Origin of the sequence: Arthrobacter sp. B0490 (assembly GCF_002929355.1) — a bacterium.
Classification (GTDB): Bacteria; Actinomycetota; Actinomycetes; order Actinomycetales; family Micrococcaceae; genus Arthrobacter_D.
In genome coordinates, this window is sequence record NZ_PJIR01000002.1 from 1 (window position 1) to 57,671 (window position 57,671).

At 70.6% G+C, this 57,671-nt stretch carries 47 protein-coding genes (1 of these 47 running past the window's edge); 35 read left to right on the forward strand and 12 right to left on the reverse strand.

Annotation, left to right across the window (positions count from 1 at the left end):
• The first annotated feature begins 147 nt into the window (after nucleotides 1-147).
• Nucleotides 148-1,551: a mycothione reductase gene (locus CXQ97_RS03035; RefSeq protein ID WP_104179385.1), complete on the forward strand. Its 1,404-nt coding sequence runs from the start codon at nucleotides 148-150 to the stop codon at nucleotides 1,549-1,551.
• A 38-nt stretch (nucleotides 1,552-1,589) separates the two neighbouring features.
• Here the strand turns inward: CXQ97_RS03035 and CXQ97_RS03040 are convergent, their stop codons facing one another.
• A complete protein-coding gene (locus CXQ97_RS03040; protein WP_104179386.1) occupies nucleotides 1,590-3,398 on the reverse strand; it encodes a long-chain fatty acid--CoA ligase in 1,809 nt (602 codons plus the stop codon).
• A 137-nt stretch (nucleotides 3,399-3,535) separates the two neighbouring features.
• Between CXQ97_RS03040 and CXQ97_RS03045 the strand changes: the two genes are divergently transcribed.
• Complete coding sequence (locus CXQ97_RS03045) at nucleotides 3,536-4,621, forward strand: ROK family glucokinase (RefSeq protein ID WP_104179387.1); 1,086 nt, start codon at nucleotides 3,536-3,538, stop codon at nucleotides 4,619-4,621.
• Between the two features lie 64 nt (nucleotides 4,622-4,685).
• Here the strand turns inward: CXQ97_RS03045 and CXQ97_RS03050 are convergent, their stop codons facing one another.
• Nucleotides 4,686-5,231, reverse strand: a complete 546-nt coding sequence (locus tag CXQ97_RS03050) for a hypothetical protein (protein ID WP_104179388.1) — start codon at nucleotides 5,229-5,231, stop codon at nucleotides 4,686-4,688.
• A 363-nt stretch (nucleotides 5,232-5,594) separates the two neighbouring features.
• On the opposite strand from CXQ97_RS03050, the gene CXQ97_RS03055 reads away from it, so the two are divergent.
• Nucleotides 5,595-6,470, forward strand: coding sequence for a 1-acyl-sn-glycerol-3-phosphate acyltransferase (locus CXQ97_RS03055; RefSeq protein ID WP_104179389.1), 876 nt, complete (start codon nucleotides 5,595-5,597; stop codon nucleotides 6,468-6,470).
• Between the two features lie 95 nt (nucleotides 6,471-6,565).
• Nucleotides 6,566-7,948 (forward strand): class II 3-deoxy-7-phosphoheptulonate synthase, encoded by a 1,383-nt coding sequence (locus tag CXQ97_RS03060; RefSeq protein ID WP_104179390.1) that lies wholly within the window; start codon nucleotides 6,566-6,568, stop codon nucleotides 7,946-7,948.
• Nucleotides 7,949-8,015: 67 nt separating this feature from the next.
• Here the strand turns inward: CXQ97_RS03060 and CXQ97_RS03065 are convergent, their stop codons facing one another.
• On the reverse strand, nucleotides 8,016-10,244 hold the full coding sequence (locus CXQ97_RS03065) for a Stk1 family PASTA domain-containing Ser/Thr kinase (RefSeq protein WP_104179391.1): 2,229 nt from the start codon (nucleotides 10,242-10,244) through the stop codon (nucleotides 8,016-8,018).
• An 88-nt stretch (nucleotides 10,245-10,332) separates the two neighbouring features.
• Nucleotides 10,333-11,895 (reverse strand): LysM peptidoglycan-binding domain-containing protein, encoded by a 1,563-nt coding sequence (locus CXQ97_RS03070; RefSeq protein ID WP_104179392.1) that lies wholly within the window; start codon nucleotides 11,893-11,895, stop codon nucleotides 10,333-10,335.
• 309 nt (nucleotides 11,896-12,204) lie between these two features.
• Here CXQ97_RS03070 and CXQ97_RS03075 point away from each other — a divergent pair, with 309 nt between their 5' ends.
• Nucleotides 12,205-12,558 carry an Rv2175c family DNA-binding protein gene (locus CXQ97_RS03075; RefSeq protein WP_104179393.1) on the forward strand — a complete coding sequence of 118 codons (354 nt, stop codon included), beginning with the start codon at nucleotides 12,205-12,207 and terminating at the stop codon, nucleotides 12,556-12,558.
• Between the two features lie 99 nt (nucleotides 12,559-12,657).
• On the opposite strand, the gene CXQ97_RS03080 is transcribed toward CXQ97_RS03075, so the two are convergent.
• Nucleotides 12,658-13,782 carry a polyprenyl synthetase family protein gene (locus CXQ97_RS03080; protein ID WP_104179394.1) on the reverse strand — a complete coding sequence of 375 codons (1,125 nt, stop codon included), beginning with the start codon at nucleotides 13,780-13,782 and terminating at the stop codon, nucleotides 12,658-12,660.
• Nucleotides 13,783-13,946: 164 nt separating this feature from the next.
• On the opposite strand from CXQ97_RS03080, the gene dinB reads away from it, so the two are divergent.
• The 23 genes from dinB (at nucleotide 13,947) to dnaE (ending at nucleotide 41,374) form a co-directional block, all read left to right on the forward strand.
• The gene (gene dinB, locus CXQ97_RS03085) at nucleotides 13,947-15,290 is read left to right on the forward strand and encodes a DNA polymerase IV (RefSeq protein ID WP_258062193.1); all 1,344 of its coding nucleotides are present in this window, start codon (nucleotides 13,947-13,949) and stop codon (nucleotides 15,288-15,290) included.
• A 230-nt stretch (nucleotides 15,291-15,520) separates the two neighbouring features.
• Nucleotides 15,521-15,898, forward strand: a complete 378-nt coding sequence (locus CXQ97_RS03090; protein ID WP_104179395.1) for a DUF3040 domain-containing protein — start codon at nucleotides 15,521-15,523, stop codon at nucleotides 15,896-15,898.
• Between the two features lie 383 nt (nucleotides 15,899-16,281).
• The gene (gene mraZ, locus CXQ97_RS03095; RefSeq protein WP_104179396.1) at nucleotides 16,282-16,713 is read left to right on the forward strand and encodes a division/cell wall cluster transcriptional repressor MraZ; all 432 of its coding nucleotides are present in this window, start codon (nucleotides 16,282-16,284) and stop codon (nucleotides 16,711-16,713) included.
• Between the two features lie 239 nt (nucleotides 16,714-16,952).
• The gene (gene rsmH, locus CXQ97_RS03100) at nucleotides 16,953-17,954 is read left to right on the forward strand and encodes a 16S rRNA (cytosine(1402)-N(4))-methyltransferase RsmH (protein ID WP_104179397.1); all 1,002 of its coding nucleotides are present in this window, start codon (nucleotides 16,953-16,955) and stop codon (nucleotides 17,952-17,954) included.
• Nucleotides 17,951-18,625: a hypothetical protein gene (locus CXQ97_RS03105; RefSeq protein WP_104179398.1), complete on the forward strand. Its 675-nt coding sequence runs from the start codon at nucleotides 17,951-17,953 to the stop codon at nucleotides 18,623-18,625. Before rsmH ends, CXQ97_RS03105 begins: the two co-directional genes overlap by 4 nt.
• A gap of 59 nt (nucleotides 18,626-18,684) precedes the next feature.
• Nucleotides 18,685-20,472, forward strand: a complete 1,788-nt coding sequence (locus CXQ97_RS03110) for a penicillin-binding protein 2 (protein WP_258062194.1) — start codon at nucleotides 18,685-18,687, stop codon at nucleotides 20,470-20,472.
• 57 nt (nucleotides 20,473-20,529) lie between these two features.
• Nucleotides 20,530-22,212 carry a UDP-N-acetylmuramoyl-L-alanyl-D-glutamate--2,6-diaminopimelate ligase gene (locus CXQ97_RS03115; RefSeq protein ID WP_104179399.1) on the forward strand — a complete coding sequence of 561 codons (1,683 nt, stop codon included), beginning with the start codon at nucleotides 20,530-20,532 and terminating at the stop codon, nucleotides 22,210-22,212.
• A gap of 6 nt (nucleotides 22,213-22,218) precedes the next feature.
• Complete coding sequence (gene murF / locus CXQ97_RS03120; protein ID WP_104179400.1) at nucleotides 22,219-23,784, forward strand: UDP-N-acetylmuramoyl-tripeptide--D-alanyl-D-alanine ligase; 1,566 nt, start codon at nucleotides 22,219-22,221, stop codon at nucleotides 23,782-23,784.
• Entirely contained in the window at nucleotides 23,781-24,881 is a 1,101-nt protein-coding gene (mraY, locus tag CXQ97_RS03125; RefSeq protein WP_104179401.1) for a phospho-N-acetylmuramoyl-pentapeptide-transferase, read from the forward strand. Before murF ends, mraY begins: the two co-directional genes overlap by 4 nt.
• Complete coding sequence (gene murD / locus CXQ97_RS03130; protein WP_258062195.1) at nucleotides 24,878-26,452, forward strand: UDP-N-acetylmuramoyl-L-alanine--D-glutamate ligase; 1,575 nt, start codon at nucleotides 24,878-24,880, stop codon at nucleotides 26,450-26,452. The genes mraY and murD overlap by 4 nt, the downstream gene beginning before the upstream one ends.
• Nucleotides 26,452-27,861: a putative lipid II flippase FtsW gene (gene ftsW, locus CXQ97_RS03135; RefSeq protein WP_104179402.1), complete on the forward strand. Its 1,410-nt coding sequence runs from the start codon at nucleotides 26,452-26,454 to the stop codon at nucleotides 27,859-27,861. The genes murD and ftsW overlap by 1 nt, the downstream gene beginning before the upstream one ends.
• Nucleotides 27,858-28,979 (forward strand): undecaprenyldiphospho-muramoylpentapeptide beta-N-acetylglucosaminyltransferase, encoded by a 1,122-nt coding sequence (gene murG, locus CXQ97_RS03140; protein WP_104179403.1) that lies wholly within the window; start codon nucleotides 27,858-27,860, stop codon nucleotides 28,977-28,979. Before ftsW ends, murG begins: the two co-directional genes overlap by 4 nt.
• Nucleotides 28,976-30,406 (forward strand): UDP-N-acetylmuramate--L-alanine ligase, encoded by a 1,431-nt coding sequence (gene murC / locus CXQ97_RS03145; protein ID WP_104179404.1) that lies wholly within the window; start codon nucleotides 28,976-28,978, stop codon nucleotides 30,404-30,406. The genes murG and murC overlap by 4 nt, the downstream gene beginning before the upstream one ends.
• Nucleotides 30,403-31,233 carry an FtsQ-type POTRA domain-containing protein gene (locus CXQ97_RS03150; protein ID WP_104179405.1) on the forward strand — a complete coding sequence of 277 codons (831 nt, stop codon included), beginning with the start codon at nucleotides 30,403-30,405 and terminating at the stop codon, nucleotides 31,231-31,233. The genes murC and CXQ97_RS03150 overlap by 4 nt, the downstream gene beginning before the upstream one ends.
• Nucleotides 31,234-31,541: 308 nt before the next feature.
• The gene (gene ftsZ, locus CXQ97_RS03155) at nucleotides 31,542-32,735 is read left to right on the forward strand and encodes a cell division protein FtsZ (protein ID WP_104179406.1); all 1,194 of its coding nucleotides are present in this window, start codon (nucleotides 31,542-31,544) and stop codon (nucleotides 32,733-32,735) included.
• A 3-nt stretch (nucleotides 32,736-32,738) separates the two neighbouring features.
• The gene (locus tag CXQ97_RS03160) at nucleotides 32,739-33,560 is read left to right on the forward strand and encodes a polyphenol oxidase family protein (RefSeq protein ID WP_104179407.1); all 822 of its coding nucleotides are present in this window, start codon (nucleotides 32,739-32,741) and stop codon (nucleotides 33,558-33,560) included.
• A complete protein-coding gene (locus CXQ97_RS03165; RefSeq protein WP_104179823.1) occupies nucleotides 33,557-34,339 on the forward strand; it encodes a YggS family pyridoxal phosphate enzyme in 783 nt (260 codons plus the stop codon). Before CXQ97_RS03160 ends, CXQ97_RS03165 begins: the two co-directional genes overlap by 4 nt.
• A 92-nt stretch (nucleotides 34,340-34,431) precedes the next feature.
• Nucleotides 34,432-34,953: a cell division protein SepF gene (locus CXQ97_RS03170; RefSeq protein WP_104179408.1), complete on the forward strand. Its 522-nt coding sequence runs from the start codon at nucleotides 34,432-34,434 to the stop codon at nucleotides 34,951-34,953.
• Nucleotides 34,954-35,014: 61 nt separating this feature from the next.
• A complete protein-coding gene (locus tag CXQ97_RS03175) occupies nucleotides 35,015-35,305 on the forward strand; it encodes a YggT family protein (RefSeq protein WP_104179409.1) in 291 nt (96 codons plus the stop codon).
• 144 nt (nucleotides 35,306-35,449) lie between these two features.
• Nucleotides 35,450-36,097: a DivIVA domain-containing protein gene (locus tag CXQ97_RS03180; RefSeq protein WP_104179410.1), complete on the forward strand. Its 648-nt coding sequence runs from the start codon at nucleotides 35,450-35,452 to the stop codon at nucleotides 36,095-36,097.
• Between the two features lie 194 nt (nucleotides 36,098-36,291).
• Nucleotides 36,292-36,816 carry a signal peptidase II gene (lspA, locus tag CXQ97_RS03185; RefSeq protein ID WP_258062312.1) on the forward strand — a complete coding sequence of 175 codons (525 nt, stop codon included), beginning with the start codon at nucleotides 36,292-36,294 and terminating at the stop codon, nucleotides 36,814-36,816.
• A complete protein-coding gene (locus CXQ97_RS03190; RefSeq protein WP_104179411.1) occupies nucleotides 36,806-37,738 on the forward strand; it encodes an RluA family pseudouridine synthase in 933 nt (310 codons plus the stop codon). Before lspA ends, CXQ97_RS03190 begins: the two co-directional genes overlap by 11 nt.
• A 93-nt stretch (nucleotides 37,739-37,831) precedes the next feature.
• A complete protein-coding gene (gene dnaE / locus CXQ97_RS03195; RefSeq protein ID WP_258062197.1) occupies nucleotides 37,832-41,374 on the forward strand; it encodes a DNA polymerase III subunit alpha in 3,543 nt (1,180 codons plus the stop codon).
• A gap of 33 nt (nucleotides 41,375-41,407) precedes the next feature.
• On the opposite strand, the gene CXQ97_RS03200 is transcribed toward dnaE, so the two are convergent.
• Nucleotides 41,408-41,935 carry a flavin reductase family protein gene (locus CXQ97_RS03200; protein WP_258062198.1) on the reverse strand — a complete coding sequence of 176 codons (528 nt, stop codon included), beginning with the start codon at nucleotides 41,933-41,935 and terminating at the stop codon, nucleotides 41,408-41,410.
• Nucleotides 41,936-42,064: 129 nt separating this feature from the next.
• On the opposite strand from CXQ97_RS03200, the gene CXQ97_RS03205 reads away from it, so the two are divergent.
• The 3 genes from CXQ97_RS03205 to nrdR all read left to right on the forward strand — a co-directional run bounded on the left by CXQ97_RS03205 (nucleotide 42,065) and on the right by nrdR (nucleotide 44,637).
• Complete coding sequence (locus CXQ97_RS03205; RefSeq protein WP_104179412.1) at nucleotides 42,065-42,592, forward strand: hypothetical protein; 528 nt, start codon at nucleotides 42,065-42,067, stop codon at nucleotides 42,590-42,592.
• A gap of 61 nt (nucleotides 42,593-42,653) precedes the next feature.
• Entirely contained in the window at nucleotides 42,654-44,015 is a 1,362-nt protein-coding gene (gene hisD / locus CXQ97_RS03210; protein WP_258062199.1) for a histidinol dehydrogenase, read from the forward strand.
• A 124-nt stretch (nucleotides 44,016-44,139) separates the two neighbouring features.
• On the forward strand, nucleotides 44,140-44,637 hold the full coding sequence (gene nrdR, locus CXQ97_RS03215) for a transcriptional regulator NrdR (RefSeq protein WP_104179413.1): 498 nt from the start codon (nucleotides 44,140-44,142) through the stop codon (nucleotides 44,635-44,637).
• Between the two features lie 148 nt (nucleotides 44,638-44,785).
• On the opposite strand, the gene ppgK is transcribed toward nrdR, so the two are convergent.
• Both ppgK and map read right to left on the reverse strand, forming a co-directional pair.
• The gene (gene ppgK / locus CXQ97_RS03220) at nucleotides 44,786-45,598 is read right to left on the reverse strand and encodes a polyphosphate--glucose phosphotransferase (protein WP_104179414.1); all 813 of its coding nucleotides are present in this window, start codon (nucleotides 45,596-45,598) and stop codon (nucleotides 44,786-44,788) included.
• A gap of 92 nt (nucleotides 45,599-45,690) precedes the next feature.
• On the reverse strand, nucleotides 45,691-46,569 hold the full coding sequence (gene map, locus CXQ97_RS03225) for a type I methionyl aminopeptidase (RefSeq protein WP_104179415.1): 879 nt from the start codon (nucleotides 46,567-46,569) through the stop codon (nucleotides 45,691-45,693).
• 95 nt (nucleotides 46,570-46,664) lie between these two features.
• On the opposite strand from map, the gene CXQ97_RS19345 reads away from it, so the two are divergent.
• A complete protein-coding gene (locus CXQ97_RS19345) occupies nucleotides 46,665-46,826 on the forward strand; it encodes an SPOR domain-containing protein (protein ID WP_146069559.1) in 162 nt (53 codons plus the stop codon).
• 4 nt (nucleotides 46,827-46,830) lie between these two features.
• On the opposite strand, the gene panB is transcribed toward CXQ97_RS19345, so the two are convergent.
• Complete coding sequence (gene panB, locus CXQ97_RS03230; protein WP_104179416.1) at nucleotides 46,831-47,715, reverse strand: 3-methyl-2-oxobutanoate hydroxymethyltransferase; 885 nt, start codon at nucleotides 47,713-47,715, stop codon at nucleotides 46,831-46,833.
• Between the two features lie 251 nt (nucleotides 47,716-47,966).
• Here panB and CXQ97_RS03235 point away from each other — a divergent pair, with 251 nt between their 5' ends.
• Nucleotides 47,967-49,307 carry a glutamine synthetase family protein gene (locus tag CXQ97_RS03235; protein WP_104179828.1) on the forward strand — a complete coding sequence of 447 codons (1,341 nt, stop codon included), beginning with the start codon at nucleotides 47,967-47,969 and terminating at the stop codon, nucleotides 49,305-49,307.
• Between the two features lie 40 nt (nucleotides 49,308-49,347).
• Nucleotides 49,348-52,356, forward strand: a complete 3,009-nt coding sequence (locus tag CXQ97_RS03240; RefSeq protein ID WP_104179417.1) for a bifunctional [glutamine synthetase] adenylyltransferase/[glutamine synthetase]-adenylyl-L-tyrosine phosphorylase — start codon at nucleotides 49,348-49,350, stop codon at nucleotides 52,354-52,356.
• A gap of 39 nt (nucleotides 52,357-52,395) precedes the next feature.
• Here the strand turns inward: CXQ97_RS03240 and CXQ97_RS03245 are convergent, their stop codons facing one another.
• On the reverse strand, nucleotides 52,396-54,549 hold the full coding sequence (locus tag CXQ97_RS03245; protein ID WP_258062202.1) for an acyltransferase family protein: 2,154 nt from the start codon (nucleotides 54,547-54,549) through the stop codon (nucleotides 52,396-52,398).
• Between the two features lie 207 nt (nucleotides 54,550-54,756).
• A complete protein-coding gene (gene glnA, locus CXQ97_RS03250) occupies nucleotides 54,757-56,181 on the reverse strand; it encodes a type I glutamate--ammonia ligase (RefSeq protein ID WP_104179418.1) in 1,425 nt (474 codons plus the stop codon).
• A gap of 247 nt (nucleotides 56,182-56,428) precedes the next feature.
• Between glnA and CXQ97_RS03255 the strand changes: the two genes are divergently transcribed.
• Nucleotides 56,429-56,866, forward strand: coding sequence for an RDD family protein (locus CXQ97_RS03255; protein WP_104179419.1), 438 nt, complete (start codon nucleotides 56,429-56,431; stop codon nucleotides 56,864-56,866).
• A gap of 119 nt (nucleotides 56,867-56,985) precedes the next feature.
• On the opposite strand, the gene CXQ97_RS03260 is transcribed toward CXQ97_RS03255, so the two are convergent.
• A protein-coding gene (locus CXQ97_RS03260; RefSeq protein WP_104179420.1) for a DUF4191 domain-containing protein crosses the window boundary here: on the reverse strand, nucleotides 56,986-57,671 show its 3' portion. It continues 64 nt past the right edge of the window; the window shows 686 of its 750 coding nt (coding positions 65-750); the start codon falls outside the window, past its right edge — the gene reads right to left on this strand; its stop codon occupies nucleotides 56,986-56,988.

A 57,671-nucleotide genomic window follows, 5' to 3' on the forward strand; every position in this document is an offset into this window, starting at 1 on the left:
CCACCCCCATCAACGGCACCATCGACCGCATCGCCTTCACCAACGCCATACCCGCCCAGGGCGGAGACCTCCTCCTCACCATCACCCCGGCCTGAGGCCCCGCGCTCCGGAACGGCACACCGACCGACCGCGGCTACACTGCGGGATGTGACCCACTACGACCTCGCGATCATCGGCTCCGGCTCCGGCAACACGCTCATCTCACCCGAGTGGGACGACCGGAAGGTGGTCCTCGTCGAGGGCGGCACGTTCGGCGGGACGTGCCTCAATGTGGGATGCATCCCCACGAAGATGTTCGTGCACCCGGCGGGCCTCGCCTCGGCGGTCGGGGAGGCGTCCCGCCTCGGCGTGGACCTGTCCCTGGACGGGGTGCGCTGGAGGGACATCCGGGACCGGATCTTCACCCGGATCGACGCGATCTCGGCAGGTGGGAGAGCCTACCGCGCGGACGAGCTCGAGAACGTCACGCTGATCGAGGAGCACGTGCGACTCACGGGGGAGAAGTCGTTCCGCACCGCCTCGGGGGACGAGGTCACCGCCGACCAGTTGGTGATCGCCACCGGGTCGCGGGCCGTCCAGCCCCGGATCCCCGGCATCTCCCTGCCGCAGGTGCACACGTCCGACACCATCATGCGGCTCGACGATCTCCCGGAACGGCTGCTGATCATCGGTGGCGGCTACATCGCGGCCGAGTTCGCCCATGTGTTCGGGGCCTTCGGCGCCCGGGTGACCATCGCCGTCCGCTCCGGGGGCATGCTGCGCGACCTCGACGAGACCGTCTCGGAGGCATTCACCGAGCAGGCCGCACGCCAGTGGGACCTCCGGCTGGACACCGACGTCACGCGGATCTCCGCCAACGACGACGGCAGCGTCAGCGCCCGCCTGGACGGGCCGGCAGGAGCGGTCGACCTCGACGTCGACGCCGTACTCGTCGCCGTCGGGCGCACGGCGAACTCCGACACCCTGGGTGCGGGGGAGGCAGGCCTCGACCTCCACGACGACGGCCGGCTCGTCGTCGACGGGTACCAGCGCGTGCTGCGCGGCGGGCAGCCCGTGGCCGGCCTCTGGTCCCTGGGGGACGTGAGCAGCGACTACCAGCTGAAGCACGTGGCGAACCACGAGGCGAAGATCGTCGCGCACAACCTGCTGCACCCCGGAGCGCTCCGCGCGAGCGACCACCGGTTCGTGCCCGCTGCGGTGTTCTCGCACCCGCAGGCCGCGTCGGTAGGGATGACGGAGGAGCAGGCGCTCAGCCACGCGGACGCCAGCGGGATGCCGATCGTGACGGCGATCCAGCACTACGGCTCGACGGCGTACGGGTGGGCCATGGAGGACACGCAGGGGTTCGTGAAGCTCATCGCCGAGCAGGAGACGGGGCGCATCCTCGGCGCACACATCCTCGGCCATGAGGCGTCGATGATCATCCAGCCGATCGTCCAGGCCATGTCCTTCGGCCTCGACGCCCAGACCATGGCCCGCGGGCAGTACTGGATCCATCCGGCACTGACAGAAGTGGTCGAGAACGCGCTGCTCAGCCTCAAGACGGGCTAGCCCCCGGCCCCGGGACGGTCCGGGGCCGGGACGGACGCCTAGACCTTGGCGGACGAGTAGATGGACTCGACGACGTCCGCGTAGTCCTTCAGGACCTGGGTGCGCTTGATCTTGAGGGACGGCGTCAGGTGCCCGGTGGTCTCCGTGAAATCGGTGGGGACGACCCTGAACACCTTGATGGCCTCCGCGCGGGACACGGTCGTGTTGGCGCTGTCCACGAGGTCCTGGATCTCGGCGAGCACCTCCGGGAGTTCCGCGGCCTCGGCCATGGTGGTGCCGGCAGGGAGGTGGTGCCGGTCGAGCCACCCCGGCAGGGCCTCCTCGTCGAGCGTGATGAGTGCCGAGATGAAGGGGCGCTGATCGCCGAGGACGACGCACTGCGAGACCAGCGCGTTCGAGCGGATGACGTCCTCGAGCAGTGCCGGGATGACGTTCTTCCCGCTGGCCGTCACGATGATCTCCTTCTTGCGGCCCGTGATGCGCAGGAAGCCGTCGTCGTCCAGTTCGCCGATGTCGCCCGTGCGGAACCAGCCGTCCACGAAGGCGTCCCCGGTGAGGTCGGGGCGGTCGAAGTAGCCCTTCATGACGCAGACGCCGCGGGCGAGGATCTCGCCGTCGTCCGCGATCTTCACCGCGTTGCCCGGGAGCGGGGCGCCCACGGTGCCGATCTTGATCCGCTTGGGGGTGTTGACCGTGATGGGCGCGGTCGTCTCGGTGAGGCCGTAGCCCTCGAGCACCATGAGCCCGATGCCGTGGAAGAAGTGGCCGAGCCGGTCCCCGAGGGGGGCGCCGCCCGAGACGGCATGCTGCACGCGGCCGCCCATCGCGGTGCGGATCTTGCCGTAGAGCAGCCGGTCGAAGACGGCGTGCTTCACCCTGAGGCCCAGCGGGATCTTCCCCGCCTGCTCGGCCTTCGACCAGGCGATGGCGACGTCCGCGCCCGCATGGAAGATCTTGCCCTTCCCGCCGTCCTCGGCCTTGAGCATCGAGTTGTTGTAGACCTTCTCGAAGACGCGGGGCACCGCGAGGATGAAGGTCGGCTTGTAGCTCTGCAGGTCGGGCAGGAGGTTCTTCACGTCGGGGGTGTGGGCCACCGTGGCGCCGGCGGCGACGCACAGCACCGAGATGAACCGTGCGAAGACGTGCGCGAGTGGCAGGAACATGATCGTCTGGCCGCCCTCCCGGGCCACCTCCGGCAGGGCCGCCGCGGCGTTCTCGGACAGTTCGACGAAGTTGCCGTGCGTCAGTTCGCACCCCTTCGGCTTGCCCGTGGTGCCGGAGGTGTAGATGATCGTCGCGACGTCGTCGAGGCCGGCGTACGCGCGGCGGTTGGAGAGGGTCTGCTCGTCGGTGCCGACGCCAGCCGTCCGGAGCGTGTCGAGTCCGTCGCCGTCGAACTGCCACACGTGCTGCAGGCCGGTGATGCCCTCCAGCGCCACGGCCTCGCGGACCACGTCCTCGTGCCGGGCGGATTCGACGAACACCCCGACGGCGCCCGAGTCGCTGAGGATCCAGGCGACCTGGGCGGGGGAGGACGTCTCGTACACCGGGACGGAGACGGCACCGGCGAACCAGATGGCGAAATCCGCGAGGGACCACTCGTAGCGTGTGCGGGCCATGATGGCCACGCGGTCCCCGGCCTGCACACCGGAACTGATCAGGCCCTTCGCGACGTCCTCGACCTGGCGCCGGAACTCCGTCGCCGAGATGTCCTCCCACTCACCCGCTGCGCCCTTCACGGCGAACAGTGCGGGATTCGACGGCTTCGCCGCCTGCCGCACCACGAGGTCGGTCGTATTGGTCTGGCGGGGGACGTCCACGAGGACGGGAACGCTGATGTCGCGCACGATAGCTCCTTCGATATCACCTCGGCCGTGAGGTCGTTTCAGCCTATCGGTTCGGGCGGCCGAATTACTGTCCAGTAATGTACGAATCGGTAACGGCGGCGCTCCGGCGCGCCCCGACAGGACCGAGGAGCGACCGCATGCCCATTCTTCCCGACCCGCCCGCGCCGCGTGCGCGACGCCCGCGGGCCGAGGCCTGGCCTGCGGGCCGTGGCACCGCGCCGGCCACGCGTACGGCACGCGGCACCTTCGCCAACCCGGCCCGGCGCGGCCTCTCGGTGGGCGTCGACATCGGTGGCACGAAGGTGGCCGCGGGCGTCGTCGACGTCCGCGGGAGGATCCTCGCCGAGGCGCGCAGGGCGACGCCCGGCCAGGACCCGCGCGCCGTGGAAGCGGTCATCACCGAGCTCGTCCAGGAGCTGTCCCGGGAGTTCAGGATCCGTTCGGTCGGTATCGGCGCCGCGGGATGGATGGACCTCTCGAACAGCACGGTGCTCTTCAGCCCGCACCTGGCCTGGCGCAACGAGCCGCTGCGGAGGAACCTCGAGAAGCTGCTCCGCCGACGCGTGACCGTGGTCAACGACGCCGACGCCGCCGCGTGGGCCGAGTGGCGCTTCGGCGCGGGGCGCGGGGAGTCCCGCCTGGTCTGCGTCACCCTCGGCACGGGCATCGGCGGCGCCATGATCATGAGCGGTCGGGTGGAGCGCGGGCGGCACGGCGTCGCGGGCGAGTTCGGGCACCAGATCATCGTCCCGCAGGGGCATCGGTGCGAGTGCGGGAACCGCGGCTGCTGGGAGCAGTACGCCTCCGGGAACGCGCTGGGACGTGAGGCACGCGAGCTCGCCGCCGCGAACTCCCCGGTGGCCAGGGCCATCCTCGACGCAGCCCCGGGGGACGGCACCGGAATCACCGGTGCGCTCGTGACGCGTCTCGCGATGGACGGCGACCCGGCGTCCCGGGAGCTGGTCGACGACGTCGGGCAGTGGTTGGGGCTGGGGCTCGCGAACCTGGCCGCGGCGCTCGACCCCGGGACGTTCGTGATCGGCGGAGGACTCAGCGCGGCGGACGAGCTCCTGCTCGAGCCTGCACGACGCGCGTTCGCACGCAACCTCACCGGCCGTGGCTTCCGGCCCGCGGCGCGCATCGAACGCGCAGCCCTGGGGCCCGAGGCGGGACTCATCGGGGCGGCCGACCTGTCGCGACTGCTCTCGCGCAGCGGCACCTGAGGAACCCGGCAGGCCCACGGTTCCTGGACCTCGGCGCCGTCGTCCCCCCGAAGGCCGGCGGCCCCTAGACCTCGGCGCCGTCGTCCCCGATGTCCCGGTGCTTGGGCAGCTTGGTGACGAGGTAGCCGGCGCCCGCGAGGAACAGGGCGAGGACACCGAGCGTGGCGGCCAGGGGTGCGTCCCTCCAGAACATCGCGAACAGGAGCAGCGTGATCGGTCCGCCCGCGGCACCGATCCACGCGAGGACCGTCAGGGGGTCGCCGGAGCCGAGGGGCGGGGGCTCCTCCGGGACGAAGCCCTCGTCCTCCTCGGGCTCCTCCGGCGCGGCGTAGTCACGGGGCCCGGTGGTACGGAACGGCTGGTCGCGGAAGATCGCGTCGGCGCGTTCACGGTCCGTCGGTCCCTCGCCGCCGGTGCTCCGGTGCTCCGGTGCATCGGGCCGGGCCCGGCCGTCGGTCGGGAACCCGGGGGTCCCGGCGGGCGGGATCTCGGGGGCGTGCCCGGCGAGATCGGACGACGGGCCCGCGGAGGTCCCCTCCAGGCGCGCGACGAGGTCCTGCCAGACGGCGTCATCGGTGGATTCGTTCGGTTCCTGACCTCGGGGGCCCATACTTTGCTACCTGCTGTCGCGTGCTGCGGCCCGGTCCGGAGGATCTCCGCCCGGCTTCCGGGGAATCGGAGGGCGTGCTCGTACAATCGTGGACACCGTGCGCCGCCACGTCAACCGGGTCCCAGCGTGTCGGTGGCCCCTCGGTGCACCCTCGGTGGCCCCTCGGTGCCGCCTGAGCGCCCCTCGACTCCGCACGGAGCCGGGCTCCGGAGGCGGATTCCGGCCGCAGCCCGGACCCCGTGCGGCACCTGCACGCCCGAAGGACGGGCGGTCCGTGGCGCCGACGCCCTTAGAGTAGGCTTCCACATGAAAAAGCGGGCGGCATGCCGAATGCCGCGCCGTCCATGCAGGGAGGCTGGCAGCGTGTTCTATTGGGTGATGAAGCGGATCATCGTCGGTCCGATCCTCAACCTCCTGTTCAGGCCCTGGGTCAAGGGACTCGACAACGTCCCCTCGTCGGGACCGGCGGTGATCGTCAGCAACCATCTGTCCTTCTCCGACTCGATCTTCCTGCCGATCGTCGTGCCCCGGACCGTCGTCTTCCTCGCCAAATCGGAGTACTTCACGGGGAAGGGCGTCAAGGGCAGGCTGACGGCCCTCTTCTTCCGCCTCTCGAACCAGCTGCCCATGGACCGCTCGGGTGGTGCGGCGTCGTCGTCCTCCCTCACCGCGGGCATGGACATCCTCAACGAGGGAGGCGTCCTCGGGATCTACCCCGAGGGGACGCGCAGCCCCGACGGGCGGCTGTACCGCGGCAAGACGGGCGTCGCGAAGCTGGTTCTCGCCACGGGCGTGCCCGTGATCCCCGTGGCGATGATCGGGACGGACAAGGTCCAGCCCATCGGCCGGCGCATCCCCAACATCCGCCGCGTCGGCATCATCATCGGCGAACCGCTGGACTTCAGCCGGTACGAAGGGCTCGAGGACGACCGCTTCGTCCAGCGTTCGGTCACCGACGAGATCATGTACGAACTGATGCGCCTGTCGGGGCAGGAGTACGTGGACGCGTACGCGAGCACGGTCAAGGAGCGGCTCGCCGCTGAGAAGGCTGCAGGGCGGAAGACGCCGAAGCCCGGAGCCGATACCCGCCGGGCCGCGGTCAGGATCTCCACGGAAGCAGGCAACCCGGCGCCGGGTACGGTCACGGAGATCGGCCGTGCCTCCACGGACAGGGGTCCCTCGGCCGGCGACTTGACGAGCGCCCCGGAGGACAGGCACACGCAGCCCGACGCGGGCTGATCCCCGCCGCGGGCCGCCGGACTGTATGACACGGCGGGAGTTCGCGATGACGGGCCGAGTCGGGCCGGAGGAGGCCCAGCCAGTAGAATCGTCGGGTGACCGATTCACTAGCTCCCGTCCTCCCGCGTACCGCGGAACCCGCCACATCCAGCACCGCCGGCCTCGACGCCTGGCGTTCGATGACGGCAGTACAGCAGCCCTCGTGGCAGGATCCCGGAGTCTATTCGGCCTCGGTCAAGGAACTGTCCACCCTTCCGCCGCTGGTGTTCGCAGGGGAGGTGGACGTGCTGCGCGAGCGGCTCGCGGCCGCGGCCCAGGGCAAGGCCTTCCTCCTGCAGGGCGGCGACTGCGCGGAGACGTTCGACGGCGCGACCGCCGACAAGATCAGCGCCCGGGTGCGGACCATCCTGCAGATGGCCGTCGTCCTGACGTACGGAGCCTCGTTGCCCGTCATCAAGATGGGCCGCATGGCCGGCCAGTTCGCCAAGCCGCGCTCCTCCAACGACGAGACGCGCGACGGCATCACCCTTCCCGCGTACCGCGGGGACATGGTGAACGGCTACGACTTCACACCCGAGAGCCGCGGACACGACGCCTCACGCATGGTGAAGGCCTACCACACGTCCGCGTCGACGCTGAACCTCATCCGGGCCTTCACGCAGGGCGGCTTCGCGGACCTGCGCCTGGTGCACCACTGGAACAAGGGCTTCATGGCCAACCCCGCGCACTCGCGGTACGAGTCGCTGGCCCGCGAGATCGACCGGGCCGTCCGCTTCATGGACGCCTGCGGCGCCGACTTCGAGGCGCTCAAGCGCGTCGAGTTCTTCGCCAGCCATGAGGCACTGCTCCTCGACTACGAGCGTGCGCTGACGCGCATCGATTCGCGGACGTCCCTGCCGTACGACACCTCGGCGCACTTCCTGTGGATCGGTGAGCGGACCCGCGACATCGACGGCGCGCACGTGGACTTCCTGTCCCGGGTGCGGAATCCGATCGGTGTGAAGCTTGGCCCCTCGACGTCCGCCGACGACGCCCTGGCGCTCATCGACAAGCTCGATCCCAACCGCGAACCCGGCCGGCTCACGTTCATCACCCGGATGGGTGCGCAGAACATCCGGGAGAAGTTGCCGGCCCTCGTGGAGCGCGTCACGGCATCGGGAGCGAAGGTCCTCTGGGTCACCGACCCCATGCACGGCAACACGGTGACGTCCCCGAACGGGTACAAGACACGCAACTTCGACGACGTCATCGACGAGGTGCGCGGGTTCTTCGAGGTCCACAACGCCCTGGGCACCTTCCCCGGCGGGCTGCATGTCGAGATGACGGGCGACGACGTCGCCGAGTGCCTCGGCGGCGCCGACCCGGTCGATCAGGACGCCTTCCTGGAACGCTACGAGTCGGTGTGCGATCCCCGCCTGAACCACATGCAGTCCCTCGAGATGGCCTTCCTCGTCGCCGGAGCGCTCTCGAAGAGCTGACCCGCCCGGGGTCGGACGGGGAGGGTGGTCACCGTCGGCCGCCCTCCCGGTCGCTGTGGCCGGACGGTCAGGTGACCGTGAGCCGGATGGTCGTCCCTTCGGGCTCCTCGCCGGTGGAACTCTGGCCGGCTACGAGTCCGAGGACGGCGCTGCCGAAGGTGTAGTCCACCTCCACCGCGAAGCCCGCTGCTTCCAGGGTCGCGACCGCACGGTCCTCCGGCAGCGAGAACACGTTGGGGACCTTCACGAGGCGTGGCCCCTGGGACAGGATCAGTGTCACGGTCGTTCCCCGCCGTACCGCGGCACCGGAGGCGCCGGACGGATCCTGGCCCGCCACGCTGCCTGCGGGTACGGTCCTGCTGTACTCCCGGGCATCGGCGACCGCCGCCTCGAGCCCCGCCTGCTCGAGCGCGGCGACGGCTTCCTCCACCGGGAGGGCCGTGACGTCCGGGACCGCGATCGGAGCCGGTCCACGGGACACGACGAGGTTCACCGCCGAGTCCCGGCGGCGTTCCGTCCCCGTCCCCGGGGACTGGCGCAGCACCTCACCCGCAGCGGCCGACTCGTTGTACTCCTCCGCGACTCCTCCGACGGCCAGCCCGGCGGTGCGCAGTTCCTCCGCGGCCTCGGCCTGCGTCCTCCCGACGACGTCGGGCACGGCGAACAGTTCGGGCCCCTTGGACACGATGAGCTCGACGCGTTCGAAGCGGCGGATCGGGGACGCGGCGGCGGGGTCGGTGGCGATGACGAGGCCTTCGAGGACCTGCTCGTCGAAGACCTCCTCCGTGGACAGGGACACCAGCCCCTCGCGTTCGAGGACGGCGCGTGCTTCCGCGAGGGGGGCGTTGGCCACGTCGGGGAGCGACACCATGCCCGCGGGGCCCGCTCCGAAGAGCCAGCCCGCACCGGCCACGAGGCCCGCCAGGAGGAGCAGCAGGACGGCCAGGAGACGCACGGAGCGGCGGGCGGTCGGGCCCTGGAGGCTCTTCTGCGGCCGCTGTGCCTGCCGCGCCTGCTGCCTCTTCGAGGGCGGGCGGACGCTGCTGCCCGCCGGACGGCGGGGCAGGAGCCCGTGTCCCCCGTGGGACTGCCGGCCGCCGGGGTCGCCGCGACGGACGTCGTTGTCCAGCTCCCCGCCCGGGGCACTCCGGGTCGGTGAGGCGGCGTCGGGGAGCGGGCGCGCGACCGGCGGCTGCTGCGGCATGGCGCCGATGACCCTCGTCGCGTTCCGGTCCCGGCCGACGACGCGGGTCGTGTCGTGCTCCATCACGGCGCGGGGCAGCACCTCGGTCCGCCCCTGGGTGTCCCGGGCGGGTGTATCCCGGGGAAGGGCTTCGGTGAGGGCGTCGTCGTTCCGGAGACGGGGGACGACGGCCGCGGTCAGCGTGTCCTGCCCGGACGGCGGCGCGGGCGCATCGTCCGGCGCGAAGTCCAGTTCCCCGTCCGTGAGGGTGGCCCGGATATGCCGCAGTTCGCCGAGGAGCGCGGACCCGTCCACGGGCCGGTCCTCGGGGTCCCTCGAGGTGCACCACTGCACGAGCTCGTCGATGTCGGTGGCCAGGCCGGGCAGGAGGGTGGAGGGCGCAGGCACCTCCGACTGCGCGTGCTGTACGGCGACCTGGACGGGGGTCTCCCCGGTGAAGGGCTGCCGGCCCGTCAGGAGCTCGAACAGCATCACGCCCGTCGAATAGATGTCGCTCTGGGCTTCCGCCGGCCGACCGAGGACCAGTTCGGGGGACAGGTAGGCGACGGTCCCGACGAGCGTTGCCGTCCCGGTGCTGGCCGAGACGGCGCGCGCGAGCCCGAAGTCGGCGATCTTCACGGTGCCGGCATCGGACAGCAGGACGTTCTCGGGCTTCACGTCGCGGTGGATCAGTCCTGCCTCGTGCGCTGCGGCGAGCCCTTCCACCACGGCGTCCACGAGCCTCAGTGCATGGCGTGGCGTGAGCCGTCCGTGCTCGCGCAGCACCTCCCGCAGGGTCCGCCCGGCGACGAATTCCATCACGAGGTAGGCGACCGGCTGCCCGTCGACCTCGTCCACGCCCTGGTCGAGCACCCCGACGACGTGCGGGTGGGACAGGCGTGCGGCCGACTTCGCCTCCTGCTCGAAGCGGTCGACGAATCCGGGCTCGTCGGCGAGGTGCGGGTACAGGACCTTCAGGGCCACGCGCCGGTCGAGCCGCCGGTCCATGGCCAGATAGACGGTGGACATCCCGCCTCGGGCCAGCCGCGAATGGACGACGTACCGTCCGTCGACGGTTGCGCCCTCGAGCGGATCCTTCCGTTGCTGGTGCACCCTCCGATGATAATCGGGTACGCCGAAAGGGGCAGGACCACCACGCGGTCCCGCCCCCTCGATCGGTCCGGCGCCGGCCGGACGGGCCCTACTTGAAGTTTTTCTGGTGTGCCTTGATGGAGGCGACGTACTGCTTCGTGTCCTCGAACATGCCCCGCGTCTGGACCGAGTACTGGCCCTGGTAGTAGGAGGCGATGGCGATGTCGAGCGAGGAGCTCGTGCGCACGAGCGACCGGATGATCGCGACGCCGGCGGTCGCGTTGTCGTAGGGGTCCAGCAGGTTCAGCTTGCGGCCCACGAGGTCGCTCGCCCACTGCCCGGAGGACGGGATCACCTGCATGGTCCCGATGGCGTTCGCGGGGGAGACCGCGCGCTGGTTGAAACCCGACTCCTGGTGCGCAAAGGCGAGCGCGAGGCTGGGGTCGACACCCATCGAGCGGGCGGTGTCGGCGACGATCTGCTTCATCTCGGCCTGCGACGGTGCGGGCATCGAGTTGAGCAGCGCCTTGTTGGCGTTGGCGTCGGCGACCACCTTGTCCGGGTACTGGTAGCCCAGGAACGTCGAGGGGACGAGGTTGCCCGGAGCGGGCGTGGGAGCCGGGGCGGGAGCCGGGGTGGTGCCTGCTCCGGGGAGGGTGAGCTTCTGCCCGGGGTAGATCACGGAGGTCATCGTCATCCTGTTCGCGGCCAGGAGGCCGGACAGCGCGATGCCGTTGCGGGACGCGATGGCGCCGAGCGTGTCGCCGGCCTTGACCGTGTACGAGCCGGCGGCCGGGGCCGGGGCGGGGGTCGGTGCCTTCGGTGGGGTCGCCTGCGGGGTCACGCTCCCTGTCAGCTTCAGCTTCTGCCCGGGGTGGATGACCGAGGTCAGGCCCAGGTTGTTCGCCTTCAGCAGGACGTCCAGCCCGATGCCGTTGCGGGAGGCGATGGCGCCGAGCGTGTCGCCCGACTTCACGGTGTAGGTGGCGCCGGCGGGAGCGGGAGCGGGGGAGGGTGCAGGAGCGGGCTTGACCGGCGTGGGCGTCGCCGTGCCGCCGCCCAGGCTGATCTTCTGCCCGGGGTGGATGACCGAGGTCATCGAGAGCTTGTTGGCCGTCAGGAGGGCCTGCAGGCTCACCCCGTTGCGGGAGGCGATGGCGCCGAGCGTGTCGCCCGGCTTGACCACGTAGGTGGCGGCGGACGGCTGCGCGGCGGGCGCGGGCTTGCCCGCCGGTGCGGCGCCGGTGAGCTTGATCTTCTGCCCGGGGTAGATGACGGTGCGCGCATCCATCCTGTTGAGCTTCAGGACGGCGTCCGTCGACAGGCCGAAGCGCTTGGCGATCGCACCCACGGTGTCGCCCGGCTTGATCGTGTAGTCACTCGGCGTGGTCACGGTGGGGACCGTGACCTTCTGCGCCGGGACGGAGCCGGCCACCAGGGCGGCGGGGATGACGGCCCGCGCAGGGATCTGCGTGGACGGGCCCGTGAGGTGTCGTACGGCAGGCGCCTGCAGGGTCGGTGTCGCCGCCGCCTGCGGGGCGAAGGCGACGGAAGAGAGAAGCACCGCGGGCAGTGCGGCGGTGGTCACGGCGACATTCAGGCCGCGCCGGCTCGCGCCGGCAGCCTTCCTGCGGGTGCCGTTCAGCGGTGCATTCGATCGCTGGGCAGTCATGTTTCGTTCCTCGTCTGTTGGCGGCTGAGTCCGCGCGGACGCACGTACCCGAGGTGGTGCTTCCCGGCTGGGTACGTACACGTGCTGATGCTGTTGAGTCACGTGTTGATAAAGTGACTTGTGTGACTCCTGTGAACTTACACGAAAAAGGCGGTAGCACAAGGGCGGCCCAAGGGGCATGAAGCGCCGCTGCGGCGTGTCGGGGCCCGGCGCGACCCGTGTCGCGTCCGCTGCAGGAGCCACCCGCCCCACGGGCCCCTGCAGGGCGTGCGGGTGGAGTTGGGTGCGGGAGCATGGCACGCTTGGACGGTGACTGAACTCGAACATCTCGTCCCTGCCTGGCTGAACCTCCCCGATGTCGCCGCGGCGCTCGATCTCCCGATCACCCGCGTGCACTCGCTCATCAGCGACAAGTCCCTCGTCAGCGTGCGCGTGGGCGAGCGCAACATCCGCAGCGTCCCCGCCGACTTCCTCGTCGAGGGCGCAGTCCTTGACAGCCTGCGGGGTACGGTGGTCGTCCTTGCTGACTCCGGGTACGGCGACGAGGACATCATCCGCTGGCTCTACACCGAGGACGAATCCCTGCCGGGCCGTCCGATCGACGCCCTCCGGGAGGGGCGGAAGACGGAGATCCGCCGTCGCGCCCAGGCGGCCGCCTGGTAGGACAGGACCGGACAGGACCGGACAGGATCTCGGCCGGATCAGGCCATGCCCTCGGGCAGCCTTCGCCGGGCCGGGATCCGGAGCGACCGGGTCGGCGCGTCAGGCAGTCCGCGTGACGGCGGCCTCGGCGAGCAGGCTTAGCGCGCGCCGGGACACCGCGTCGACCTCGAGGCGGTCCAGTGCGGCGAAGGCCGCCTCCGACTTCACGGCGATGAGCTGCTCGGTGTGCGCCAGGGCCCCGGTGTCGATGATCAGCCCCCGCAGCATGCCGACCGCGGCGTCGTCGAGCGATGTGTCACCGAGCATCGCGTTGATCCGGGCACGGACGCCGTCACGGCCCGAGCCGAGGGCCCGGGCGACGAGGAAGGTGCGCTTGCCCTCGCGGAGGTCGTCGCCGGCCGGTTTGCCCGTGACCTCCGGGTCACCGAAGACACCCAGCACGTCGTCGCGGAGCTGGAAGGCCTCTCCCAGTGGAAGCGCGAAGTCGGAGTACGCGGACAGCAGCCGATCGTCCGCGCCCGCGAGCGCTCCGCCGAGCATGAGGGGCCGTTCCATCGAGTACTTCGCCGACTTGAAGCGGAGGATGTTGAGCGCGCGGTCCGCGGCGACCTCGGGCGTCTGGTCGGGTCCGACGGCTTCCTCCAGCAGGTCCAGGTACTGGCCCGCCATGACCTCGGTGCGCATGCGGTTGAAGATGGTGCGGGCCGCGGTGCCCGTGGTGCCGGAGCACGACGCCGTGAAGAGCTCCTCGCTGAAGGCGAGGCAGAGGTCCCCTGCGAGGATGGCAGCGGCGACCCCGAAGCGTTCAGGATCCAGGTGCCAGCCCGCGTCCGTGTGCCGTGCCGTGAACTGCCGGTGCACGCTCGGCCGTCCACGGCGGGTGTCCGAGCGGTCGATGATGTCGTCGTGGATCAGTGCTGCGGCCTGGAAGAACTCGAGCGCCGTCCCCGCGGTGACCGGCGCCGACGCCGTCGGTGATCCGCCCGCGGCCCGCCAGCCCCAATAGCACAGGAGGGCGCGCATCCTCTTGCCCCCGCTCGTCAGCGTGGCGATGCTCGAGATGAGCGGCAGGGACTCGGCCGAGATGTCCGCCAGGACGTCGCGCTGCTCCGCGAGGAACGCGTCGATGCTGCGGGTGAGCTCGGACCGGAAACGGTCCTGCTCCCCGGAGATCGCCCCGGGAACGGAGCCGTCCTGGTCGGGGGTGGCGGGTGCGGACAGCATGGATCTCCCGGGCGGGTCGACTGGACGTGGGGCTCCCACTCTATCCGGCGGCCGGGGCGCCCCAGCCGCCGGATGGACGGCCCCGGGCGACTGCCGCCGCCGTCCCGGCGCCCGGGGAGACGGGCCACGCCCCCGACGTCGGTGGCACTGCGTACGATGTGTGCGTGTCGTGGGACGAAGGGTCGAAGCCGGTCGAGCATGCGGAGTGCCACATCCTCCACATCGACATGGACGCCTTCTTCGTCTCCGTCGAACTGCTGGACCATCCCCACCTGCGCGGCGTCCCTGTCGTCGTCGGATCCCCGTCGGGGCGCTCGGTGGTCCTGTCCGCCTCCTACGAGGCGCGCCGTTTCGGTGTACGGTCGGCGATGCCGATGTCCGTGGCCATGCGCCGGTGTCCCACGGCCGTCATCCTGCCTCCCCACCAGCGGCGCTACGCGGAGGTGTCGCGGGAGGTCATGAGGATCTTCCGTTCGGTCACGCCCGATGTGGAGCAGCTGAGCGTGGACGAAGCCTTCCTCGACGTCGCAGGGTCCATGCGCCGGCTCGGTGGCCCGCGCGACATCGGGGAGCAGGTACGTGCCGAGATCCACGCGACACTCGGGATCACCGCGAGCGTGGGCGCCGCGACCACGAAGTTCGTCGCGAAGATCGCGTCCACCAGGGCGAAGCCCGACGGGCTCCTGCTCATCCCCGGCGAGCAGACCGTCGCCTATCTCCACACCCTGCCGGTGTCGGCCCTGTGGGGTGTCGGCGCCAAGACGCAGGAGGTCCTCGCCCGGCTCGGCATCCAGACCGTCGAGGACGTCGCCCACACGCCGGTCGCCACGCTCAGGAAGCTGCTCGGGACGTCCGGCGAGCACGTCCATCACCTGGCCTGGGGCCGGGATCCCCGGCGCGTGGTGGTGTCGCGGGCGGAGAAGAGCATCGGTGCCGAGGAGACCTTCTCCCGGGACATCGACGATTCCGAGGTCCTCCGCCGCGAACTGCTGAGGCTGGCCCACCGCACGGCGACCCGGCTGCGCGCCTCCGGTTATCGCGCCGGGGGAGTGGCCCTGAAGCTCCGCTACGCCGACTTCTCCACGCTGACGCGGTCGAAGAAGCTCGACGAGCCCGTCGACAGCGCGAACGCCCTGTACCAGGCCGCAACGGCACTCCTGTCCGCGCTCGGTGATCGTCCCATGGCCGTCCGCCTCATCGGCCTGCGGGCCGAGTCCCTGGAGACGGGTGGGGACGGTTCGACGCAGCTGACCATCGACCGCAGGGACGACAACTGGCGGATCGCAGAGAGGGCGCTCGACGACGTGAACCGGAAGTTCGGGGACGCCGGCGTGGTGCCCGCAGGCCTGCTCCGCCCGAAGGTCAGGCCCCGTCCCGACGGCCAGGGGGCAGGTGCCGGAGAACCACCGGGGCGGGGCCCCGCGACCGGCGACCGCGCGGGCACGCCAGGGCGTCCCGGCACGCCGGGCGGCCGGGGCGTGCCCTCGCCGCGCGACCGGTCCGGATGACGGCGGTCCGGGCCGGCTATCATCCGGCGAACAGTCGGATCAACTCCGCATTGTGACTTTGCACGCACCGCGTAGCAAACTAGTCTTTAATCAGGCAGCCCGCCTGCCGTCCTGCACGTTCTTCCGTCCTCCGGAGCCCGAGGTTCACGACCCCTCCGCCGGGAACCCGGTCCGTGTGCGGGTCGTTGGTCGGGTACGGGAACGTTGGTATCCACATCAAGGAGGCGGTCATGGCACTCTCGGAACACGAGCAGAGGCTGCTTGATCAGCTCGAACAGCAGTTACACGCCGACGATCCCAAGTTCGCGCACTCGATGGCCTCGGACACCCGGAAATCGATGTCCACCCGACGACTGGTCATCGGTTCGCTCATCACGATCGCGGGTATCCTCGTCCTCCTCGCAGGCATCGTCTACCAGCTCACCATCGTCGGCGTGGCCGGGTTCCTGATCATGGGCGCCGGGGTGTACTTCGCCACCACGAAGTCCAGGCAGGTCGAAGCCGACCAGCCACAGGGCAAACCGTCGAAGACTCCTCCTGCCGGCAAGAGCGGATTCATGTCGAGCCTCGAAGACAAATGGGACGAGCGCAAGCGCGACCAGACCTAGGCCGTCCGGGACCGGACGGATCGGACCAGGAATTCGAACGAGAAGAACCCGCTACGGCGGGTTCTTTCCTTTTAACCACCGGTAATCGGGAGCCCGATTACCGGTGGTCCCGCGTGCGGAACATTCGGCCTGCCGCTCCGTCCGACCCGCGCCGGAAGGCCTCCGCCGGAGCGCCGCCGGCGACTCCCCTCCACTTCGCTCCCCGCATCGCGCCCGGTGCGTGATCCCCTTGCTGGCGCGGGCCACGGCCGTCCGACACACCCTTCGACGCGGCGCGCCGCGCCCCGGTTGCATTGACCGGGGAGAGTTGTGGAGTAAAGTGGGGAACATAAGAGCAAGGCAGCAGAAGCTGGGCTTGGCGGACTCAGAACAGGCGGTCAGGGATGTTCCTCGGAACTCACACTCCCCGCCTCGACGAAAAAGGCAGGCTCATTCTCCCTGCGAAATTCCGTGAGGAATTGAGTGAGGGGCTGGTCCTCACAAGGGGCCAGGAACGCTGCATCTACGTGTTCAGCATGACCGAGTTCGAAAGAGTGCACGAACAGATGCGGGCGGCGCCCATCTCGTCACGCCAGGCGAGGGACTACAACCGCATCTTCCTGTCGGGAGCCTCGGACGAGGTCCCCGACAAGCAGGGCAGGATCACCATCCCGCCGGCGCTCAGGACCTACGCGGGTCTCGATCGGGAGCTCGCGGTCATCGGGGCGGGAAGCCGCGCCGAGATCTGGGCAGCCGACGCCTGGGAGTCCTACCTGACGGAGAAGGAGACCGCCTTCTCCGAGACGGACGAGGACGCGTTCCCGGGCATCATCTGAACCGAGCAGCACCGGCACGACAGGCACGAAGAAGCAGAACGTACGACGCGGGTGGGCGCCATCTCTTGGATGAGATCTCCAGCCGCCGGACACGGTCCGCCTCCTGGCTCCACTTCCCCGGAGCCAGGCGAGGACCATCCGGCCGGATGGGGGTCTGACTCAAGAGCATGACACTCCCGCCCGCCAGCCTGCAGGAACACCGAGACGATGTATGGCGAACTGCAGGAGGGAGAGGACGCATGGGCGGAGACCGGCCGACGGGCGAGCGACATGTACCCGTCCTCCGCGACCGCTGCGTCTCCCTCATCGCCCCGTCCGTCGCTTCCGCCGAGGCAGCGGGACGGCGCGCCGTCGTCATCGATGCCACGCTCGGCATGGGCGGCCACGCCGAGACCATGCTCGAGCGGTTCCCCAGCGCCCACCTCGTCGGGATCGACCGCGACACCGAGGCGCTCGGGCTCGCGGGGGAGCGCCTGGCCCCCTACGCGGACCGCACCGACCTGATCCACGCCGTGTACGACGAACTGCCGGAGGTGCTCGACGACCTCGGCATCGAGGCCGTCGACGGTGTCCTGTTCGACCTGGGCGTCTCCTCCCTGCAGCTCGACGAGCGCGACCGCGGGTTCGCCTACTCCTACGACGCGCCCCTGGACATGCGCATGGACACGAGCAGCGGCATCACGGCCGCCGAGGTGGTCAACACCTACACCTCCGAGGACCTCCTGCGCATCATCCGCACCTGGGGCGAGGAGAAGTTCGCCGGACGGATCGCCTCGGCGATCGTCCGCTCACGGGAGGCCGCCCCCCTCCGGACCACCTCCCAGCTCGTCGAGGTCATCCGCGGGGTGGTGCCGGCGGCGGCGGCCCGGACCGGGGGACACCCGGCCAAACGGACGTTCCAGGCCCTGCGCATCGAGGTCAACCAGGAGCTCTCCGTCCTGGAGCGGGCCGTGCCCGCGGCCATCGACGCCGTCGTCGTGGGCGGCCGGGTCGTCGCGATGTCCTACCACTCCCTCGAGGACCGCATCGTGAAGGGTGCGTTCACCGCGGGCACGAAATCCTCGGCACCCGTCGGATTCCCCGTGGAACTCGACCAGCACAAGGCGTACCTCCGCTCGCTGACGCGCGGCACCGAAGCGCCGACAGCAGCGGAGATCGAAGAGAACCCCCGCGCAGCATCCGCCAAGCTACGCGCGGTTGAACGCATCAAAGCAGGACCCATCGACAGGAAGACCAGATGAGCCAGGTATTGACTGCTGAGAAGCGACACCGCGCCACTGCCTTCGCCGGACACGGCGCCCTCGCCGTCGCCCCGGACCGGCTGGTCGGAGGCCTCCCCGGTGACGCCGGTGCCCTGCAGAAGCCGCGCACGCCGCTCTCCGTGGTCCCCGCGCGGCCCGCCCGTCGTCGAGTGCCCTTCGCGGTCTTCAGCCTGCTCGTCCTCGGCGCAGCGCTCGCCGCCGTGCTCATGCTGAACATCTCCGTGTCCGGTACCCAGTACGAGCTCGTGCAGCTCCGCAACCAGCAGGTCGCCCTGAGCCAGCAGAACGACGCCCTGGTCCTCGAGATCGAAGGCAGGGAGGCGCCGCAGAACCTCGCGGCCGCCGCCACGAAACTCGGCATGGTGTCCTCCCCGACGTTCGGGACCATTGAGCTAGATTCGAAGAAGGTGACGGGCACTCCGGAGCCCGCGACGGAAGGGCCCAAGCCCGAGGTCCTCATCTCCGCTCCCCGCCTCGTCACCGAGCAGCCGGCCCCCGCGGCCGTCGTCGCTCCCCCCGTGGACGTCGTCGAGGAGGCCGCCTCCCCGGCCGAGGAGGCCACGGTTCCCGGTGAGGCGGCACTGGACGGCCAGGAGGACGCCGCTGCGGCGACCATCCCCGCGCCGGAGCAGCTCGGCTCCGACCGGTAGCAGGCGGCCGGCCCGCGCCCGCCGCTTTCCTCCACGTTCTGATCGACAAGGATTCCTCCGTGACCCCTGCACGCACCGGCAGCCCTGACAGCCTCCGGCTGGCCCTCGGCTCCACCCGGCTCCGTGTGGGCCTCGCCTTCGTCCTGGTGCTGCTGATGGTCCTCGGCGTACGCCTGTTCCAGCTCCAGGCACTCGACCTCAACGGCATGGCGCAGGCCGGACTGTCCAAGCGACTCACCAACACGGCGGTGCAACCCGTCCGGGGCTCGATCGTCGACATGAACGGCAAGTACTTCGCCCGGAGCGTGGAGCGCTACGACGTCGTGGTGGACCAGCGACTGAGTGCCGTCGACGACTTCCGGCGCTACAACGAGGAACTGGAGGAATGGGAGATCATCCCCATGGACCAGGGACTCTCCGAACTGGCCACCGTCCTCGACCTCGACGAGGAGACGCTCAGGGCGTCGGTGCTGGGTGACAAGACGTTCAACTACGTGGTGAAGTCGGTGACGCCGGACGTGAAGAACCGGGCACTGGCCGTGAAGGTCCCCGGCGTGTACGCCGACGAGACGAGCGTCCGCACCTACCCGGCAGGGCCCGTGGCCGGATCGATCATCGGCTACGTGGGCACCGACGGCCAACCGCGGTCCGGCCTCGAGGTGTCCCTCGACGACCAGCTGACGGGAGAAGCGGGAAGCCGAACCTTCGAGATCGGCGGTGACGGCATCCGGATCCCGTACGCGACCAACGAGGACGTCCCGGCCGTCGACGGGCAGAGCATCCGGCTCACCATCGACCAGGACCTGCAGTGGTTCGCCCAGCAGACCATCGCCTCCCAGGTGAAGGACTACAACGCCGAGTGGGGCAACATCGTCGTCGTCGAGGCGAAGACCGGCGCCATCCGGGCCATGGCGGAATCCACGACCCTCGATCCGAACGACCCGGAGGCGACGCCCGCCGACAAGCGCAGCCCGAATTCCGTCAGCGCGTCCTTCGAGCCCGGGTCGACGACGAAGGTCATCACCCTCGCCGGCGCGCTGGAGCAGGATCTCATCGAGCCCACGTCCAGGTTCGTCCTGGAGAACCGGTACACGGTCGACGACCAGACCTTCAAGGACTCCTCCGAGCACGGCACCGAGCGCCGGACCGCGGCCGGCGTCCTGGCCAAGTCCATGAACACGGGCACCGTGCAGATCGGCCAGAAGCTGACGAAGCAGGAGCGCTACGACTGGCTGAAGAAATTCGGGATCGGGGAGCCGCTCGGCACGGGCCTCGGCGAGGAGAACCAGGGACTCCTCACGACGCCGGACAAGTGGGACGAACGCCAGCAGTACACGGTCCTGTTCGGACAGGGCCTGACCCAGACCGCCCTGCACACCGCGATGGTCTACCAGACGATCGCGAACGACGGCGTGCGCCTCGAGCCCCGCCTCATCGACGCCTACATCGACCCGGACGGCACGGAGCACAGGGTGCCGGAGGACGAGGGCACCGAGGTCGTCTCCGACGAGACAGCGGCCGAGATGCGGAAGATGCTCGAGACCGTGACCGAGGAGGGCTCGGGCAAGTCGGGGGAACTCGAGCAGTACCGCGTCGGGTCCAAGACCGGAACCGCCGAAGCCCCCAGCGCCACGGGCGGGTATGACGGCTACACTCTCTCCTACGCCGGGATCGCGCCGATCGAGGACCCCGAGTACGTCGTCGTCATCACGCTCCAGCGGCCCAAGGGAGACCTGTACTACCTGATCCCGGGCGAGTCCTTCCAGAAGGTCATGAAGCAGGTCCTCAACTCGAACAACGTCCCCGCCTCGACGACCAAGCCGGACATCTACCCGGTCGAATACTGACCCGGAGGCCACAGCACCGTGCACCCGAACACGCCGCAGGGGAGCCCCGCTTCCCTGATGCGGCCGCATGCCCCCCACCCGATCAGCCTGTCGGCGGCCCTCGCCGCCATCGGCGCGCCGGCGGGACCCTCCGTCCCCCCGGACCTCCCGACCGTCACCGGCATCACCCTCGACTCACGCGCGGTGCTCCCCGGCGACGTGTACGCCGCCCTGCCCGGAGCGGCACGGCACGGGGCCGACTTCGCCGGGCAGGCGGTCCGGGCCGGGGCGGTCGCCATCCTGACGGACGCCGCCGGCGCGCTTCGTGCGACCGACAGCGCGGCAGCGGCAGGGCAGGCCCTGCCCCCCGTCGTCGTCGTGCCCGATCCCCGCGGCGCCGTGGGCCCCCTCGCACGCGCCATCTTCGACAGTCAGCCCGATGAGGGCGCCCCGGCCCCGACCCTGTTCGGGATCACCGGGACGAACGGCAAGACGACCTCCACCTACTTCGTCAACGCCCTCCTCGAGGCACTCGGCCGGTCGACCGGACTCATCGGAACGATCGAGATCCGGGCGGGCCGCGAGGCCATCCCCAGCGCGCTCACCACGCCGGAATCGCCCCAGGTGCACTCGCTCCTCGCCCTGATGCGCGAGCGCGGCCTCGGCGCGGCCTCGATGGAGGTGTCCTCCCACGCACTCGAGTTCGGGCGCGTCGACGGGGTCCGGTTCGACGTCGCCGGGTTCACCAACCTGACCCAGGACCACCTCGACCTCCACGGCACCATGGAGGACTACTTCGCGGTCAAGGCGACGCTCTTCACCGCGGCGCGCTGCCGCCGTGCCGTCGTCCTCGTCGACGACGCCTGGGGGCGCAGGCTCGCGGACTCCGCCGACGTGCCCGTCCTCACCCTCCGCACCGACGCAGCATCGGGCGCGGCATCGGGCGCGGCATCGGGCGCGGCATCCGACACCGACTCCGACACCTCGTCCGGCTCCGATCCCGCTGGTTCCCCCGGCGGCGCGTCCGCGGACTGGACCGTCGGCGACGTCGAGCCCAGCGGGCTCGGGCACATGTTCGTGCTCCGCGGACGCACCGGCGAGGAACTGCGGGTCCGCAGCGGCCTGCCGGGCACGTTCAACGTGTCCAACGCGGCCCTCGCGGCCGTCATGGTCGTCGCCTCGGGCGTCCCCGTGGCGGACGTCCAGCGCGCACTCGACGCGTCCGACCCGTTCACCACCGAGGTGCCGGGCCGCATGCAGCTCATCGGGGAGGAACCGGCCGCCATCGTGGACTTCGCGCACAACCCCGATGCGCTCGAACGCACGCTGGCCTCGGTGCGACGCCCCGGTGGCCGGGTCATCGCGGTGTTCGGCGCGACCGGGCAGCGCGACGAGACGAAGCGCCCCGTCATGGGCGCCGTGGGGGCACGCCTGTCCGACATCCTCATCGTGACCGACGACGACCCCCACGACGAGGACGACGCCGTCATCCGCCGCGCCGTCCGCGAGGGTGCCGACGCGGCGGTCCGGGACGAGGGTCTGGCCTGCGAGGTGCTGGAGGTCTTCCCGCGGGCGGAGGCGATCGACCGCGCCGTCGCCCTGGCACGTCCCTCCGACACCGTCATCATCGCGGGCCGGGGCCACGAGGTCTGGCAGGAAGTGAAGGGCATCAACCTGTCCCTCGACGACCGCGTGGAGCTGCGGTCCGCGTTGACAAGGCACGGATTCTCTGGGCTTTCACCGGCCGGGATAGAGTCCTGAACCGTCATGATTGAATTCAGCGCAGCCGAGATCGCGGCACTCACAGGCGGTGTCCTCGTCGGCACCGATCCGGCCCTCCCGGCCATCACCGTCACCTCCGCGGCGACCGACTCGCGGGAATGCGTGCCCGGGTCGCTCTTCGTCGCCAAGCCCGGCGAGGAGTCCGACGGGCACCTGTTTATCGGCTCGGCCTTCGAGCGCGGCGCGGTCCTCGCGCTGGCCGAGCACGAGGTCGCCGGACAGGACGGACCGTTCGCGTCCGTCGTCGTCCCGGATGCCGTGCTCGCCATGGGCGTGCTGGCCGCCGAGACCGTCCGCCGGCTCCGCGCCTCCGGCGAGCTGACCGTCATCGGCATCACCGGCTCGGCAGGCAAGACGACCACCAAGGACCTCCTCGCCGGCATCCTCGCCGCGGAGGGGCCGACGGTCGCGCCGCGCGGCTCCTACAACGGCGAGGTCGGCGTCCCCCTGACCGTCTTCGAGGCGGGATGGGACACCCGCTACCTCGTCATCGAGATGGGCGCCACCAAGCCCGGCCACATCGCCTACCTCGCGTCGCTCGTGCGGCCCGACGTCGGCGTCGTCCTCGGTGTCGGCTCGGCCCACGCCGGCGAGTTCGGCGGGGTCGAGAACATCGCTCGGGCGAAGGGCGAACTGTTCGAGGCGCTGGCCGGGGGCGGCACCGCGATCATCAACGCCGACGACGAGCGCGTGCTCGCCATGCAGGGCCGCACGGCCGCACGGCGGGCGTTCTTCACGTCGTCGGACGATTTCACCTCGGACGGCGCCGACGTGGTGCGCGCGCGCAACAGCACGACGACGGCGGAGGGGAGCCCCTCCTTCACCCTCGCCTTCCCGGACGGCAGCGAACACGACGTCGTCTCCCCGCTGCTCGGCCTCCACCACACCACCAACCTGCTGGCCGCGGCGACCGCCGCGTACGAGGTCGGCTGCGCCCCCGCGAGCATCGCCGCGAGCCTCCGCACGCAGGCGGCCGCGAGCCGCTGGCGGATGGAGCGCACCGAACGCGCCGACGGCGTGACCGTCATCAACGACGCCTACAACGCGAACCCCGAATCGATGCGCGCCGCGCTGCGCACCCTCGCCGAACTCGGGCGCGCGGGATCCCGCCGCACCTGGGCGGTCCTCGGCGAGATGCTGGAGCTGGGTGACCGCTCGATCGAGGAGCACGACCTCCTCGGCCGCGTCGTGGTCCGGCTCAACATCTCCAAGCTCGTCTGCGTGGGACCCAACACCCGCGCGCTGTTCAACGGCGCCGTGCTCGAGGGCTCGTGGGGGAGCGAAGCCACGCACGTGGACGACGTCGAGGCCGCGGAGCTGATGCTCCAGGCGGAGCTCGCGCCCGACGACATCGTGCTCTTCAAGTCCTCGAACGGCGCCGGCCTGCGTTTCCTCGGCGACCGGGTCGCCCGGAACCGGTCACCCGAAGCGCCCACCGAAGCGCCCGAGAGCGCCCTCCCCGATGCGCCGGGCGGCCCCTCGGGCCACCCTCCCGCAGACTTCGAGGCGGCCGGCGGACCCGACGCCTCCGGAAAGGCCCAGCAGCCGTGATAGCAATCCTCATAGGCTCGGCCTCGGCGCTCGTCCTCGCCTTCGCCGGCACACCCCTGTTCATCCGGCTCCTCGTTAACAAGGGCTACGGCCAGTTCATCCGCGACGACGGGCCGACCGCCCACCACACCAAGCGCGGGACGCCGACCATGGGCGGCGCCGTGATCGTCGGATCGGTGGTGATCGCCTACTTCCTGACGCACCTGCTGATGATGGCTGTCGGATCGCCCGTCGGCGGGCCCAGCGCCTCGGGCCTGCTGCTGCTCTTCCTCGCCACGGGCATGGGGCTGGTCGGGTTCGCCGACGACTACATCAAGATCTCCAAGCAGCGCAGCCTCGGCCTGAGCGCGCCGGCCAAGATCACGGGCCAGACCGCCGTCGGCGTGATCTTCGGTGTCCTCGCGCTCCGGTTCCCCAACGGGGAGGGGAGGACGCCGGCGTCGACGGCCATCTCCTTCATCCGTGACACGCCGATCGACCTCGCCTTCGCGGGGACCGTCCTCGGTGCCATCCTCTTCGTCATCTGGTCCAACCTGATCATCACCGGTGCCAGCAACGGCGTGAACCTCACCGACGGCCTGGACGGACTCGCCGCCGGTGCGTCCATCCTCGTCTTCGGCGCGTACATGCTCATCGGCATCTGGCAGAGCAACCAGAGCTGCGGTGCGCCCGGCGCGGGGAGCGTCTGCTACGAGGTACGCGACCCCCTGGACCTGGCGCTGATCGCCGGGGCGATGAGCGGCGCGCTCGTCGGCTTCCTGTGGTGGAACACGTCACCCGCGAAGATCTTCATGGGTGACACCGGGTCCCTCGCCATCGGTGGGGCGATCGCAGGCTTCGCGATCCTCTCCCGCACCGAACTGCTCCTCGTGATCCTGGCTGGCCTGTTCGTGATGATCACGCTCTCCGTCATCATCCAGGTGGGCTACTTCAAGCTCTCCGGCGGCAAGCGCGTCTTCAAGATGGCGCCGCTGCAGCACCACTTCGAACTCAAGGGCTGGCAGGAGGTCACGGTCGTCGTCCGGTTCTGGATCCTCGCCGGACTCTTCGTGGCCGCGGCCCTCGGGATCTTCTACGCGGAATGGGTCGTCGGATGAGCGGGACGGACGGCATGGCAGCCAACACCTGGGAGACCCCCCGCCTGAAGCACCTCACCACCTGGGACTCCGACTGGGCCGGCCTGAGGGTCGTCGTCGCCGGCATCGGAGCCTCCGGTTTCTCCGCCGCGGACACGCTGATCGAACTCGGCGCCGCCGTCGTCGTCGTGGACGCCGGTGCCACGCAGGAAAACGAGGCGAAGGCGGACACGCTACGGATCGTCGGCGCCCGGGACGTCCTGCTCGGCGCCGGGCACGCCGTTTCGCTGCCGCTCGTCGACGGTGAGCGGCCCGACCTCGTCGTGACGTCGCCCGGGTGGCCTCCCACCCAGCCGCTGCTCACCGAGGCCGCTGCCTCCGGGGTGCCGATCTGGGGCGACGTCGAACTGGCGTGGCGCGTGCGGATCCGCGAGGGACGCCCCACCGCCGAGTGGCTGACGATCACCGGGACCAACGGGAAGACCACCACCGTCGGCCTCACCGAGTCCATGCTCCTCGCCGCGGGCAAGCGGGCGGTCGCAGCCGGCAACGTCGGCACGCCCATCCTCGACGTCATCCGCGACCCGCAGGGCTACGACTTCCTCGCGGTCGAGCTCTCCAGCTTCCAGCTGCACTGGGCGCACTCCATCTCGCCCCTCGCGAGCGTCTGCCTGAACATCGCCGAGGACCACGTCGACTGGCACGGCAGCTACGAGGCGTACCTCGCGGCGAAGGCCTCGGTCTACGCGAGGACGAGGATCGCCTGCGTCTACAACGTGGAGCAGCGCGAGACCGAGGCCATGGTCGAGGAGGCCGACGTCGTCGAGGGCTGCCGCGCCGTCGGCTTCACCACCGGCATGCCGTCCGTCAGCATGATGGGCGTCGTCGAGGACCTGCTCGTCGACCGAGCCTTCATCGAACAGCGGAAGGACTCGGCCGCCGAACTCGCGTCCATCAGCGAACTCGGCGAGGTCGTCCCGCGCCACCTGGTCGCCAATGCCCTGGCCGCCGCGGCCCTCGTCCGTGCCGCCGGCATCCCTGCTGCGGCGGTGCGCGACGGCATCCGCGCCTTCCAGCCCGGGGACCACCGCATCCAGGTGATCGCGAACGAGGACGGCGTGCTCTGGATCAACGACTCGAAGGCCACCAACCCGCACGCGGCCTCGGCGTCCCTGGCGTCCTTCCAGTCGGTCGTCTGGATCGCCGGCGGGCTCTCGAAGGGCGTCTCCTACGACGAGCTCGTAACCGACCACGCACGGCGGCTCCGGGCCGTCGTCCTGCTCGGCGCGGACCCGACGCCGCTGCAGGGCGCACTCGCCCGACACGCACCCGACGTCCCGGTCTCCCTGCACCCCAGCACCCAGACTGGACACGGGCACGACGGCGGGTCACCCGACCCGGCCACCGGCGAGGCCCTGATGCAGTGGGCCGTCGCCGAGGCCTCGCGCCTCGCCCGGGACGGCGACACCGTGCTGATGGCGCCGGCCGCCGCATCGATGGACCAGTTCTCCTCCTACGCGCACCGTGGGGCCGCCTTCATGGCGGCCGTCGGAGCGCGCGGCGGCCAGGGGACAACCCCGAAGGAGTCCTGATGGCGACCACGCCCACCCGTCCGGGAGGACGCAAGCCCTCCGTCCGGCCGGCGCGCACCTCGGAGGCCGGCCGCCCCGTCGGGCCGTCCTCCGGGGCCGGCCGCGCGCCCGCACCGACGAGTGCCGCGGCCAAGGCCCACACCGTCAAGCCCGGCAGCACGACAGCCGTCCCGCGCACCACGGCACCCGAGGATCGGCCCGCGAAGGGCCTGCGGGCGAGCCTGAGGCGAGGCTGGGTGTTCCTGGAGGGCTCCGACCGCGCCCCCTCCGGGTCGAGCTACTACCTCATCCTCGGCGCAGCCCTCGCACTCACGGCCATCGGCCTCATGATGGTCCTCTCGGCGTCCTCCGTGGAGGCCATCTCCGAGGGCAAGGACACGTTCGACCTCTTCCTCAAGCAGGCCGTCTGGGCCAGCGCCGGACTCGTGCTGATGCTCGTGCTCTCACGACTCGGCCCCCGCGCGTACAAGGCGCTGGCCTGGCCGAGCCTCGGGATCGCCATTGTGCTGCTGATCCTCGTGCTCGTGATCGGTGTCGAGATCAACGGCAACAAGAACTGGATCCAGATCGGCAGCCAGACCTTCCAGCCGTCGGAGCCGACGAAGCTCGCCCTGGCCCTCTGGTTCGCCTCCGTGCTCGAGCGCAAGAAGGCGCTCATCCGGGACTGGAAGCACGCCATGATCCCGGCCCTGCCGCTGGGCGGGTTGCCCATCGGGCTCGTCCTAATCGGCGGGGACCTCGGCACCGGACTGGTGCTCATGATGATCGCCGGAGCGGCCCTGTTCTTCGCCGGTGCGCCGCTCAAGCTGTTCAGCCTCGCCGGCCTCGCCGCGCTGGCCGGCTCGCTGCTGATGGTCGCGACCAGTTCCAACCGTGGCGGGCGCATCAGCGCGTGGCTCGGCCTGAACTGCGACGACGGCGCCGACCTGTGCCTGCAGTCCGACAACGGGCTCTTCGCCATGGCGTCCGGCGGGTGGTTCGGGGTGGGGATCGGCCAGAGCCGGCAGAAGTGGAACTGGATCCCGGAAGCCCACAACGACTTCATCTTCGCGATCATCGGTGAGGAGTTCGGGTTGCTCGGCACGTCCGTGGTCATCCTCCTGTTCGGCATTCTCGCGGTGGCCACCATCCGCGTGGCGCTCCGCTACACGGACCCGTTCGTGCGGATCCTCATGGGCTCGATCCTCGTGTGGCTCATCGGGCAGGCCTTCGTCAACATCGGCATGGTCACGGGACTGCTCCCGGTCATCGGCGTGCCGCTGCCCTTCATCTCCTACGGCGGATCGGCCCTCACCTTCACCCTCGCCGCCGTCGGCGTCCTGCTGTCGTTCGCGCGCAAGATGCCGCACGCGCCGGACGCCGTGTCCCCGCTCCCGTCCTCCTCGAGAAGAGATCCCGCACTTCCATGACATCCCCCTCCACTCCTGAACGCCCCGTGTCGGTGGTCCTCGCGGGCGGCGGCACGGCGGGTCACATCAGCCCCCTGCTCGCGATCGCGGCGGCGATCGTCGAGCGGCGGCCCGGCACCCGCATCACGGCCGTCGGCACCGAGGCGGGGATGGAGACACGCCTCGTCCCCGCCGCAGGGTTCGACCTCCGCACCATCGACCGCGTACCCATGCCCAGGAGGCCGTCGATCGACCTCGTCAAGCTCCCGGCGCGACTCGTCCGCGCGGTCCGCCAGGCACGGGCGATCGTGGCCGACGCGGGAGCCGATGTCGTCGTCGGTGTGGGCGGGTACGTCTCCACCCCCGTGTACCTGGCCGCCTGGACGCGCCGCGTGCCCGTGGTGATCCACGAGGCGAACGCGCGCCCCGGGATGGCGAACCGGGTGGGCGCCCGCGTCGCCTCCCGCGTGGCCGTCGCGTTCGGGGGCACGGGCCTGAGGAACGCGGTGCTGGTCGGCATGCCCATGCGCCGGAGCATCGCAGAGCTGGACCGCGCGGCCGGGCAGGCCGGTGCGCGGGCGTCCCTGGGACTCGACCCGGAGCGGCCCACGCTCATCGTGACGGGCGGGTCGTCCGGAGCAGCGAGCCTCAACAGGGCGGTCGCCGAGGCTGCACCCGGGCTCACCGCGGCGGGCATGCAGATCCTCCACATCACCGGGCGGGGCAAGCAGGTGATGGCGCAGGACGGCACCCCGCCGGCCGTGCCCGGCTACCACCAGGTCGAATTCGTCGACGGGATGGAGCGCGTGTACGCCGCGGCCGACCTCCTCGTCGCGAGGGCCGGGGCGGCCACCGTCAGCGAGATCAGCGCCGTGGGCCTGCCCGCCGTACTCGTACCGCTGCCCCACGGCAACGGCGAGCAGAGATTCAATGCCGGCGCACTCGTCGGGTCCGGTGGTGCCCTCCTCGTGGACGACGCGGACTTCACCCCCGCGTGGATCCGCGACCACCTCCCCGGGCTCGTCACCGACCCGGGACGGCTCGCCGGCATGTCGGCGGCCTCCTACGCCCAGGGGGTGCGCGACGCGGACCGACGCATGGCGGACCTGGTCCTCGGCGCCGCGCGGAGCGCACGATGAACGCCGGCATCCCGCAGGGCGCCGGACTGCGGGAACCCGTCCACTTCATCGGGCTGGGAGGTGCCGGCATGTCCGCCGTCGCGCGGGTCCTCCTCGGCCAGGGGGTGCGCGTCTCCGGCTCCGACGCCGCGGAGTCGAAGGGACTCCGCGCCCTCGCGGCGCTGGGCGCCGAGGTGCACGTCGGACACTCCGCCGGGGCCGTGCCCGACGGCGGCACGATCGTGATCTCGTCCGCGATCCGCGCGACGAACCCGGAGCTCGCCGAGGCGCGTCGGCGGGGACTGCCGGTCCTGCACCGCTCCCAGGCCCTCGCCGCGGCCATGCACGGGCAGCACGGCGTCGCCGTGGCGGGCACGCACGGCAAGACCACGACGACCGCCATGATCACGGTCCTGCTCCGCGAAGCCGGGCTCGACCCGTCGTTCGCCATCGGCGGAGACGTCGCGGCCCTCGGCGTGAACGCGGCCTGGACCGGCAGCGACGTCTTCGTGGCCGAGGCGGACGAGTCCGACGGCTCGTTCCTCAACTACGCCCCGCGGATCGCGGTGGTCACCAACGTCGAGGCGGACCACCTCGACCACTACGGCACGGCCGAGGCCGTCCACGACTCCTTCCGGCAGTTCGCCCGGCGGCTGCCCGAGGACGGGCTGCTCGTGGCCTGCGCCGACGATCCCGGCGCCGCAGCCCTCGCGGAGGGCGTGCACGAGCCGTGCAGGGTCCGCACCTACGGGTACGCCGCCACCGCCGACCTCAGGATCAGTGACACGCGGGCCGTCGGGAGCACCACCAACAGCCTGCTCTCGTTCGCCGTCGACGGGCTCGACGCCCAGCAGGAGCTGCAACTCGGGGTCCCCGGTCGCCACAACATCCTCAACGCGGCGGCGGCCTTCGCCGTCGCTCTCGAACTCGGCGTCGACCCCGCCGTCGCGGCGGCCGCGCTGTCGCTGTTCTCTGGCGCGGCACGGCGCTTCGAGGCCCGGGGGGAGGGGGACGGCGTCCGTGTGTTCGACGACTACGCCCACCACCCCACGGAGGTCGAGGCAGCCCTCACGGCTGCCCGGACGGTCGCGGGGGAGCACCGCGTGCACGCGCTCTTCCAGCCGCACCTGTTCTCCCGCACGCGGGAGTTCGCCGCCGGCTTCGCCGCGGCGCTCTCGCTCGCCGACACCGTCACCGTCCTGCCCGTCTACGCGGCCCGCGAGGACCCCGTGGACGACATCGGCGGGTGGACCATCACGGACCTCCTCCCCGGCGCCGCCTACATCGAGGACCCGGACGAGGCCCTGCGAGCCGTCACGGCGCACGCACGGGCGGGCGACATCGTCCTCACCATCGGCGCGGGCGACGTCACCCAGTACGGCGTGCAGCTCGTCGCGCGGCTCAGGGAGCGGGCGGCAGCGCAGGACCGGCCCGGGTCGCCGCGATGACGCCCCGGAAGCCTCGACCCACACCTCCCTCCAGCCCCTCCCGCGCCGCCGGTGCGCCGGGCGGGACGGTATCGCAGCTCGATCGGCGTGACGGCGGGACACCGCCCGGGAAGGTCCTGGACTTCCCGACCCCGCGGAAGTCGCACAGGCTCCGGAACATCCTCCTCGCGGTCACCGCGGTGGTGCTGGTCCTCGGCGGGGTCGTCGCCTACGTGGTGTTCTCGCCCGCCCTCGCCCTCCGGACCGTCGTGGTCGAGGGCAACGTGCTCGTGCCGACGCAGGAGGTGGACGCCGCCCTGGCTCCGCTCCTGGGAACCTCGCTCACCAGGATCTCGCCGGACCAGGTCCGAGGGCTGCTCGCGGACAAGGCGCCCATCGACGACATCCGGATCGCTGCGGAGCCACCTTCCACGCTCGTGGTCACGGTGCAGGAGCGTGTCCCCGTCGCCGTGCTGCAGAGCGGCCGGGAGTTCGTGCTGATCGACTCCGAGGGCCGCCACCTCGCGAGCGTCACGCAGCGCGACCAGGTCAAGCTGCCGCTGATCGACGGAGGGACGAATGCGGTCAACTCCGAGGTCTTCTCCTCCATCACCGCGGTCCTGGCCGAGCTGCCCGTGGAGGTGCTGTCCCGGCTCAACAACGCCTCGGCGGCGAGTGTCGACTCCATCCGGCTGTCCCTGTCGGGCGACCAGCGGATCTTCTGGGGCAGCTCGGAGCGCAGCGCCGAGAAGGCGCGGGTGCTCGAGGCGATGCTCGCCATGCCGGCCACCGACCCGCCGGTCCGCGAGTTCGACGTCAGCACTCCCGACCGGCCCGTCACGCGGTGACGGCAGCCGACGGGCGAGGCAGGCGAGGACTCATCCGACGGACGCGGATCGTCGGCGGTCCGGGACGATTCCCGACGGTCTCCGGGCGCGGATCAGACATCGGCGAGGAGGGCAACACGGGCGACACGCCCGACACACGGCGCCCGGTCTTTGCAACGCGCAGCGTAAGCCCCTAGCGTCAGAGATAGAAGTTACCTGACATAACGTTAACTCTCAACCTGAACGTTAACGTTTTTCACGCGTGAAGGTTCGGCCGAACCCTCGGCAGCCCCCGTACAGCACACAGATTCGAACAAGGGACACAGGACGTGGCAGCACCTCAGAATTACTTGGCCGTCATCAAGGTCGTCGGCATCGGCGGCGGCGGCGTCAACGCCGTCAACCGGATGATCGAGGTCGGGCTCCGCGGCGTGGAGTTCATCGCCATCAACACGGACGCCCAGGCGCTGCTGATGAGTGACGCGGACGTCAAGCTCGACGTCGGACGTGAACTCACCCGCGGCCTCGGCGCAGGAGCGGACCCCGAAGTGGGCCGGCGTGCCGCGGAGGACCACGCGGAGGAGATCGAGGAGGTCATGCGCGGGGCCGACATGGTCTTCGTGACCGCCGGAGAGGGAGGCGGCACCGGTACCGGTGGCGCTCCCGTCGTCGCCCGCATCGCCCGCTCCCTGGGTGCGCTGACCATCGGCGTGGTCACCCGTCCCTTCACCTTCGAGGGACGCCGCCGCTCCAACCAGGCAGAGAGCGGCATCGACACGCTCCGCGAGGAGGTCGACACCCTCATCGTCATCCCGAACGACCGGCTGCTGTCCATCAGCGACCGCAACGTCTCGATGCTCGACGCGTTCCGCTCCGCCGACCAGGTGCTGCTCTCGGGTGTCCAGGGCATCACTGACCTCATCACCACGCCGGGCCTGATCAACCTCGACTTCGCGGACGTGAAGTCCGTCATGCAGGGAGCCGGCTCGGCGCTCATGGGTATCGGTTCCGCACGCGGCGAGGACCGGGCCGTGAAGGCCGCGGAACTCGCCATCGCGTCACCGCTCCTCGAGGCCTCCATCGACGGCGCGCACGGCGTCCTGCTGTCGATCCAGGGCGGGTCGGATCTCGGCCTGTTCGAGATCAACGAGGCCGCGCGCCTCGTCCAGGAGGTCGCGCACCCGGAGGCGAACATCATCTTCGGCGCCGTGATCGACGACGCACTCGGCGACGAGGCGCGCGTGACGGTCATCGCCGCCGGATTCGACCAGGTGGACGCCACCTCACAGCCCGCTGCCGCGCCCGCTCCCGCCTCGCGCCCCGCCGTCGCCCCGAGCGTCGGCGGCGACAGGCAGCGCGTGCCGGCCACCGCAGGCCTCGGCGCCTGGTCGCAGCAGCGTGCGCAGAACGTCCAGGCCGTCCCGGCCGATTCGGGCTTCGACGTGGACCTGCCCGCGATCGTGGAGCCCGACCTGTCCGCCGGCCGATCGGACGACCTCGACGTACCCGACTTCCTGAAGTAGTCGGTGCACGCAGCCGACGGTCCCGGACCGGACTCGCCGTTCCACTGGAACGCGGAAGTCCGTCCGGGGCTCCGGGTCGCCTTCACCACCGCGACGGCGGGCAACCTCGCCCTCCATGTCGGGGACGACGCGGACGGGGTGCGCCGGAACCGCCGCCGGCTCGAGGAATCGATGGGGGTCGCCGCGGGATCCCTGCGCTTCATGAGCCAGACCCACTCCGACCGCGTCGCGGTGCTCGACGACGGCCAGCACGGCCAGCACGGCCAGCACCGCCAGCACGGTCGGGGCGCCGGCGGAGCTGCATGGGACGCCCTGGACGCCGCCCGGACGCCCGATGCCGACGGCATGGTCTCCCGGGACGGCCTGCACCCGCTGGCCGTCCTCGTGGCCGACTGCGTGCCGATCGTCCTCGCCGATGCCTCGGTCGCGGAGGGCGGCACGGGCGCGACGGCCGTCGTCCATGCCGGCCGCGCCGGCGTCGGCAACGGGATCGTCGCGAACGCGGTGCGGGTCCTCGCCCGGTCCGGCGCGCGCGACCTCGTCGCGTGGATCGGACCGTCCGTCTGCGGCTCCTGCTACGAGGTCCCTGAGGACATGATGCGCTCGGTGGCCGAGGGCCTGCCCGAGGCCGCGTCCCGGACCCGCACCGGTACCCCCGCGCTCGACCTGCCCGCCGCGGTCCGCCGCCAGCTCGAGGGCGCCGGAATCCGCGTCGGACGGGTGTCCGGGAACGGCAGCCCCTGCACGCTGGAGAATCCGGGGCTGTTCTCGCACCGCCGGGAACCCGGAGCCGGCCGCATCGCCGGCCTGGTGTGGCGGCCATGACGCCCGGCGACGCCGGTTCCGGGGACCGCCGCGCGCTCGAGCTCGCCATGCGGCTCGGCGACGTCCGGGCGCGCATTGCCGCGGCCGCGGCCGGGCGCGCCGCACCGGATCTCATCGTCGTCACCAAGTACTTCCCGGCGTCCGACCTGCGCATCCTCGCGCGCCTCGGCGTCGCGGACGTCGGGGAGAACCGGGACCAGGAGGCCGCCGGGAAGGCGGCCGAGCTCGAGGACCTCGCGCTCAGATGGCACTTCATCGGGCAGATGCAGACCAATAAGGCGAAGTCGGTCGTGCGGTACGCGCACAGCGTGCACTCGGTGGACCGTGCGCCGCTCGTGGACGCGCTGGGGAAGGCGATGGCCGCCGAGCAGGCGCGCAGGGCGGCACAGGGCCTCCCTGACCGTCCGGACCTCGACTGCTTCCTGCAGTTCACCCTCGACGACGGCGTGTCGGGAGTGCCGTCCACGGAGCGGGATGCGCCCCGGACCCGCAGTCGCGGCGGCGCGCTCCCGGCCGATGCGGAAGACCTGGCCCGTGCCGTCGGCGCGGCCGCCGGCCTCCGCCTCGCCGGCGTCATGGGCGTCGCGCCGCTCGGCGGGGATCCCGCCGACGCGTTCGGCCGACTGCTGCGCATCAGCGCCACGGTGAGGGCCGTCGACCCCTCCGCGTCGGCCGTCTCCGCGGGCATGAGCGGGGACCTCGAGGCGGCCGTCGCCGCCGGCGCGACACACCTCAGGATCGGTTCTGATGTGCTCGGTCCCCGTCCGGGCGTGGGGTAGCGTTCCAGCTAGAACGGCGGCCCGACGGGCGGCCGGGCGGGACGCATGCCGCCGGACCCCACCAATCCACCTCTCTCAGAACAGGAGTCACCATGGCTGGCGCACTGCGCAAGACGATGATCTACCTCGGGCTCGCCGATGGTGATGAGCACTACGAGCCCGAACCGAAGAGCGCGCACAGCAGGAACGAGGATTACGCAGTGGACTACGACCGCGACGAACGCCACCTCGAGCCCGCCCCGGCGGTGACCCGGGTCGCTCCCGCGGAGGAGTACCGCGCCCCCGTGACGCCCATCAAGCGCGCCCCGTCGTCGCGTGAGGACTCCGGTGTGCTGCGCCAGATCACCACCATCCACCCGCGCTCCTACAACGACGCCAAGCTGATCGGCGAGAGCTTCCGGGACGGTATCCCCGTCATCATGAACGTCACCGACATGGGCGAGTCGGATGCCAAGCGGCTCGTCGACTTCTCCGCCGGTCTCGTCTTCGGCCTGCACGGCAGCATCGAGCGGGTCACCAATAAGGTGTTCCTGCTGTCGCCGTCGTATATTGAAGTCCTCGGCGAGGACCTGAAGGCAAGCGAAGCACAGACCAGCTTCTTCAACCAGAGCTGACCGCTGCGGCCGCCACGGTCGCATCCGACCCTCCGATGACCCGAAGGACTGGAACTGCTCCGTGAGTCTGGTATTCGCCCTGATCTACCTGGTACTGATGCTGTTCCAGCTCGCCCTGATCCTGCGGATCGTCTACGACGCCGTCCAGGGCTTCGCACGGGACTGGCGTCCGCAGAAGCTCGCGCTGGTCCTCGCGTCCGGCGTCTACTCGGTGACCGATCCGCCCATCAAGGCACTGCGCCGGCTCATCCCGCCGCTCCGCCTGGGCGGGGTGCAGCTGGACCTCGCATTCCTGGTGCTCTTCATCCTCGTGCTGATCCTGATGTCGGTGTCCGCAGGGCTCGCAGCCTAGGCTCCGACGCCGTTTCGTGATGCGGTTCCAGAAGATATACGCTGATTCACAGTTCGACGTGGGTCCGGTGCTCATGTCCACAATTCGGTACCACAGCCATGCCCGCCTCCCGGTGGACGGCTTCTATGAGTATGAGGTGACCAGATGGCTTTGACGCCAGAAGACGTTGTCAACAAGAGGTTCCAGCCGACGAAGTTCCGCGAGGGCTATGACCAGGACGAGGTCGACGACTTCCTCGACGAGATCGTCGTCGAGCTCCGCCGCCTGAACTCCGAGAACGAGGAACTGCGCCGCCGGGCCACCGACGGACCCACCGACACCTCGCAGCCCCTCACGGTCCCGGCCCCGGTCGCCGCCAGCACGCACACCGAGGACGTCGTCGAGGACGCCGACGCCGGGAAGGCCCCCGAGACGGTCGCAGCGGCCGAGGAGCCGACCCCCGCCCCGGCAGCACCCGCCGCGCCGGCCGGCAGTTCGGCCGAGTCCGCCGCGGGCGTCCTCGCCATGGCCCAGCGCCTGCACGACGAATACGTCAACGCCGGTGTGGAGCAGCGCGACAAGATCATCGCCGAGGCGCAGATCGAGGCCAGCGGCCTGGTCAACGACGCCGAGGAGAAGAGCCGCAAGACCCTCGGGGACCTCGAGGAGCAGAAGACCGAACTCGAGCAGACGGTCGAGCAGCTCCGTGGCTTCGAGCGCGACTACCGCGCCCGCCTCAAGGCGTACATCGAGGGCCAGCTGCGCGACCTCGACGCCCGCGGCTCGCTCGCGTCCGACGCGTCGGCCTCCTAGCAGGACATCCGGCCCGACCGCGTCGGGCCGCAGTGGAAGGGCCGGTGGCCGGGGGCACGATCCCCGGCGGCCGGCCCTTCCGCCGTTCCAGCCGCCACGCATCGTGGCGGTCCCACCGAGTAGACCTTGGACGCATCGTGAACGAGCACCAGCCAGCCGATCCCACCCCCGCGGGAGGCCCCGCCCGCGTCCGCATCCCGGTCCGGTACGGCGTGGTCATGCTGCTGTGCACCCTCGTCGCCTACACGATCGACCAGCTCACGAAGCAGTGGGTCGTGGCGACGATGAGCGAGGGGCAGGTCACCCCGGTCCTCCCGCCCCTGCTCTCCTGGCGCTTCATCCGCAACCCCGGGGCCGCGTTCTCCATCGGGACCGACTACACCTGGGTCTTCACGATCATCATGGTCGTCGTGGCCGTCGCCATCGTCCTGCAGGTGCGGAAGGTCGCGTCGTGGGGCTGGGCCGTGGCGCTCGGGCTCGTCCTCGGCGGCGCCCTCGGCAACCTCACCGACAGGCTCCTCAGGGAGCCGTCGTTCGGCCAGGGCCACGTGGTGGACTTCATCGCGCTGCCCAACTTCGCCATCTTCAACATCGCCGACTCCGCCGTGGTGAGCGGGGTGGGGCTCGTCTGCATCCTGACGCTGCGCGGCATCGGCATGGACGGCAGCCGCGGCACCGACGGGCCGACCGCAGGGGAGCAGGGCGACGATGGCCGCTGACCAGCAGCTCACCGTCCCCGACGCCGATGCGGGGAGCCGCGTCGACGCCGCCCTCGCCCGGCTGCTCGACGTCTCCCGGTCGGCCGTGGCCCAGTGGTGTGCCGACGGCCGAGTCCTCCGCGGCGGCGTGCCACTGGTGAAATCGGACCGCGTGCATGCGGGGGACCGCCTCGACGTCGACGTCCCCGACCCCGGCGACAGGCACCGCGTCATCCCCGAAGCCGTCGACGGCATGGGGATCCTGCTCGACGACGAGGACTTCGTCGTCGTCGACAAGCCCGTCGGCGTCGCAGCGCACCCGTCACCGGGCTGGGTCGGGCCGACCGTCGTCGGAGCCCTCGCCGCAGCCGGGTACCGCATCTCGACGTCGGGGGCGCCCGAGCGCGTCGGGATCGTCCACCGGCTCGACGTGGGCACGTCGGGGGCCATGGTCGTCGCCAAGACGGAGCCCGCCTACACGGCTCTCAAGCGCGCGTTCAAGGAGCGCACCGTCGACAAGGTGTACCACGCGGTGGTGCAGGGGCTGCCCGAGCCGCTCAAGGGCACCATCGACGCGCCGATCGGCCGCCATCCGCACCACGAATGGCGCTTCGCGGTGATGGAGGGCGGCCGTGACTCGGTGACGCACTACGAGGTGCTGGAGGCCTTCGGCCGGGCGAGCCTCGTCGAGGTGCACCTCGAGACCGGCAGGACACACCAGATCCGCGTGCACTTCTCCGCCCTGCGCCACCCCTGCGCCGGCGACCTCACCTACGGGGCCGATCCCCGGCTCGCCGCCGAGCTGGGCCTCACGCGGCAGTGGCTCCACGCCCACCGCCTGGGCTTCGCGCATCCGCGGACGGGCGAGCCGGTGAGCGTCTCGAGCCCCTACCCGGTGGACCTCGCCTACGCGGTCACGGCCCTCTCCAGCGGACTGGTCTGACACGCCCGACGGGCCCCGTGTGACACGCCGTGCCGACCTCGGGCGACGCTCCCGGCGGCCGCCGGCGGGGTAGGGGAGCACTAGACTTGCCGGGTGGCTACTCCTGCATCCGAAGACTCGTTCGTCCATCTCCACAACCACACCGAGTACTCGATGCTCGACGGCGCCGCGCGGCTCACCGACCTGTTCAGCCACACCGAGGAACTCGGGATGAAGGCCCTCGCGACCACCGACCACGGCTTCGTGTTCGGTGCGTTCGACTTCTGGAGCAAGGCCAACAGCGCCGGGATCAAGCCCATCATCGGCGTGGAGGCCTACGTCACCCCCGGCACCGCCCGCAACGACCGCACGCGCGTGCAGTGGGGCGGCGGCGGCCGCGACGACGTCTCGGGTGCCGGCGCGTACACGCACATGACGCTGTGGTCGGAGACCACCGAGGGCATGCACAACCTCTTCCGGATGTCGTCCCTGGCGTCCCTCGAGGGCTACCTCTACAAGCCGCGCATGGACCGCGACCTGCTGCAGACCTACGGCAAGGGCCTCATCGCCACCACCGGCTGCCCGTCCGGGGAGGTGCAGACCAAGCTGCGGCTCGGCCTCTACGACGAGGCCCGGCAGGCGGCGTCGGACTTCCGCGACATCTTCGGGGCGGAGAACTACTTCTGCGAGCTCATGGACCACGGGCTCGACATCGAGCGGAGGGTCAAGGCCGACCTCATCCGGCTCGCCGGTGAGCTCGGTCTGCCGCTCGTCGCCACCAACGACCTGCACTACACCCACGCCGAGGACTCGAAGGCGCATGCCGCGCTGCTCTGCGTCCAGTCCGGGTCCACCCTCGCCGACCCGAAGCGCTTCAAGTTCGACGCCGACGAGTTCTACCTGAAATCGCCCGCCGAGATGCGCGCCATCTTCCGCGACTACCCCGAGGCCTGCGACAACACGCTGCTCATCGCCGAGCGGTGCGACGTCGAGTTCAACACCAAGGCCAACTACATGCCGCGCTTCCCGGTCCCCGAGGGCGAGAACGAGCAGTCGTGGTTCGTCAAGGAGGTCGAGACGGGCCTGCAGTTCCGCTACCCCGCCGGCGTACCGGACGACGTCCGCAAGCAGGCCGAGTTCGAGGTCGGCGTCATCACGCAGATGGGCTTCCCCGGCTACTTCCTCGTGGTCGCCGACTTCATCAACTGGGCCAAGAACAACGGGATCCGCGTCGGTCCCGGCCGCGGTTCGGGCGCCGGGTCCATGGTGGCGTACGCGATGCGCATCACCGACCTCGACCCGCTCAAGCACGGGCTCATCTTCGAGCGCTTCCTCAACCCCGAGCGCGTGTCCATGCCCGACTTCGACGTCGACTTCGATGATCGCCGCCGCTCGGAGGTCATCCGGTACGTGACGGAGAAGTACGGCGACGAGCGCGTGGCCATGATCGTCACCTACGGCACCATCAAGGCCAAGCAGGCCCTGAAGGACTCCTCCCGCGTGATGGGCTACCCGTTCTCCACGGGAGAGCGCCTCACGAAGGCCATGCCGCCGGACGTCATGGGCAAGGGTCTCGCCCTCGCCGACGTGCACAACAAGGGCGCCAAGCGCTACTCCGAGGCGGAGGAACTGCGGGAGCTCCTGAAGACCGACTCCGACTCGGAGAAGGTGTTCGAGACGGCCCTCGGCCTCGAAGGACTGAAGCGCCAGTGGGGCGTGCACGCGGCCGGCGTCATCATGTCCTCCGACCCGCTGATCGACATCATCCCGATCATGCGCCGTGAGCAGGACGGCCAGATCATCACGCAGTTCGACTACCCCACGTGCGAGGGTCTCGGGCTGATCAAGATGGACTTCCTCGGCCTGAGGAACCTGACGATCATCACGGACGCCGTCGAGAACATCAAGGGCAACAAGGACACCGACCTGGTCCTCGAGGACCTCGAACTCGATGACAAGGAGTCCTACGAGCTCCTGGCGCGCGGCGACACCCTCGGCGTCTTCCAGCTCGACGGCGGGCCCATGCGGTCGCTCCTGAAGCTCATGCGCCCCGACAACTTCGAGGACATCTCCGCGGTCCTGGCGCTGTACCGGCCGGGCCCGATGGGCGTGAACTCGCACACCAACTACGCCCTGCGCAAGAACGGCCTGCAGGACATCGAGCCGATCCACCCCGAGCTCGAGGGCCCGCTCGAGGAGATCCTCGGCGGGACGTACGGCCTGATCGTCTACCAGGAGCAGGTGATGAGCGCCGCCCAGAAGCTGGCGAACTTCACGCTCGGGCAGGCGGACATGCTGCGCCGCGCGATGGGCAAGAAGAAGAAGTCCGAGCTGGACAAGCAGCAGGCGGACTTCTTCGCGGGCATGAAGGCCAACGGCTATTCGCAGGCTGCGATGGACAAGCTGTGGACCGTGCTCGAATCCTTCTCGGACTACGCGTTCAACAAGGCCCACACCGCCGCCTACGGGCTCGTGTCCTACTGGACGGCGTACCTGAAGGCGCACTACCCCGCCGAGTACATGGCGGCCCTGCTCACCAGCGTCGGCGACGACAAGGACAAGCTGGCCATCTACCTCAACGAGTGCCGCCGCATGGGCATCACGGTGCTGCCGCCAGACGTCAACGAGTCGAGCGTCAACTTCACCCCGGTCGGCAAGGACATCCGCTTCGGCATGGGCGCCATCCGCAACGTCGGCGCGAACGTCGTCGGCGCCATGGTGGGCGCGCGCGAGGAGAAGGGTGCCTTCACCTCGTTCAGCGACTTCCTGCAGAAGGTGCCCGCCGTCGTCTGCAACAAGCGGACCATCGAATCGCTCATCAAGGCCGGCGCGTTCGACTCGCTGCGGCATCCGCGCCGGGCCCTGGCGATGATCCACGAGGAAGCCGTGGACTCCGTGATCGTCCTCAAGCGCAACGAGGCGGCGAACCAGTTCGACCTCTTCAGCGCGTTCGACGGCCCCGACGGCGGGGGAGTGAGCGGGCTGTCCGTCGACGTGCCGGACCTCCCGGAGTGGGACAAGAAGGACAAGCTGTCGTTCGAACGCGACATGCTCGGGCTCTACGTCTCGGACCACCCGCTGCAGGGACTCGAGGGCATCCTCGGCCAGCACGCCGACTCCTCCATCCCGTCGATCATCAGCGAGGAGGGCCCGGCCGACGGCGCGATCGTAACGATCGCGGGCATGATCACCTCCCTGCAGCGCAGGATCGCGAAGAACAGCGGCAACGCCTACGCCCGCGCCGAGGTCGAGGACCTCGCCGGTTCCATGGAGGTCATGTTCTTCGGCCAGGTGTACGGACCCATCTCCGGTGTCCTCGCCGAGGACCTGATCGTGGTGGTCCGCGGCCGCCTGCAGCGTCGCGACGACGGCGCCGTCATGCTCAACGCCCAGGAACTCACGGTGCCGGACCTCAGCGAGGGGCACTCCGGCCCCGTGGTGATCTCGATGCTGCAGCACAAGGCGACGGAGACGGCGGTCACGGCCCTCGGCGACGTCCTGCGGACGCACCCCGGGACGAGCGAGGTCCTCATCCGGCTCAACGGATCACGCAAGGTCGAGGTGATGAAGCTCGGCGTCGACCTGCGGGTCAACCCGACACCCGGGCTCTTCGGGGACCTGAAGGTGCTGTTCGGGCCCGCCTGCCTCGACGCCTGAGGAGCGCCGGCCGGGTTCCCGGGACCGGCCGGCTCAGATGACGTAGTCGGTGGCCGTCGGCGTGCCGTAGCTCCCGCCGTGGTACAGCAGGGGAGCGCCGTCGGGTCCGATGTTCCCCGCGACCACCTCGGCCACGACGACCGCGTTGTTCTCGAAGGACAGGCGCATGCTGATGCGGCCCACGAGCCAGCCGGCCACGTCCTTCAGGATGGGCACGCCCTCCGGCCCCGGCTCCCAGTGGTCGCCCGTGAACCGGTCCTGCGTGCGGGCGAACCGGTTCGCGAGCCCCTCGTTCTCGGTGCTGAGCATGTGGACGCCCACGAAGTTCGTGTTCGCGACCGCGGGCCACGACGAGGACGTCCTCGCCATGTTGAAGGAGAAGCGCGGGGGGTCTGCGGACAGCGAGGCCACCGAGGTGGCGGTGAACCCGTAGGGGACGCCGTCGTACGTCGCGGTGATGATGGAGACGCCGGCCGCGTGGCGGCGGAAGACCTCGCGGAAGGATTCGCCGTGCAGCACGGGGGACGAGGGGCCTGCCGGTGCGGTGCTGGGGTTGGTCACGGGGTTCCTCCGGGCGGTATCGGCAGTGGGCGCCGCGGTGGCGGACCCGTGCAGGGCACGGCCCGCCTCGCGGCTCCTCCACCCTAGGCGCGGTCAGCGGGCACGGGAGGGTTTGTTAATGTAGAAGTCATGCGCGCCAGCCAGCCACCGGACACGGGATCGGGCAACTATCCGCCGCCGGTCTATGCCGTCGCCGAGGACAGGCGGTCCGTGCCGCCTTCGGGCATCTACTGGTGGCTCGGCTCCACGGTCCTCCTCGGTGCCCTGCTCGGTGCCGCGTGGTGGCTCCTCGCGCCGACGGGCCGCCTGTTCGGCGACCCGGAGGTCGCGGCGGACTGGGTGCTCCGCGACCTCACGCTCGCCGGACTGGAACTGGTCGCGGGTATCGCCGTCGGCACCGTCGTGGCGCTCCGCCTGACCCTGCCCGGCGTGGTGTCCCGCATCGTGGCCGCGATCGGCGGATCGATCCTCGGCTCGCTCCTGGCCCTCGGGGTCGGGGAGGGTCTCGCCCACCTGCTCGGGCCGCACGGGACCGAAGGGCTGCCGGGCTCCTCCTTCGTGCTGCAGTCCTACGGAGCCCTGGCGATCTGGCCCGGCGTCGCCGCCGTCATCATCTTCGTCACGGCCCTCATCGGGCTCGCCCGCCGCAGGACCTGACCCGCCCGTCGCGGGTGCGCTCCCGCCGCGCGCCGGGTGCGCCTCCCGATAGACTCGTCGGGTGACTCCAGCGCCCAGTACCTCCCCCGTCAGCTTCCGGACCCTCGACCTGCGCGGCCTCGCGCTGTCGCCCCGGGAGCTGAAGAACGCCATGCCGAGGGCGGCGGCGAGTGCCCTGTCCTCGGAGGCCGCCGTGCAGGCCATCATCGACGACGTCCGGGACCGCGGCTTCGATGCCCTGCGGGACCTCGCACGGCGGTTCGACGGCGTGGAGCAGGACCACCCGCGCGTGCCGGCGGAGATCATCGCGGCGGCCGTGGCCGGGCTCGACGGCGACGTGCGGTCGGCGCTCGACGAGGCCATCCGCCGAGCGCGCATCTTCGCGCGGGCCCAGGTCCCGGCGGACGTGGAGGTCGAGATCGCCGAGGGCGCACGTCTGACCCACAAGTGGATCGCCGTGGACCGGGTCGGGCTGTACGTCCCCGGGGGGCTGGCCGTCTACCCGTCCTCCGTGGTGATGAACGTGGTCCCGGCCCAGGCCGCGGGCGTCGGCTCGATCGCCCTCGCGTCGCCGCCGCAGAAGGAGTTCGGCGGCTGGCCGCACCCCGTGATCCTCGCCGCGGCATCCATGCTGGGCATCACCGAGGTGTACGCCATGGGCGGCGCGCAGGCCGTCGCGGCCCTCGCCCACGGCATCCCGGACGGCCCGGATGCCGGCCCGGGGATCGACCCGGTCACCGTCGTCACCGGGCCGGGCAACGTCTTCGTCGCGACGGCCAAGCGCCTCGTCCGCGGGCAGGTGGGGATCGACTCCGAGGCCGGCACCACCGAGATCGCCGTCCTCGCCGACGCGACCGCGGATGCCGACCTCGTCGCGGCCGACCTCGTGAGCCAGGCCGAGCACGACCCCCAGGCGGCGTCCGTGCTGGTCACGGACTCCGAGGACCTCGCGCGGGCCGTCGTCGAGGCCCTGCAGGTCCGCGCCGCCGCGACACGCCACGCCGACCGCGTCCGGACGGCGCTCTCCGGGCCGCAGTCCGGGGTGATCCTCGTCGAGGACATCGATCACGGCATCGCGGTGTGCGACGCCTATGCGGCGGAGCACCTGGAGATCCAGACGGCCGACGCCGGTGCCGTGGCGGCGAGGATCCGCAATGCGGGAGCCATCTTCGTCGGTGCGTACAGCCCCGTGAGCCTCGGCGACTACTGCGCCGGCTCCAACCATGTGCTGCCGACGGGCGGTACCGCGTCCTTCGCCTCCGGCCTCAACGTCACCACGTTCCTGCGTGCTGTGCAGGTCGTCGACTACGACCGCGCGGCGCTGGCACAGGTGTCGTCGTCGATCCTGGCCCTGTCCGACGCAGAGAACCTCCCGGCGCACGGAGAAGCGGTCACCGCACGGTTCGACGGCACCGCCGCCTGACCGGGCCGGCCGGACACCCCTCCGGAGCGCCCAGCCACTACATCTGGTAATGACAGTGTTGTTGTTTCACCACATGTAGTCCTAAAATGGGCGGAACGGTTGTTGTCGAGCGGAAGGGGAGCCCATGTACTGCCCGTACTGCCGCAACCCCGACTCGCGTGTCGTGGACAGTCGCCTCGCCGACGACGGCTCGGCCATCCGCCGCCGCCGCCAGTGCCCCGAGTGCGGGCGCCGTTTCAGCACGGTCGAGACCACGAGCCTCAGCGTGGTCAAGCGTTCGGGTGCGGGGGAGCCGTTCAGCCGGTCGAAGATCATCAACGGCGTCCGGAAGGCCTGCCAGGGCCGGCCGGTCACCGAGGACGACCTCGCGCTCCTGGCGCAGGAGGTCGAGGAGAACGTCCGCGCGAGCGGTGTCGCGGAGATCGACGCGCACGAGGTGGGACTGGCCATCCTGGGCCCCCTCCGGAAGCTCGACCAGATCGCCTATCTGCGGTTCGCGAGCGTGTACCAGGGGTTCGAATCGCTCGAGGACTTCGAAGAGGCGATCGACACCCTGCGCGAGCAGGCGAAGGACAACGAGCGCGTGCCGAGTGGCGCGCAACGGCCCTTGACGGCGCGCTAGCGCCCTACAGATTCCGGTGGTGGCTGCGGAGGGGAAGCCGACGCCACCACCGGTTCCACGTCCGCCCCGGCGGCAGGACGCCCGGAGATGGGGAAGCCCGGTACGGACAGGATCCGTACCGGGCTTCCCCCTGTGCGGGAGGGGGCGGTCAGGCCTTCGGGGAGAAGAGCAGCGCGGCCTGCAGGGCCCCGCCCACGATCCCTGCGTGGTTCCGGAGTTCCGCCGGGATGATCGGTGTGCGCAGCTGGAGCGACGGCAGGTACTCGCTGCTCCGCTTCGAGATCCCGCCGCCCACGATGAACAGTTCCGGCGAGAAGAGGAACTCGACGTGCGAGAAGTAGCGCTGCAGGCGGACGGCGTACTCGTCCCAGCCGATGCCGTCGCGTTCGCGGGCGACCGCCGACGCCTTCGTCTCGGCGTCGTGACCGTCGATCTCGAGGTGGCCGAGCTCCGCGTTCGGTACCAGCCTGCCGTCGAAGATGAAGGCCGAGCCGATGCCGGTCCCGAGGGTGATGACCAGGACCGTGCCCATCTTGCCCTTGCCCGCGCCGTAGCGGACCTCGGCGAGCCCTGCGGCGTCGGCGTCGTTGATCACGTGCACCGCGCGTCCGAGGACCTTGGTGAACAGGGCGTCGACGTCGGTGTCCACCCAGCTCTTGTCCACGTTCGCCGCCGAGCGCGCCACGCCGTGCTGGATGATGGCGGGGAAGGTGACGCCGACGGGGACGTCGGCGGGGGGGCCCTCGGGCCGTGAGGTCAGCTCGGCGACGATCTGCGCCACCACCCCCGCGACGGCTTCGGGCGTGGCGGGCTTGGGCGTGGGGATCCGGTAGCGCTCACCGACGATGACACCCTTCTCGAGGTCCACGATGCCGCCCTTGATGCCGGTGCCGCCGATATCGACGCCGATGACGGTCGCGGGGAGCTTCTTCGATTTCTTCTTGTCGGTGTCCTTGGCCATGATTCTCCGTCGAAGTGGGGCCGGCGCGAGCCGGAGGGGCAGTGGTCGGGCAGTGGTCGGGTCGGAATTCGGCACGGTGCGTGGACGGTGCCCTAGGGCAGGGTCAGGATCTCCGCGCCGCGGTCGGTGACAACGAGCGTGTGCTCGAACTGCGCTGTCCTCTTCCGGTCCTTCGTGACGACGGTCCAGTCGTCCGCCCACATGGTCCAGTCGATCGTGCCGAGCGTCAGCATCGGTTCGATGGTGAAGACCATGCCCGGTTCGATGACGCGGTCGTAGGCGGGGGCGGCGTCGTAGTGGGGGATGATCAGGCCCGTGTGGAACGCTTCTCCGACGCCGTGCCCGGTGAAGTCACGGACAACACCATAACCGAACCGTTTCGCATAGGACTGGATGGTGCGCCCGATGACATTGATCTCCCGACCGGGGGCCACTGCGCGGATCGCCCGGTCGAGTGACTCCCGCGTGCGTTCGACGAGGAGCCGTGACTCCTCGTCGACGTCGCCGATGCAGAACGTGTAGTTCGTGTCGCCGTGCACGCCGTCCTTGTAGGCGGTGATGTCGATGTTCAGGATGTCGCCGTCCTGCACCACCGTGGTGTCGGGGATCCCGTGGCAGATGACCTCGTTGAGGGACGAGCACAGCGACTTGGGGAAGCCCCGGTAGCCGAGGGTCGAGGGATACGCGCCGTGATCGAGCAGGAACTCGTGGCCGATCCGGTCGAGCTGGTCCGTGGTGACGCCCGGGGTCGCGGCGCGGCCCACCTCGACGATGGCCTGCGCGGCGATCCGGCTCGCGGACCGGATCCTCTCGATCGTCTCGGGTGTCTTCACCTCGGAGCCCGTGAACGGGGCGGGAGCCTTGCGGCCCACGTACTCGGGCCGGGCGATGCCAGCAGGAACGGGGCGCCGTGGCGAGACCGTGCCGGGTGTCAGCGTCCCGAGGGGGGCCGTGGCGGAGGACTGGGGCATACCCTTGATCCTATAGCGGGCACGGGGACGGCCGACAAAGCGGTGCCTCCCGGATCCCGGATGACAGCACCGTGCCCTGCACCTAGGAGGTCGCCATGACGGAGTACTGGTACAACGTGCGGACGCACGAGGTCGAGGAGGACCGGCAGTCGGACTGGACGCAGCTGATCGGGCCCTATGCCACCCGCGGGGAAGCGGAGAAGGCCCTCGAGAAGGTCCAGCAGCGCAACGACGCCTGGGACCGGGAGGACGACTAGCGTATTAGAAGGTGTGCTCGGGTCCCGGGAAGCTGCCGGCGCGGACGTCGTCGGCGTAGGCGCGGGCGGCGTCCGAGAGCACCGTCCGCACGTCGGCGTACTGCCTGACGAACCTCGCCTGCCTGCCGCCGCGCAGCCCCGCCATGTCCTGCCACACCAGCACCTGGCCGGTGGTCCCGGGGCCCGCGCCGATGCCGATGGTCGGTACCCGGACGGCGGCGTCGACGGCCGCAGCCGTCTCCGCGGGGACCATCTCCATCAGCACGCAGAACGCGCCCGCTTCCGCGAGGGCGACGGCGTCGTCGACGATCCGCCCGGACGCCTCCCCGCGGCCCTGCACCCGGTAGCCGCCGAGCGCGTGCTCGCTCTGCGGCGTGAACCCGATGTGCGCCATGACGGGGATGCCCGCCCGGACGAGCGCACGAACGGTGTCCGCGTAGTCGGCCCCGCCCTCCATCTTGACGGCGTGGACCAGACCTTCCTTGAGGAGCCGGACGGACGACGCCACGGCCTGCTGCGGCGACACCTCGTAGCTGCCGAAGGGCAGGTCGGCGACGACGAGGGCGCGCGTCGCGGCCCGGCTCACCGCCCGGCTGAAGATGATCATCTCGTCGAGGGTGATGGGCAGGGTCGTGGCGTGACCGAGGACGTTGTTGGCCGCCGAATCGCCCACGAGCAGCACCTCGATGCCTGCCTCGTCGAACACCTGAGCCGCGTACTGGTCGTACGCCGTCAGCATCGCGAAGCGCGTGCCCTGGTCCTTGGCCTGCTGCAGGTGGTGGAGGCGGATGCGGCCGGACGGTCGTGCGGCCGCCGGTGAGCCGGACGGAGTGGCCGGAGCGGCGCCTGCTCCCTCTCCGTAGGGTGCTGGCAGTTCGGCGGAAGTCATGGAACGAGACTATCGGACGGTGGCGGACGGCCTCCTGTCGGGTGCACACGGCCGGCGGCGCACCGGACGGCGCACCGGGACAGGGGGGCGCACCGATCTGCTCCTGCGGGTCAGTAGAGTGATTCACGGCAGGCGCTCGCGTGCCGGCGCCCGTGGCATGCCACGGAAGCGGCGGCACCGGCTGCGCACGACGTCGGGCACGGCCCTCCGCCCCGGGGCGGCAGGGCGACGAGGAACGGGAAGAGGTGGTCATGGACCGGCAGCAGGAGTTCGTACTGCGCACCATCGAGGAGCGGGACGTCCGCTACGTACGGTTGTGGTTCACCGACGTCGTCGGCTCCCTGAAGTCCGTGGCGCTCGCGCCGGCGGAGGTCGAGGGCGCCTTCGCCGAGGGCCTCGGGTTCGACGGCTCCTCCATCGAGGGCCTGGCCCGCGTCTACGAATCGGACATGCTGGCGCAGCCCGATCCGTCCACGTTCCAGATCCTGCCGTGGCGCGGCGAGAAGGAACAGACCTCCCGCATGTTCTGCGACATCCTCACGCCGGACGGCCGGCCGTCCACCGCCGACCCGCGGGGCGTCCTCAAGAAGACGCTGGCGAAGGCCGCCGACATGGGGTTCACCTGCTACACGCACCCCGAGATCGAGTTCTACCTCCTGAAGTCCGCCGAGCTGGGCGCTGACGGGCAGCCGGTGCCCGTGGACCAGGCCGGCTACTTCGACCACGTCCCCGGGGGAGTGGCCCAGGACTTCCGCAGGACCGCCGTGGCGATGCTAGAGTCCGTCGGCATCTCCGTGGAGTTCAGCCACCACGAGGCCGGTCCCGGGCAGAACGAGATCGACCTGCGCTACGCCGACGCGCTGCAGACGGCGGACAACATCATGACGTTCCGCACCATCATCAAGGAGGTCGCCCTGACCTCCAGCAGCTACGCGACCTTCATGCCCAAGCCGTTCTCCGAGCACCCGGGCTCCGGCATGCACACCCACTTCTCCCTCTTCGAAGGGGACACGAACGCGTTCTTCGAGGCCGGCGCCGAGTTCCAGCTGTCGAAGACCGCACGCCAGTTCATCGCGGGCATCCTCCGCCACGCACCCGAGTTCACGGCCGTGACGAACCAGTTCGTCAACTCGTTCAAGCGCCTGTGGGGCGGCGGGGAAGCGCCCAGCTACCTCTCGTGGGGACACAACAACCGCTCCGCCCTGGTCCGCGTGCCGCTGTACAAGCCGAACAAGGGGCAGTCCGCGCGCATCGAGTACCGCGGCATCGACTCCGCGAGCAACCCGTACCTCGCGTACTCGGTGCTCCTGGGTGCCGGCCTGAAGGGTATCGAGGAGGGCTACGAGCTCCCGCCGGCCGCCGAGGACGACGTGTGGAGCCTGACGGCCGCCGAACGCCGCGCGATGGGTCACGACCCCCTGCCCGCGAGCCTGCACGACGCGATCCGCGTGATGGAGGAGTCGGAGCTGGTGGCGGACATCCTGGGGGAGCAGGTCTTCGAGAACTTCCTGCGGAACAAGCGCGCCGAGTGGCACGACTACCGCATCCAGGTGACCCCGTACGAGCTGCGCCGGAATCTCAACATCCTGTAGTGCGCGCCGGGGCCCGAGGCGACATGGCTAGGGTTGGGGGATGAGCCTCAACCGCAAGCTGATCAGTCACGGCTTCACGGACCTCGAGAAGAGCCGGCGGTTCCTGGACGCGCCCGAACTGCACGGGCTGAACGACGACGACCTCTTCGCGGGTCTCGCCGCGGCCGCCGATCCCGATCTCGCGCTGCAGTCCTTGGTGCGCCTGCTGGCCGGCAGCCGGAAGGCCGTCCTGGCTGCGTTCTCCGACGAGGGTCGGCGCGGACCGCTCTTCCGGCTCCTGGGGGCCTCGGAGGCCCTCGGCGAGTTCCTCATGCGGCGTCCCGAGCACCTCGACGTCGTCAGGCCCGGCCCGGCGACGCCCGCCGTCGTCGGACCCGAGGTCCTGAGGTCCGCGCTGCTGCTCTCGGTCGACGCCGAGCCGTCGGAGGACAACCCCGTGGCCGGCGTCACGGGTCCCGACGCCTACCGCCGGCTCCGCGTGGCCTACCGGCGCCACCTGACGGATCTCGCGGTGCGGGACCTCTGCCACTGTGCGCCCGTGGACTACCTGCCCGACGTCGCCCGTGAACTGGCCGATCTCGCCACTGCCGCGCTCGAGGCGTCCCTCGCTGTCGCCCGGGCGGAGCTCGGGCAGGTGTACGGGCCCGACGCCGTGGCGCGCGTCAAACTCGCGGTCATCGCCATGGGCAAGTGCGGCGCACGCGAGCTGAACTACATCTCCGACGTCGACGTCGTCTACGTGGTGGAGGGGGACGAGCTCGACGACACGACGGTCACGAGGATCGGCACGGGCCTCGCCTCCGGCATGGCCCGCGGCGTCTACTCGGCCGGCACCGAACCGGCGCTGTGGGAGGTCGACGCGAACCTCCGCCCCGAGGGCAAGGACGGCCAGCTCGTCCGCACGCTGCAGTCCCACGTCTCCTACTACGAGCGCTGGGCGAAGACCTGGGAGTTCCAGGCGCTCCTGAAGGCCCGTGCCGCGGCGGGCGATCCGGGGCTGGGACGCCGCTACGAGGAGGCCATCGCCCCGTTCGTGTGGGCGTCGTCGCAGCGTGAGGGCTTCGTGGAGGCCGTCCGGGCGATGCGGCGCCGCGTCACCGACAACATCCCGCGCGAGGAGGAGGCCCGCCAGCTGAAGCTCGGCGCGGGCGGGCTGCGGGACGTCGAGTTCACGGTCCAGCTGCTGCAGCTCGTGCACGGCCGGCTCGACGAGTCATTGCGCGTCCGGGACACCGTCACCGCGATCGACGCCCTCAGCTCCGCGGGGTACGTCGGACGCTCGGACGCCCTCGACCTCGACGACGCGTACCGTCACCTGCGGGTCCTCGAGCACCGGATCCAGCTCATGCAGATGCGCCGCACGCACCTCATGCCCGAGGACGACAGTTCCCTGCGGGCCCTCGCCCGGTCCTCGCAGGGCTGCCTGGTCACGGTGCGTCCCAGTCCCCAGAGCCTGCACGACTCGTGGCAGCGGACCCGGAAGCTGGTCCGGCGGCTCCACGAGTCCATCTTCTACCGGCCCCTGCTCAACAACGCGGCGACGCTGCGCCCCGAGGACGTCCAGCTGACCGCCGAGGCCGCCCAGGCCCGCCTCGCCGCGCTCGGGTACCTGGACCCGCGGGGGGCGATGCGCCACATCGAGGCGCTCACCGGCGGCCTCCGGCGCCGCGCGATGCTGCAGCGCCAGCTCCTTCCCATCCTCCTCGCGTGGTTCGCCGACGGCGTCGACCCCGACGCCGGCCTCCTCGGGTTCCGCCGCCTCAGCGAGTCGCTCGGCGAGAGCCACTGGTACCTCGGGATGCTGCGCGATTCGAACGCCGCGGCCGAGCGGCTGTGCGCCGTCCTCTCGAGCAGCCGGTTCATCACGGACCTGCTGGAGGTCTCGCCCGAATCGACGCAGTGGCTCGGCTCCGATGCGGCACTGGTGCCGGACGCCTTCGACGCGCAGTGGCAGGAGATCCAGTCGAAGATGTCGCGGCACCCCGAACCGGCGGAGGCCATCCGGCTGATCCGGCTGATCCGCCGCAGGGAGCTGCTGCGCATCGCCATCGCCGACAGCTCCCGCCTGCTGTCGCAGGCGCAGGTGGGCGAGGCGCTGGCCGACGCCGACCGCGCCGCGATCCTCGGAGCCCTGCACGTCGCCGAGAGCCAGGTCCTCGGGCGGGAGGAGCAGCTCACGCACGTCGTCGTCGTGGCCATGGGGCGCCAGGGCGGCAGGGAGATCACCTACGGGTCGGACGCCGACGTCATCTACGTCCACCGCCCGTTCCCGGGCGTCGACGAGGAGGCCGCGCAGAAGCAGGCGGAGGCGATCGTGGCGCGCCTCGCCGCCCTGCTCACCCAGCCGTGCAAGCCGCCCGTGCTCGCCGAGCGGGTCCTCGAGATCGATACGGCGCTCCGGCCCGAGGGCAAGCAGGGCGCGATGGTGCGGTCCCTCGATTCGTACCGGGAGTACTACCGTCGGTGGTCGCTCGTCTGGGAGGCCCAGGCGCTCCTGCGCGCCCGTCCCCTCGCGGGCGACGACGGCCTGGCGGCCGAGTTCCTCGAGGTCATCGACGCCGTGCGCTACCCGGAGGAGCTCGGCGAGACGGACGTCCGGGAGATCCGGCGCATCAAGGCCCGCGTGGAGTCGGAGCGGCTCCCGCGCGGTGCCGACCCGTCACGGCACCTCAAGCTCGGGCGCGGCGCCCTGAGCGACGTCGAGTGGCTCGTGCAGCTGCTCCAGCTGCAGCACGCACGGGCGGTCCCCGCCCTCCGCGTGCAGTCGACGCTCGCCGCGCTGGACGTCGTCGCCGAGGAGGGGCTGCTGCCCGGCGAGGACGTCGCCACGCTCCGAGAGAGCTGGAACCTCGCGACCCGCATCCGGGCGGCGAACGTCATCTGGAGTGGGCGCGGCTCCGACCTGTTGCCGTCGTCGCGGCGGGACCTCGAGGCCGTGGCGCGGTGGTGCGGGTACGGGCCGGGCAGCGGCTCGGACCTCGAGGAGGACTACCTGCGGGTGACGCGGCGCAGCAGGGCCGTCTTCGAGCGGCACTTCTACGGGTACTGAGGCCCGCGGGGGACGCTGCAGGGCCGGTCGCGGGATCGCTCAGCGGTCGAGGGCCGCGAAACGCTCGGCGAGGACGGGCGTGAGCGACCGCATGTAGGTGCTCGTGATGTGATTCGCGTCGAAGAAGACGTGCACGCCGCCGATGACCGAATAGCACCGGCCGCCGGGACAGAACTGGTCCTGCAGGTCCAGCACCTTCACCCGCGGCGAACCGAGGGCGACGGCCGCCTCGGCGAGCGGGTCGACGGCGAGGGCCTCCCCGGCCGGGGAGGAGCACTCGAGGGGTGCCGACGCGTGGAGGGCGAGGCAGTCCGGGCCGGCCCGGCCGAGCGTCAGCGGGGTGTCCCGGAGGACGTAGACCGCGACGCCTGCGTCGGCCCACGCTCCGACGCGATCCGCGAACGCATCACGGTACTGGCTCAGCTGGTCCCGCCCCGAGCCGTCGTCGATGGTCTCGCGGGCACCGAAGGCCGAGACGAAGACCATGTCCGGCTTCTGGTCGAGGATGCGGTCCGACACCTCCCGGCTCCAGGCGAGGCAGGCGTCCTGCGACCCCTCGCCCTCGGGGCGGCCGTTGAAGTCCGTGCGGCGCACGCCGACATAGGGGCATCCGCCGACGAGGCTCTCCTGCAGGTGCCAGGAGGACTCCCGGGCCAACGCGTGGAGGGCGGTCTTCCACTGTTCGGCATGGGAGTCGCCCACGAGCCATGCCTCTGCTGCCGGCGCCCCGCCGCCCGCGAAGTCGCACGTGCTCAGGCGGTTCCCTCCGCCCACCTCGATGGGATCCTGCGACGCCGTGCATTCCGCGCCGTCGAACCAGGGGGCCTCCTCGGGGCCGACCTGCGCGAGCACGGGTGGCCCGAACGGGTCGCAGTCCGGGGCGGACAGGCTCTTCGCGCCGAAGCAGGGTCCGCCGGAGATCGCGTCGAGGGCCTGCCGTTGGCGGTCGCCCGCCGCATTCGCCGACACCGTCAAGGCCGTCGCCGCGAGGATGATGGCGAGCATGACGCCGAGCAGGAGCATGCCGGAGGTGCGGGGGCCGAAGCGGCGGAGGAGTCCCGTCCTCGCCGGGTCCTCGATCAGCCGCTTGCTGCCGAACGACAGGAGGACCGTTCCGGCGAGGAGGACGACCGTGTCGATCGGCTGCAGGTCGCGGCCGATCAGGGCCGGCACGAGGAGCAGCGCGGGCCAGTGCCACAGGTACAGGGAGTAGGAGATGTCCCCGACGAACTGGACGGGCCTGGCGCCGAGTGCGGCGCCGGGCGCCCACGCGGGGTGGTGCGGGCCGCCGGCGATGACCAGGACGGTGCCCACGACGGGGACGAGCGCCAGGTAGCCGGGGAAGGGGGTCCGTTCCGTGAAACCGGCCGCGGAGCAGAGGATCAGCCCGTACCCGAGGATCTGCGCGGCTCCGGCGAGGGCCGGGACCAGGGGGGTCGTCAGGCTGCGCTGGTGGCGCAGGGCGCGCACGGCCACCAGGGCGCCGGCCGTGAATTCCCAGGCACGCGCGGGAGTCACGAAGTAGGCGGCGCTCCTGTTCGTGGACGTGAGGTGGATGCAGAAGGCCAGGGACAGCACGAAGACCGCGCCGAGCACCAGGGTGAGGAGCGCCCGGCTCCGCATCCGATGGCGGACGGCGAGGGTGACGACGACGGTCAGCAGGAGCGGCCAGAGGAGGTAGAACTGCTCCTCGACCGAGAGCGACCAGTAATGCTGCAGGGGCGACGCCGACTCGGTCTGCGCGGAGTAGTCGACGGACTTGAGTGCCAGAACCCAGTTCTCGACGTAGAGGTTGGCGGCGAGGGTCTCCTGGGCGACCCCGATCCAGCGTGGATAGGGCAGCGCCACCCATGCGACGGCCAGCGAGACGGCGGAGACGGTCAGCGCGGCGGGGAGCAGGCGGACGGCACGGCGGGCATAGAACGAGCCGAGGCGCAGCCGCCCGGTGGCCGACAGTTCGCCCAGCAGGTGCTGGGTGATGAGGTAACCGGAGATGACGAAGAAGATGTCGACTCCGACGTATCCGCCCGGGAGCAGGTCCGGTGCCGCGTGGTTCAGGACGACGAAGGTGACAGCCAGGGCCCGCAGCGCCTGGATGTCCTTCCGGGGCGCCTTCGCCCGGGCAGCCGGCGCCTGCGGCTCGCTGGTCCGGGCGAGCACCGTGGCCGGCGCGGCGGTGTCGCTGGTCGTCAACAGTTCTCCTTCTCGGCCACGGGGGCGGAGGCCCGCACTGAGTCCCTCCCGCCGGCAGCGGCAGCTGTGGCCTCGACGAGTGTATGGTCCGCGTCCCCGCTGCCGGTGTATTTCGCGACGGAGCGACCGCGTGGCACGCGGCACGACGACGGCGGCCCTTCCGGATGGAAGAGCCGCCGTCGGTCCGTGCTGGTCGTGCGGGTGCTGCTAGACGCCGTAGTAGAGCTCGAACTCGTAGGGGTTCGGGCGCAGCGAGAGCGGCTTGATCTCCATCTCGCGCTTGTACTCGATCCACGTGTCGATCAGGTCCTGCGTGAACACGTCGCCGGCCTGCAGGAACTCGTTGTCCGCCTCCAAAGCCAGCAGTGCCTCCTCGAGGGAGCCGGGAGCCTTCTGGATGTCCTTGGCCTCCTCGGCCGGGAGCTCGTAGAGGTCCTTGTCGATGGGCTCTGCGGGCTCGATACGGTTCTTGATGCCGTCGAGGCCGGCCATGAGCTGCGCGGCGAACGCCAGGTACGGGTTCGACGAGGGGTCCGGTGCGCGGAACTCGATGCGCTTGGCCTTCGGGTTCGACCCCGTGATCGGGATGCGGATCCCGGCGGAGCGGTTGCCCTGCGAGTACACCATGTTGACCGGCGCCTCGAAGCCCTTGACCAGGCGCCGGTAGGAGTTCACGGTCGGGTTCGTGAAGGCGAGGACCGCCGAGGCGTGCTTCAGCAGGCCACCGATGTACCACCGGGCCATGTCCGACAGCCCCGCATAGCCGCGCTCGTCGTAGAACAGCGGCTGTCCGTCACTCCACAGCGACTGGTGGCAGTGCATGCCCGAGCCGTTGTCCCCGAAGACCGGCTTCGGCATGAACGTGGCCGACTTGCCCCACGCGTTGGAGACGTTCTTCACGATGTACTTGAACTTCTGCAGGTCGTCCGCAGCGTGCGTCATCGTCGTGAACTTGTAGTTGATCTCGGCCTGGCCGGCGCCGCCGACCTCGTGGTGGGAGCGCTCGACCTCGAGGCCCGCCTTGTCCAGCTCCACGCAGATGGCGTCGCGCAGGTCTGCCTGCTTGTCCACGGGGGAGACGGGGAAGTAACCGCCCTTGAAGGGGGTCTTGTTGCCCAGGTTTCCGCCGACCTCCTCGCGCCCGCTGTTCCAGGGTGCCTCGATCGAGTCCACCTTGTAGAAGCTGCCCTGCGGGGAGGACTCGTACTGCACGTTGTCGAAGATGAAGAACTCGGCCTCGGGGGCGAAGAACGCCGTGTCGGCGATACCGGTCGAGGACAGGTAGGCCTCGGCCCTCTCCGCGACGCTGCGCGGGTCACGGTGGTAGGGGTCACCGGTCCGCGGGTTGACGATGGAGAAGTTCAGCGCGAGGGTCTTCTCGGTGCGGAACGGGTCGATGAACGCCGTCGTCACGTCCGGGATGAGCTGCATGTCCGACTCCGCGATGCCCTGGAAGCCGCGGATGGAGGAACCGTCGAAGAGCTGGCCGTGCACGAAGAAGTCGGCGTCGACCGACTTCGCCGGTACGTTGAAGTGCTGCTGCACCCCTGGAAGATCGGTGAACCGGACATCGACAAATTTGATGTCTTCGTCGGCGATGAATGTGAGGACCTCGTCCGCATTCTTAAACATCGATTCATGCTCCTAACGCATGGCTGGTGAAAAGACTCGGCGCCAGCACGTGTCCGTGCACCGCTCGGTGATCACGAGCTGTGGCAGGTGGTACGCTGCCGCCGACTCGTCCCAACTGTAGGAGCGGGCAGTTTCCCGCTGGTGTCGCCATTGTTTCCGGGACGTTACTTGGGACTGCTCCGTCCACCCTAGCGCCTCCCTGCGGAGTCGGGGCGGCAGGCCTGCCGGTCCCTGCCGGTACGCTGGGCTGGTGGACAGAAATGACGTGGGCTCGTGGATGGAGGGCCCGCCGCCGTCGGGCGATCAGGACTGGCCAGGACAAAGGCTCGGGCGGCCTGAAGCGGGACCGGGATCGCTAGCACGCTTCGCACCCAGGGCGGGAGCGCTCCTCATCGACTGGATCATCTGCTCCCTCATCTCCGCCGCCTTCTTCGGCTACGACGGCTTCGCGACCCTGTACATCTTCCTCGTGGAGCAGGTCCTGTTCGTCGGCTTCTTCGGCTACAGCATCGGCCACCGGGTGCTGAGGATGCAGGTGCAGACGCTCGACGGTAGGCCCGCGGGGTTCCTCACGGCCCTGATCCGCAGCGTGCTGCTGTGCCTTGTCGTCCCGGCCCTCGTCATCGACGCCGACCAGCGCGGGCTCCACGACCGGGCGCGCGCCACGGGCCTCTTCCGTATCTAGGCTCTTCCGCCACCAGGATCTTCCACCACCAGTCGGACGACGCCGCAGACAGAGAACGAGCCCCTCCCGATGCGGGAAGGGGCTCGTTCCGCGTCTGCGTGGAGACGGTCGGGGGCGGGTCAGCGGCCGCGCATGGCCTTCCGGTCCGGTCGGGCCTTGAAGGGGTCCACGCCCTTCGGGATCGGGAGTTTCGTGCCCAGGGCGGTCAGGCGCTTGTCGACCGCATGGACCTCCTGCTTGGTGAGGGTCTTCTTCAGCTTCTGCACGTTCTTCGGCAGCTTGGCCAGCGGTACCTGGCGGTCGTCGCGGCCCGTCTCGATGACGTGCACCGGGACGTTGGGGATGATGCGCGCCATCTTCCGCTTCTCGCCGTCGATCAGCTGCTTCACGCGTGAGGAAGGGCCCTCGGTCACGAGGACCACGCCCGGTCGGCCGATGACCCGGAACACGGCGTCCTGGGTCCGCGGGTTCACGGCCACCGGCTGCTCCTGCAGGATCCACCCTCGGCGCAGCACGCTCAGGGCGGCACCGGCTGCGCCCGGCTTCCCCTCGATCTGGGAGAACGCGGCACGCTCCGCCCTGCGGGAGAGGATGAAGATGGCCGCGAGGAACGCGAGCGGGATCGCGATGATCATCAGGGTGATCACGTTGTCGATCAGGAGGCCGATCAGCAGGCCGACGGCGATGATGCCGACGAAGGCCAGCAGCATGAACCAGACCGCACTCGGATCGTTGCGCCGGGTCATCTGGAAGACCTCGGCGACCTGCTTCATCCGCCCGGGCTTCTTCGGCCCCTTCTGGGCTT

Coding starts and splice junctions, on each gene's coding strand:
- ppgK (WP_104179414.1), bottom strand. CDS start 45,598: ATGGCCAAGGACACCGACAAGAAGAAATCGAAGAAGCTCCCCGCGACC.
- mraZ (WP_104179396.1), top strand. CDS start 16,282: ATGTTCCTCGGAACTCACACTCCCCGCCTCGACGAAAAAGGCAGGCTC.
- murG (WP_104179403.1), top strand. CDS start 27,858: ATGACATCCCCCTCCACTCCTGAACGCCCCGTGTCGGTGGTCCTCGCG.
- CXQ97_RS19345 (WP_146069559.1), top strand. CDS start 46,665: ATGACGGAGTACTGGTACAACGTGCGGACGCACGAGGTCGAGGAGGAC.
- panB (WP_104179416.1), bottom strand. CDS start 47,715: ATGACTTCCGCCGAACTGCCAGCACCCTACGGAGAGGGAGCAGGCGCC.
- CXQ97_RS03150 (WP_104179405.1), top strand. CDS start 30,403: ATGACGCCCCGGAAGCCTCGACCCACACCTCCCTCCAGCCCCTCCCGC.
- CXQ97_RS03090 (WP_104179395.1), top strand. CDS start 15,521: ATGGCACTCTCGGAACACGAGCAGAGGCTGCTTGATCAGCTCGAACAG.
- murF (WP_104179400.1), top strand. CDS start 22,219: ATGATTGAATTCAGCGCAGCCGAGATCGCGGCACTCACAGGCGGTGTC.
- CXQ97_RS03070 (WP_104179392.1), bottom strand. CDS start 11,895: ATGACTGCCCAGCGATCGAATGCACCGCTGAACGGCACCCGCAGGAAG.
- CXQ97_RS03115 (WP_104179399.1), top strand. CDS start 20,530: ATGCGGCCGCATGCCCCCCACCCGATCAGCCTGTCGGCGGCCCTCGCC.
- nrdR (WP_104179413.1), top strand. CDS start 44,140: ATGTACTGCCCGTACTGCCGCAACCCCGACTCGCGTGTCGTGGACAGT.
- CXQ97_RS03240 (WP_104179417.1), top strand. CDS start 49,348: ATGAGCCTCAACCGCAAGCTGATCAGTCACGGCTTCACGGACCTCGAG.
- CXQ97_RS03105 (WP_104179398.1), top strand. CDS start 17,951: ATGAGCCAGGTATTGACTGCTGAGAAGCGACACCGCGCCACTGCCTTC.
- CXQ97_RS03170 (WP_104179408.1), top strand. CDS start 34,432: ATGGCTGGCGCACTGCGCAAGACGATGATCTACCTCGGGCTCGCCGAT.
- rsmH (WP_104179397.1), top strand. CDS start 16,953: ATGGGCGGAGACCGGCCGACGGGCGAGCGACATGTACCCGTCCTCCGC.
- CXQ97_RS03080 (WP_104179394.1), bottom strand. CDS start 13,782: ATGCTGTCCGCACCCGCCACCCCCGACCAGGACGGCTCCGTTCCCGGG.
- murD (WP_258062195.1), top strand. CDS start 24,878: ATGAGCGGGACGGACGGCATGGCAGCCAACACCTGGGAGACCCCCCGC.
- CXQ97_RS03050 (WP_104179388.1), bottom strand. CDS start 5,231: ATGGGCCCCCGAGGTCAGGAACCGAACGAATCCACCGATGACGCCGTC.
- CXQ97_RS03205 (WP_104179412.1), top strand. CDS start 42,065: ATGCGCGCCAGCCAGCCACCGGACACGGGATCGGGCAACTATCCGCCG.
- map (WP_104179415.1), bottom strand. CDS start 46,569: ATGCCCCAGTCCTCCGCCACGGCCCCCCTCGGGACGCTGACACCCGGC.
- CXQ97_RS03190 (WP_104179411.1), top strand. CDS start 36,806: ATGGCCGCTGACCAGCAGCTCACCGTCCCCGACGCCGATGCGGGGAGC.
- CXQ97_RS03180 (WP_104179410.1), top strand. CDS start 35,450: ATGGCTTTGACGCCAGAAGACGTTGTCAACAAGAGGTTCCAGCCGACG.
- CXQ97_RS03235 (WP_104179828.1), top strand. CDS start 47,967: ATGGACCGGCAGCAGGAGTTCGTACTGCGCACCATCGAGGAGCGGGAC.
- CXQ97_RS03045 (WP_104179387.1), top strand. CDS start 3,536: ATGCCCATTCTTCCCGACCCGCCCGCGCCGCGTGCGCGACGCCCGCGG.
- glnA (WP_104179418.1), bottom strand. CDS start 56,181: ATGTTTAAGAATGCGGACGAGGTCCTCACATTCATCGCCGACGAAGAC.
- ftsW (WP_104179402.1), top strand. CDS start 26,452: ATGGCGACCACGCCCACCCGTCCGGGAGGACGCAAGCCCTCCGTCCGG.
- murC (WP_104179404.1), top strand. CDS start 28,976: ATGAACGCCGGCATCCCGCAGGGCGCCGGACTGCGGGAACCCGTCCAC.
- CXQ97_RS03165 (WP_104179823.1), top strand. CDS start 33,557: ATGACGCCCGGCGACGCCGGTTCCGGGGACCGCCGCGCGCTCGAGCTC.